The sequence below is a fragment of the Lentzea sp. NPDC004789 genome, assembly GCF_053601075.1.
On record NZ_JBSGBE010000012.1, the window covers coordinates 222,424 to 280,094 of the forward strand.

Annotated in this window: 50 protein-coding genes, 1 tRNA gene and 1 riboswitch (2 of these 52 only partly in view); of the genes, 31 read left to right on the forward strand and 20 right to left on the reverse strand. The window is 69.7% G+C overall.

What is annotated here, in order from left to right; genetic code table 11:
* The 7 genes from ACWEIJ_RS26790 to ACWEIJ_RS26820 all read left to right on the forward strand — a co-directional run.
* Positions 1–801, forward strand: the final stretch of a protein-coding gene (locus tag ACWEIJ_RS26790) for a copper resistance CopC/CopD family protein (protein ID WP_449839982.1). 963 nt of this gene lie to the left of the window's left edge; the window shows 801 of its 1,764 coding nt (coding positions 964–1,764); the start codon falls outside the window, past its left edge; its stop codon occupies positions 799–801.
* 43 nt (positions 802–844) lie between these two features.
* A complete protein-coding gene (locus tag ACWEIJ_RS26795) occupies positions 845–1,684 on the forward strand; it encodes a helix-turn-helix domain-containing protein (RefSeq protein WP_449839983.1) in 840 nt (279 codons plus the stop codon).
* Between the two features lie 110 nt (positions 1,685–1,794).
* A complete protein-coding gene (locus tag ACWEIJ_RS26800) occupies positions 1,795–2,781 on the forward strand; it encodes a glycoside hydrolase family 5 protein (RefSeq protein ID WP_449839984.1) in 987 nt (328 codons plus the stop codon).
* Positions 2,782–2,855: 74 nt separating this feature from the next.
* Positions 2,856–3,224: a cupin domain-containing protein gene (locus ACWEIJ_RS26805; protein WP_449839985.1), complete on the forward strand. Its 369-nt coding sequence runs from the start codon at positions 2,856–2,858 to the stop codon at positions 3,222–3,224.
* 90 nt (positions 3,225–3,314) lie between these two features.
* Entirely contained in the window at positions 3,315–5,099 is a 1,785-nt protein-coding gene (locus ACWEIJ_RS26810) for a peroxidase family protein (RefSeq protein WP_449839986.1), read from the forward strand.
* 42 nt (positions 5,100–5,141) lie between these two features.
* Entirely contained in the window at positions 5,142–5,696 is a 555-nt protein-coding gene (locus ACWEIJ_RS26815; protein WP_449839987.1) for a hypothetical protein, read from the forward strand.
* A gap of 262 nt (positions 5,697–5,958) precedes the next feature.
* Positions 5,959–7,899 carry a serine/threonine-protein kinase gene (locus tag ACWEIJ_RS26820; RefSeq protein WP_449839988.1) on the forward strand — a complete coding sequence of 647 codons (1,941 nt, stop codon included), beginning with the start codon at positions 5,959–5,961 and terminating at the stop codon, positions 7,897–7,899.
* A gap of 159 nt (positions 7,900–8,058) precedes the next feature.
* Here ACWEIJ_RS26820 and ACWEIJ_RS26825 read toward each other — a convergent pair whose 3' ends face one another.
* On the reverse strand, positions 8,059–10,149 hold the full coding sequence (locus ACWEIJ_RS26825; protein WP_449839989.1) for an acyltransferase family protein: 2,091 nt from the start codon (positions 10,147–10,149) through the stop codon (positions 8,059–8,061).
* A complete protein-coding gene (locus ACWEIJ_RS26830) occupies positions 10,113–11,651 on the reverse strand; it encodes a dolichyl-phosphate-mannose--protein mannosyltransferase (RefSeq protein ID WP_449839990.1) in 1,539 nt (512 codons plus the stop codon). The genes ACWEIJ_RS26825 and ACWEIJ_RS26830 overlap by 37 nt, the downstream gene beginning before the upstream one ends.
* A gap of 24 nt (positions 11,652–11,675) precedes the next feature.
* Here ACWEIJ_RS26830 and rsmI point away from each other — a divergent pair, with 24 nt between their 5' ends.
* The gene (gene rsmI / locus ACWEIJ_RS26835) at positions 11,676–12,521 is read left to right on the forward strand and encodes a 16S rRNA (cytidine(1402)-2'-O)-methyltransferase (RefSeq protein WP_449839991.1); all 846 of its coding nucleotides are present in this window, start codon (positions 11,676–11,678) and stop codon (positions 12,519–12,521) included.
* Here the strand turns inward: rsmI and ACWEIJ_RS26840 are convergent.
* From ACWEIJ_RS26840 to ACWEIJ_RS26850, 3 genes are read right to left on the reverse strand one after another with little or no spacing between them, the layout of a single operon-like run.
* Entirely contained in the window at positions 12,513–13,226 is a 714-nt protein-coding gene (locus ACWEIJ_RS26840; RefSeq protein ID WP_449839992.1) for an ABC transporter permease, read from the reverse strand. The genes rsmI and ACWEIJ_RS26840 overlap by 9 nt on opposite strands.
* Positions 13,216–14,148, reverse strand: a complete 933-nt coding sequence (locus ACWEIJ_RS26845; protein ID WP_449839993.1) for an ATP-binding cassette domain-containing protein — start codon at positions 14,146–14,148, stop codon at positions 13,216–13,218. Before ACWEIJ_RS26845 ends, ACWEIJ_RS26840 begins: the two co-directional genes overlap by 11 nt.
* Positions 14,149–14,205: 57 nt before the next feature.
* Positions 14,206–14,757: a PadR family transcriptional regulator gene (locus tag ACWEIJ_RS26850; RefSeq protein WP_449839994.1), complete on the reverse strand. Its 552-nt coding sequence runs from the start codon at positions 14,755–14,757 to the stop codon at positions 14,206–14,208.
* A gap of 54 nt (positions 14,758–14,811) precedes the next feature.
* Here ACWEIJ_RS26850 and metG point away from each other — a divergent pair, with 54 nt between their 5' ends.
* The 9 genes from metG (at position 14,812) to ACWEIJ_RS26895 (ending at position 25,945) form a co-directional block, all read left to right on the forward strand.
* Positions 14,812–16,605: a methionine--tRNA ligase gene (metG, locus tag ACWEIJ_RS26855; protein ID WP_449839995.1), complete on the forward strand. Its 1,794-nt coding sequence runs from the start codon at positions 14,812–14,814 to the stop codon at positions 16,603–16,605.
* A 26-nt stretch (positions 16,606–16,631) separates the two neighbouring features.
* Complete coding sequence (locus ACWEIJ_RS26860; protein ID WP_449839996.1) at positions 16,632–17,426, forward strand: TatD family hydrolase; 795 nt, start codon at positions 16,632–16,634, stop codon at positions 17,424–17,426.
* Between the two features lie 301 nt (positions 17,427–17,727).
* Positions 17,728–19,140: a transglycosylase family protein gene (locus ACWEIJ_RS26865; protein WP_449839997.1), complete on the forward strand. Its 1,413-nt coding sequence runs from the start codon at positions 17,728–17,730 to the stop codon at positions 19,138–19,140.
* A gap of 144 nt (positions 19,141–19,284) precedes the next feature.
* Positions 19,285–20,118 (forward strand): 16S rRNA (adenine(1518)-N(6)/adenine(1519)-N(6))-dimethyltransferase RsmA, encoded by an 834-nt coding sequence (rsmA, locus tag ACWEIJ_RS26870; RefSeq protein ID WP_449840044.1) that lies wholly within the window; start codon positions 19,285–19,287, stop codon positions 20,116–20,118.
* Positions 20,119–20,206: 88 nt separating this feature from the next.
* Positions 20,207–20,300: riboswitch (SAM riboswitch) on the forward strand.
* Between the two features lie 218 nt (positions 20,301–20,518).
* Positions 20,519–21,517: a methionine ABC transporter ATP-binding protein gene (locus tag ACWEIJ_RS26875; RefSeq protein ID WP_449839998.1), complete on the forward strand. Its 999-nt coding sequence runs from the start codon at positions 20,519–20,521 to the stop codon at positions 21,515–21,517.
* Positions 21,514–22,197: a methionine ABC transporter permease gene (locus ACWEIJ_RS26880; protein ID WP_449839999.1), complete on the forward strand. Its 684-nt coding sequence runs from the start codon at positions 21,514–21,516 to the stop codon at positions 22,195–22,197. Before ACWEIJ_RS26875 ends, ACWEIJ_RS26880 begins: the two co-directional genes overlap by 4 nt.
* Before the next feature lie 97 nt (positions 22,198–22,294).
* Positions 22,295–23,083: a MetQ/NlpA family ABC transporter substrate-binding protein gene (locus ACWEIJ_RS26885; protein ID WP_449840000.1), complete on the forward strand. Its 789-nt coding sequence runs from the start codon at positions 22,295–22,297 to the stop codon at positions 23,081–23,083.
* 54 nt (positions 23,084–23,137) lie between these two features.
* Positions 23,138–24,103 carry a 4-(cytidine 5'-diphospho)-2-C-methyl-D-erythritol kinase gene (locus tag ACWEIJ_RS26890; protein WP_449840001.1) on the forward strand — a complete coding sequence of 322 codons (966 nt, stop codon included), beginning with the start codon at positions 23,138–23,140 and terminating at the stop codon, positions 24,101–24,103.
* A gap of 75 nt (positions 24,104–24,178) precedes the next feature.
* Positions 24,179–25,945, forward strand: coding sequence for an ABC-F family ATP-binding cassette domain-containing protein (locus ACWEIJ_RS26895; protein ID WP_449840002.1), 1,767 nt, complete (start codon positions 24,179–24,181; stop codon positions 25,943–25,945).
* Here the strand turns inward: ACWEIJ_RS26895 and ACWEIJ_RS26900 are convergent.
* Positions 25,942–27,345 (reverse strand): DivIVA domain-containing protein, encoded by a 1,404-nt coding sequence (locus tag ACWEIJ_RS26900; protein ID WP_449840003.1) that lies wholly within the window; start codon positions 27,343–27,345, stop codon positions 25,942–25,944. The two genes, ACWEIJ_RS26895 and ACWEIJ_RS26900, sit on opposite strands and share 4 nt — an antisense overlap.
* Here ACWEIJ_RS26900 and ACWEIJ_RS26905 point away from each other — a divergent pair.
* Positions 27,344–28,957 carry a fatty acyl-AMP ligase gene (locus ACWEIJ_RS26905; protein ID WP_449840004.1) on the forward strand — a complete coding sequence of 538 codons (1,614 nt, stop codon included), beginning with the start codon at positions 27,344–27,346 and terminating at the stop codon, positions 28,955–28,957. The genes ACWEIJ_RS26900 and ACWEIJ_RS26905 overlap by 2 nt on opposite strands.
* Here ACWEIJ_RS26905 and pth read toward each other — a convergent pair whose 3' ends face one another.
* The 8 genes from pth to ACWEIJ_RS26945 form a co-directional block, all read right to left on the reverse strand.
* On the reverse strand, positions 28,958–29,521 hold the full coding sequence (gene pth / locus ACWEIJ_RS26910; RefSeq protein ID WP_449840005.1) for an aminoacyl-tRNA hydrolase: 564 nt from the start codon (positions 29,519–29,521) through the stop codon (positions 28,958–28,960). It abuts the gene before it with no gap.
* On the reverse strand, positions 29,511–30,074 hold the full coding sequence (locus tag ACWEIJ_RS26915) for a DivIVA domain-containing protein (protein WP_449840045.1): 564 nt from the start codon (positions 30,072–30,074) through the stop codon (positions 29,511–29,513). Before ACWEIJ_RS26915 ends, pth begins: the two co-directional genes overlap by 11 nt.
* A gap of 5 nt (positions 30,075–30,079) precedes the next feature.
* On the reverse strand, positions 30,080–30,679 hold the full coding sequence (locus tag ACWEIJ_RS26920; protein WP_449840006.1) for a 50S ribosomal protein L25/general stress protein Ctc: 600 nt from the start codon (positions 30,677–30,679) through the stop codon (positions 30,080–30,082).
* A 535-nt stretch (positions 30,680–31,214) separates the two neighbouring features.
* A complete protein-coding gene (locus ACWEIJ_RS26925) occupies positions 31,215–32,186 on the reverse strand; it encodes a ribose-phosphate diphosphokinase (RefSeq protein ID WP_449840046.1) in 972 nt (323 codons plus the stop codon).
* 14 nt (positions 32,187–32,200) lie between these two features.
* Entirely contained in the window at positions 32,201–33,667 is a 1,467-nt protein-coding gene (gene glmU / locus ACWEIJ_RS26930; protein WP_449840007.1) for a bifunctional UDP-N-acetylglucosamine diphosphorylase/glucosamine-1-phosphate N-acetyltransferase GlmU, read from the reverse strand.
* A gap of 46 nt (positions 33,668–33,713) precedes the next feature.
* Positions 33,714–35,402: a GGDEF domain-containing protein gene (locus ACWEIJ_RS26935; protein ID WP_449840008.1), complete on the reverse strand. Its 1,689-nt coding sequence runs from the start codon at positions 35,400–35,402 to the stop codon at positions 33,714–33,716.
* A 32-nt stretch (positions 35,403–35,434) separates the two neighbouring features.
* Positions 35,435–35,505, reverse strand: a tRNA-Gln gene (locus ACWEIJ_RS26940).
* Positions 35,506–35,593: 88 nt separating this feature from the next.
* Positions 35,594–36,736 carry an alpha/beta hydrolase family protein gene (locus ACWEIJ_RS26945; protein ID WP_449840009.1) on the reverse strand — a complete coding sequence of 381 codons (1,143 nt, stop codon included), beginning with the start codon at positions 36,734–36,736 and terminating at the stop codon, positions 35,594–35,596.
* Between the two features lie 182 nt (positions 36,737–36,918).
* Between ACWEIJ_RS26945 and ACWEIJ_RS26950 the strand changes: the two genes are divergently transcribed.
* Genes ACWEIJ_RS26950 through ACWEIJ_RS26965 form a run of 4 tightly spaced genes read left to right on the forward strand, consistent with a single transcriptional unit; the run spans position 36,919 to position 39,377 of the window.
* A complete protein-coding gene (locus tag ACWEIJ_RS26950) occupies positions 36,919–37,860 on the forward strand; it encodes an acyl-CoA desaturase (RefSeq protein WP_449840010.1) in 942 nt (313 codons plus the stop codon).
* A 34-nt stretch (positions 37,861–37,894) separates the two neighbouring features.
* Positions 37,895–38,494 carry a TetR/AcrR family transcriptional regulator gene (locus ACWEIJ_RS26955; protein WP_449840047.1) on the forward strand — a complete coding sequence of 200 codons (600 nt, stop codon included), beginning with the start codon at positions 37,895–37,897 and terminating at the stop codon, positions 38,492–38,494.
* A 43-nt stretch (positions 38,495–38,537) separates the two neighbouring features.
* Positions 38,538–38,939 carry an SRPBCC family protein gene (locus ACWEIJ_RS26960; protein ID WP_449840011.1) on the forward strand — a complete coding sequence of 134 codons (402 nt, stop codon included), beginning with the start codon at positions 38,538–38,540 and terminating at the stop codon, positions 38,937–38,939.
* A 9-nt stretch (positions 38,940–38,948) separates the two neighbouring features.
* On the forward strand, positions 38,949–39,377 hold the full coding sequence (locus ACWEIJ_RS26965; RefSeq protein ID WP_449840012.1) for a MarR family winged helix-turn-helix transcriptional regulator: 429 nt from the start codon (positions 38,949–38,951) through the stop codon (positions 39,375–39,377).
* On the opposite strand, the gene ACWEIJ_RS26970 is transcribed toward ACWEIJ_RS26965, so the two are convergent.
* Together ACWEIJ_RS26970 and ACWEIJ_RS26975 are read right to left on the reverse strand one after the other, a co-directional pair.
* Complete coding sequence (locus tag ACWEIJ_RS26970) at positions 39,361–40,470, reverse strand: PQQ-dependent sugar dehydrogenase (RefSeq protein ID WP_449840013.1); 1,110 nt, start codon at positions 40,468–40,470, stop codon at positions 39,361–39,363. The genes ACWEIJ_RS26965 and ACWEIJ_RS26970 overlap by 17 nt on opposite strands.
* 7 nt (positions 40,471–40,477) lie before the next feature.
* Entirely contained in the window at positions 40,478–41,011 is a 534-nt protein-coding gene (locus ACWEIJ_RS26975) for a DUF4291 domain-containing protein (RefSeq protein WP_449840014.1), read from the reverse strand.
* A 223-nt stretch (positions 41,012–41,234) separates the two neighbouring features.
* Here ACWEIJ_RS26975 and mfd point away from each other — a divergent pair, with 223 nt between their 5' ends.
* The 5 genes from mfd to ACWEIJ_RS27000 all read left to right on the forward strand — a co-directional run bounded on the left by mfd (position 41,235) and on the right by ACWEIJ_RS27000 (position 50,736).
* On the forward strand, positions 41,235–44,786 hold the full coding sequence (gene mfd / locus ACWEIJ_RS26980; protein ID WP_449840015.1) for a transcription-repair coupling factor: 3,552 nt from the start codon (positions 41,235–41,237) through the stop codon (positions 44,784–44,786).
* 14 nt (positions 44,787–44,800) lie between these two features.
* Complete coding sequence (locus ACWEIJ_RS26985; RefSeq protein ID WP_449840016.1) at positions 44,801–45,748, forward strand: SurA N-terminal domain-containing protein; 948 nt, start codon at positions 44,801–44,803, stop codon at positions 45,746–45,748.
* Entirely contained in the window at positions 45,745–46,665 is a 921-nt protein-coding gene (locus ACWEIJ_RS26990) for a MazG family protein (RefSeq protein ID WP_449840017.1), read from the forward strand. Before ACWEIJ_RS26985 ends, ACWEIJ_RS26990 begins: the two co-directional genes overlap by 4 nt.
* Before the next feature lie 29 nt (positions 46,666–46,694).
* Positions 46,695–49,865, forward strand: a complete 3,171-nt coding sequence (locus ACWEIJ_RS26995; protein WP_449840018.1) for a S41 family peptidase — start codon at positions 46,695–46,697, stop codon at positions 49,863–49,865.
* 94 nt (positions 49,866–49,959) lie between these two features.
* Positions 49,960–50,736 carry a hypothetical protein gene (locus ACWEIJ_RS27000; RefSeq protein ID WP_449840019.1) on the forward strand — a complete coding sequence of 259 codons (777 nt, stop codon included), beginning with the start codon at positions 49,960–49,962 and terminating at the stop codon, positions 50,734–50,736.
* Positions 50,737–51,002: 266 nt separating this feature from the next.
* On the opposite strand, the gene ACWEIJ_RS27005 is transcribed toward ACWEIJ_RS27000, so the two are convergent.
* The gene (locus ACWEIJ_RS27005; protein ID WP_449840020.1) at positions 51,003–51,809 is read right to left on the reverse strand and encodes a lytic transglycosylase domain-containing protein; all 807 of its coding nucleotides are present in this window, start codon (positions 51,807–51,809) and stop codon (positions 51,003–51,005) included.
* Positions 51,810–51,940: 131 nt separating this feature from the next.
* Here ACWEIJ_RS27005 and efeU point away from each other — a divergent pair, with 131 nt between their 5' ends.
* Genes efeU through efeB form a run of 3 tightly spaced genes read left to right on the forward strand, consistent with a single transcriptional unit; the run spans position 51,941 to position 55,136 of the window.
* Positions 51,941–52,765, forward strand: coding sequence for an iron uptake transporter permease EfeU (efeU, locus tag ACWEIJ_RS27010; RefSeq protein ID WP_449840021.1), 825 nt, complete (start codon positions 51,941–51,943; stop codon positions 52,763–52,765).
* Between the two features lie 11 nt (positions 52,766–52,776).
* Positions 52,777–53,898 (forward strand): iron uptake system protein EfeO, encoded by a 1,122-nt coding sequence (gene efeO / locus ACWEIJ_RS27015; RefSeq protein ID WP_449840022.1) that lies wholly within the window; start codon positions 52,777–52,779, stop codon positions 53,896–53,898.
* Complete coding sequence (gene efeB, locus ACWEIJ_RS27020) at positions 53,895–55,136, forward strand: iron uptake transporter deferrochelatase/peroxidase subunit (RefSeq protein ID WP_449840023.1); 1,242 nt, start codon at positions 53,895–53,897, stop codon at positions 55,134–55,136. Before efeO ends, efeB begins: the two co-directional genes overlap by 4 nt.
* On the opposite strand, the gene ACWEIJ_RS27025 is transcribed toward efeB, so the two are convergent.
* The 3 genes from ACWEIJ_RS27025 to ACWEIJ_RS27035 are packed head-to-tail and all read right to left on the reverse strand — an operon-like array spanning position 55,133 to position 57,576.
* Positions 55,133–55,504, reverse strand: coding sequence for a tetratricopeptide repeat protein (locus tag ACWEIJ_RS27025; RefSeq protein WP_449840024.1), 372 nt, complete (start codon positions 55,502–55,504; stop codon positions 55,133–55,135). The two genes, efeB and ACWEIJ_RS27025, sit on opposite strands and share 4 nt — an antisense overlap.
* A gap of 10 nt (positions 55,505–55,514) precedes the next feature.
* Positions 55,515–56,408: a DMT family transporter gene (locus tag ACWEIJ_RS27030; protein WP_449840025.1), complete on the reverse strand. Its 894-nt coding sequence runs from the start codon at positions 56,406–56,408 to the stop codon at positions 55,515–55,517.
* Positions 56,409–56,457: 49 nt separating this feature from the next.
* Entirely contained in the window at positions 56,458–57,576 is a 1,119-nt protein-coding gene (locus tag ACWEIJ_RS27035; RefSeq protein WP_449840026.1) for a MalY/PatB family protein, read from the reverse strand.
* Positions 57,577–57,626: 50 nt separating this feature from the next.
* Here ACWEIJ_RS27035 and ACWEIJ_RS27040 point away from each other — a divergent pair, with 50 nt between their 5' ends.
* Positions 57,627–57,671: the beginning of an Lrp/AsnC family transcriptional regulator gene (locus ACWEIJ_RS27040; RefSeq protein ID WP_449840027.1), read on the forward strand. Its footprint extends 405 nt past the window's final position; the window shows 45 of its 450 coding nt (coding positions 1–45); the start codon lies at positions 57,627–57,629; the stop codon falls past the right edge of the window.

Genomic DNA, 57,671 nt, shown 5'->3' on the forward strand with positions numbered 1-57,671 from the left:
ATCGGTGCCGTCGTGAGGTCCGCCGACGCGTTGGCGATGCGCGTGGCGGTGCCGCGCTTCTCGCAGGTGGCGCTGGTGTCGGTCCTCGTGCTGGTCGCCACCGGCGTGTTCCAGTCGTGGCGGCTCGTGGGCAGTCCGTCGGCCCTGGTCGGCACGTCCTACGGGCGGGTGCTGCTGGGCAAGGTCGCGGTGGCGGCCGTGCTGCTCGCGCTGGGAGCACTGGCCAGGCGCTGGGTCCAGCGCCACTACGGCTATCCCGTCGTTTCACCCGCCGACCGGCGCCGGGCGGCACGTGGTCCCGGCGATCGGCAGGTGCGGCGCTTCGGGGCCGTCGTCGCAGCCGAGGCGGCCATCGCGGCCCTCGTGCTGGGGCTCACGGCGGTCCTGGTCGGCACCAGCTCGGCCGCGGCGGAACTGGCCGAGCGGAAACCACCGGCCGAGGTGGGGCAGCCCGCGCCCGGTGAGCCCGTCATCGCGGACTTCGACACCGGTGGTGCGGGCGGACGCGGCAAGATCGCGGTCGTCGTCGCGCCCGGCGCGTCCGGGGGCAACGAGGTCCACCTGGCGGTGCTGGACGAGCGCGGAAGCCCGAAGGACGTCGCCGAGGTGGGGGTGACGCTGAGTCATCCCGAACGCTCACCGGCGCCGTTGACCGTGCCGCTGCGTTACAGCGGTTTACCGGGGCATTACATCTCAAATGCGCTCTCCTTGCCCGTATCCGGGCGTTGGGAGATGTCGTTGAAAATTCGCACATCTGATGTCGATGAAGCCATTGTGCATGTCTCCGTGGGCATTCCCTGACACCGCGCGAGTGGTGATGACCCGCAGAACGGATGGTGACGGCATGTACCCCCAGGACGCCCGCAAGGTATCCCCCGACGTGCTGGAAGCCCTGCGACGGCGCGCCGTCGCCGCGGTCGATTCGGGCCTTTCCCGCGCCGAGGTCGCCCGGATGCTCGGCGTTTCACGGCAGACGATCAGCGTCTGGCACCGCGAGTACCGCTCCAGAGGCGAGGAGGCGCTGCGGAGCAGACGGCGAGGGAGACAGCGCGGTGAGCAGCTCGCCCTGTCGTACGCGCAGCAGCTGTGGACGATCAGGACCGTGACGACCTGCGGGCCGGACGAGGTCGGCCTGAGCTACTGGCTGTGGACGAACCAGGCGCTCGCCGAACTGGTCAACAACAGGTTCCGGATCCCCCTCTCGGCCACGACGGTGCGCAACTACCTCATCCGGTGGGGCGTGCTCCCCGAGTCCGTCCTCGCCAACCGGCCTGGCGGCGGTCAGGTGGATCCGGGGTGCGCCGTGCCGGTGAGCGGGGAAACGCTGTGGATGCACAGCGCGCCGTTCCACTGGCTGACCGGCCCGCAACTGCACTCCGACGGCGCGTCGGCCTGCGCGGAGACCGACGGCCACGGGAACGCCATGTTGTACGCCGTGTCCGGTCGCGGCACAGTGCTGTTCCTCTGCTCGCACGACCCGTTCGACGGCGTCCGGCTGACGGAGTTCTTCTCCAGACTGCAGCGGCAGCGCGGTCGCCGGCTCAACATCGTGCAGGGCTGGCGGCCGACCCGCCGGGCCGACGCCCTCACCGCGTGGATCGAGCAGCGTGCGGGGGAGGTGTCCGTGCGGTTCGCGGTCGAGGACGTGTCGTTTCCGGCTCCCCGGAGCGGGGACACCCGTTGACCTTAGTGGACCGTTCGGTGGAAGGCCTTCTGCTGCAACGGTTTCAGGGTGGGTTGCAGTTGAGGATCGGCCCTTGTCAAGGTCACGTCCGTGCGGTTGCATCTGCCGCTGTGACCACAAGGCTGAGTGTCGCGAGCGTGCTCGCGTTGATGGCGTCGATCCTGGTCGGCACGCAACCCGCCGAGGCCGCGACAGGTCTGCGGGTCAGCGGCACGCGGGTCGTCGAGGCGAACGGGAGCGCCTTCGTCATGCGGGGCGTGAACCACCCGCACGTCTGGTTCCAGGGGCAGACCCGCGCGTTCGCGGACATCAAGTCCTTGGGCGCCAACACCGTTCGCGTGGTGCTGGGCACCGGCAAGCGGTGGGGGCCGAGCTCGGCCGCCGACGTCGCAGGCGTCATCGCGCTGTGCAAGCAGAACCGGTTGATCTGCGTGCTGGAGGCCCACGACACCACCGGATGGGGTGATCAGCTCGGGGCCGCCACCCTGGACGACGCGGCGAGCTACTGGATCGGCCTCGCCGACGTGCTCAAGGGCCAGGAGAACTACGTCGTGGTCAACCTGGGCAACGAGCCGTTCGGCAGCAATCTGCTGGTGAGCTGGGCGTGGACGAACGCTACGAAGGACGCCGTCAAGCGGTTGCGCGCAGCCGGGTTGCAGCACCTCCTGATGGTGGACGCGCCGATGTGGGGCCAGGACTGGCTGAACATCATGCGCGACAACGCCGCCTCGGTGCTCAACGCCGACCCGCAGCACAACACCTTGTTCTCCGTCCACATGTACGGCGTGTACAACACGGCCGCGAAGATCAACGCGTACTTCGACGCGTTCCGCTCGGCGGGGCTGCCCCTGGTGGTGGGCGAGTTCGGCGACAAGCACAGCGACGGCGACCCGGACGAGGACACGATCATGGCGCAGTCCCAGGCCCGTGGCATCGGTTACCTCGGCTGGTCGTGGAGCGGCAACGGCGGCGGGGTCGAGTACCTCGACCTGGTCCGCTCCTTCAACCCGGCGGACCTCACGCCGTGGGGTGAACGCTTCTTCAACGGCCCCAACGGAGTGCGGCAGACCTCGAAGCAGGCCACGATCTACGGCTGAACGCGTCGGTTGTGGTCAACGCGTCATCGTCCTGACATGATCGGCGCCCCCTCCACCTTCGAAAGGCCGCGCCCATGACCGGTACGCCGGACAGAGTCACCGTCATCCCGCCTGACGCTCTCGCGCAGATGAAGTCGTTCCCGCTGCACGGCGACGAACGGCTGCAGAACAAGCTGCTGTGGAAGTCGCCCAGCGGTGACACGATCGTCGGCCTGATCCAGATGGCGCCGGGGGCTCGCGACGTCGGGCACAACCACCCGTCCGCGACGCAGCACACGTGGGTCATCGACGGCACGGTGAGCATCGGCGGCGTCGAGGCGAGCGCGGGGTCCTACGCGTTCGTGCCGCCGGGTGTCGACCACGAGACCGTCGCGGGCGACGAGCCGGTCACGATGTTCTACATCTACCAGCCGTCGACGGACCACGACCACGACCACCACTGACAAGTGCCGGCCCGGGACCCTGGCCGGCTCATGTCATTCTGTGAACAAACGAGTACGTACGGTCACATTGGCCCCCGCCATCATCGGGCCATGCAGTTCTTGCGCAGAGCAGTGGCGTTGGTGGCCGTCGGGACGCTCCTGGGAAGTGGTGTCTCCCAAGCGGAATCGCCCGGTTTCGAGATCCAGGCCCTGGACGGGCACGGCAACAACCGTGCCCATCCGGACTGGGGCACCGCCGGCGAGGCGTACACCCGGCTCGCTCCCACGAGGTACGCCGACGGCGTCGGGCAGCCGGTGGCCGGGCCCAACGCGCGGTACGTCAGCAACCGGATCTTCGCGGACGGCAGGCAGAACCTCCCCTCCGACCGCGGCGTCAGCCAGTGGGCCCAGGTGTGGGCGCAGTTCATGGACCACACGTTCGGCCTGCGCGAGGACACCGCCACCGACGCGTCGATCCCGTGGGACAACGACGCGCCCATGGAGCACGTGCGCAACGACCTCGGCTCGATTCCCATGCGGCGCAGCGGTGTCGTCGACGGCGTCACGCCGCACCAGCAGAAGAACATCGTCAGCTCGTACCTCGACGGCTGGGCGGTGTACGGCGGCACGCAGGACCGGCTGACCTGGCTGCGTGACGGCGCGAAGTTGTTGCTGCCCAACAACACGCTGCCGAGGAGGCAGGCCCGCGGCGGCGACGGGACGGACGCGCCGGTCATGACCGGGCCGTTCGGTGCGATCACCACCGGCACCGGTGTGGTCGCGGGTGACATGCGGGCCAACGAGAACGCCACGATCACCGCGGTGCAGACGCTGTTCGCCCGCGAGCACAACAGGATCGTCGACCGGTTGCCCTCGCACCTGTCCGACGAGGAGAGGTTCCAGATCGCGCGCAAGGTAGTGATCGCCGAGCAGCAGTGGATCACCTACCAGGAGTTCCTGCCCGCCATGGGCGTGCGGCTCGCGCCGTACCGCGGCTACCGGCCGGACGTGCGGACGAGCCTCGCCAACGAGTTCGCGACCGTCGGCTACCGCTCGCACAGCATGGTGCGCGGCGACTTCGAGGTCGTCACGAACACGTCCCGGTACTCGCCGCAGCAGCTGGACGCGTTGCGCGCCAAGGGAATGAGCGTCACGGTCACCGGTGACCAGGTGGAGCTCGGGATTCCGCCGCGCCTGCTGCCGTTCAACCCCGACCTGGTCGACGACGTGCAGATCGGTCCGCTGCTGCAGAGCTTCGGCCGCCAGCCGGAGAACCGCAACGACGAGGTCGTCGACGAGGACGCGTTGCGCAGCATCGTCTTCCTCATCCCCGGCTGCGTGCCGCGCTGCCTCACCGCGGTGGTCGACGTGGCCGCGCTCGACGTGGAACGCGGCCGCGACCACGGCATCGCCGCCTACAACGACCTGCGCCGCGCCTACGGCCTCGCGCCGAAGCCGTCGTTCCGCGCGATCACCGGCGAGGCGACCGAGTCGTTCCCCGCCGACCCCGAGCTCACGCCGGGCGACGAGATCAACGACCCGAACAGCCTCGACCACGTGCGCCCCGGGGTCCGTCGCACGACCACGGCCGCCCGTCTCAAGGCCATCTACGGCGACGTCAGCGGCCTGGACGCGATCGTCGGCATGATGGCCGAGCCGCGCCTGCCCGGCGGCGAGTTCGGCGAACTGCAGCACGCCATCTGGAAGAAGCAGTTCGAGGCCCTGCGCGACGGCGACCGGTTCTTCCACGCCAACGACCCGGCCCTGCGGATCATCAGGGCGCGCTACGGCGTCGACTACCGCCGGTCGCTCGGTGACGTGATCGCGGCCAACACCGACATCGGCCGCGGTGACCTGGCGGAGAACGTGTTCCGCGCTCACCCACCTGTGGGGTGAAGTTAGGTGAGGAACGCGGCGGCCCGACATAGTTTTTCCAGCGTGAGATCAGTGGCCGCCGCGTTATTACTCGTGGCCGCCACCTCCGGCGGAGCAGCGGCGTCGACCGCTGCCCCGGTCGCGAGGTGCGCGGCCGCCCGACCCGAAATCACCTCGACGGGCACGGCCGTCGAAGCGCGCGTTCTCACCGGCTGCACGGCCGGTGAGCTCGTCGTGTTCCGCGCGGTCTTCGCGGCCCGCGCCCACGGCACCTCCTGCACCGCGGTCCCCTCCGAACTCGAAGCCGACCCCGCGGACGTCCCCCGGTGGATCCGCGCCCGCCTCGAACTGGTCTGCGCCCCCGGCGAGAAGGGCCTGCTCGGCTCCCAGGTCACCGTGGAGATGTACGGCGCCCAGGACTCGCTCGTCGCCACCTACAGCTTCGGCGACACGTTCGTCGAGCCGAACCCGTCCGCCCGGCACCTGTGGATCGTCGACCACGTCGCCGGCCTCGGTGAGCTGCCGATGGCCGCGGATCCGGCCGTGCGGTCGTCCAGCGGCTCGGCCGGGGAAGGCGCCTCGCGCACCTGGGTGAGCCACGAGGTCTACGACGGCTGAACCCGGCGGGTGTGTCCGATCGTGTAGTCCTCGCCGATACCGGTCACGCTTTGCCACCCCCGATCGACATGAACGGTTGCGGCGCCGTTCAACGGCAACGGGCGCCGAAGCGTTGTAGAGGCCGACCGGAGCCGATCGGGACGGAGGTACAACGCGGTGATCAAGGAAAGGGTTGCTGTGGCGTCAACCGCAGACCAATCACGCACCGTACGCTGTCAGGGCGCCTAGGCTGGGGGTGATCGCGGAAGGGGTGGTGTGGGTCGTGGGGCTCGCGGAGTCCTTGCTCACGTGGCTGCACGGCTTCGTGGGTGCCGGCGTCTGCCCCGGTGACTGGGTGTGGACCACCACAGCGCTCGGTGCGGTGCTCGGGTTGTTCCCCACGGTCGGGGCGCTGCTGTCCATCGCGGTGCGCCGGATCGTCGGCAACTCCTACGGCGCGGTGACGGGGGCCATCTTCGCCGTGCTCGGCGTCGCCAGCTGCCTGGTGCTGCCCTGGTTGATCATGCGCGGGACCGTGCAGGGGCTGCAGAACCGCTCGATCCCCGGCTCCGGCACGCTCGACGGCACCACCTGCTTCGGCCAGTTGCAGCAGGGCGACTACCTGGTCGACAGCACTCCTTCGATCATCGGCGTGGCCCAGCGGCCGGGCGCGCAGCCGGTGTTCCTGGTCGCCGCCTGCATCACCGTGGTGCTGGCGTTGCTCTGCCTGCTGTTCGTGATGCTGCAGGCCGGTTCGGCGTTCCGGCTCGGGCCCAGCTGGCCGCGCCGCGTGTTCTGGCCGCCGTTCGTCGTGCTGCTCGCGGCCACCTCGGCACTCCCCGTGACCCTCGTGGGCCACGTGTTGCTGGGCTTTCTGCCGATTGCGGTGATCGGCTCAATCGTCGTGCGAATTTTCGGGTTGACTACCGCCATGCTGAACCGCCCCGGCCGCGACCGTTCCCAGGACCGGAACGCGCAGAACCCGCCGCCACCGCAGCCGGTGGCGCGCACGCCGCAGCCACAGCTGCCCCAGAACAACCCCCAGCAGCAGAAGAAGGCACCCACCAAGCCGATCACGGCGGGCCAGCAGCAGCCGCCGCCGTACCAGCCGGCGCAGGTGCCGCCCTACCAGCCGGCCCCGATGAACCGGCCGATGCGCCCGATCCACCAGCCCCCGCCGCCGCATCCCGGCCAGTACCCGCCGACCCGCGTCGCCGAGGTGCTGCCGCAGCCCAAGCCCCAGCCGCAGCCGTCGCAACCGGCGGTGCTCGCCGACACGCCGGGCCCGCTGCCGTTCGGACCGGGTGCCGCGAACGCCGACGCGCCCGCGCCGGTGCAGAAGTCCGGCAAGGTCTGGAACCCCGGCAACGGCCGGTTCCGCCGCGTCCGCCAGCTCGGTTCCGGCGGGTTCGGCACGGTCTGGCTGGCCGTCGACGAGCAGCTCGACCGCACGGTCGCGGTGAAGCTCGCGCACGCCCCGGACAACGAGACCGAGGCGCGCATGCTCCGCGAGGCCCGCGCGCTGGCCGCGGTCCGGCACCCCAACTGCGTCCGGGTGTTCGACATCGTCCAGGACCCGGACGGCCTCGCCCTGGTCATGGAGTACATCGAGGGCGCGTCGCTGTCCGAGACGGTGCTGAAGAACGGCCTGATCGACGACAAGCTCGCCGCCCGCCTGTGGCTCAACATGGCCGACGCGCTGGCCGCCGCTCACGACCGCGGCGTCCTGCACCGCGACGTGAAGCCGTCCAACGTGATCGTCGACGGCCAGGGCACCGCCCACCTGATCGACTTCGGCATCGCCCGCTCCAAGGGCGACAGCACCCTCACCGCCACCGGCATGATGGTCGGCACCCCGGACTTCCTCGCCCCGGAAACGGCCCGCGGCGAGACCGCGTCCCCGGCGTCGGACTCCTGGCAGCTGGCCGCGACCGTCTCCTACGCGCTGACCGGCCACCCGCCGCGCGGCTCCCGCGAGAACCCGATCTCCTCGCTGATGGCCGCCGCCCAGGGCGAACCGATCACCAAGCTGCCGCAGAACAGCGCCCACGCCCGGTTGCTGCTCGCGGCGATGGACCCGGAGCCCGGCCGCCGCCCGACGCTCGCGCAGGTACGCGGGCAGCTGGCGCAGTTCCTCGACCAGCAGGGGATGAGCAAGGAAGGCCCGGTCACGAGGGTCATCAGCAAGCCGGCTCCGCCGCGCACGAGGCACATGCCGATGTAGGCGATCCGGGTGAACGTCGGCGACGACCGTAACGGTGCTTCACCGTTCAACGACCTAAGCCGTGGTTCACCCGCGAAAGCTTCGGCATCGGAGGCGATGCCGCGCGAAGGGTGGTGAGGCGGTTTCCGCCGATCGCCTCACCACTCACCCCCGCACGGCCTACCCGCCCAGACGCCGCAACGCGTCCCCGAGCATCGGGGTGAGCGTGCGGCTGTACTCGCTGTTGACGTGATCGCCGTCGAAGTACACGGTCACGTTCCCGATCACGGAGTAGCACTGCGCCGCGTCGCAGAAGTAGTCGGTCAGGTCGATCAGCGACACCCCGGGGTTCGGTGAGGTCCTGGCGACCTCGGCCAGCGGGTCGGTGGGTTGCGCGGTGGGCCTCGGGACCGCGCAGGCCACCGGGTTCGACGGGTGCAGCACCACGCAGTCGGGAGACCGGACGTCCCCGTTGAGCGGCGGGTCGGCCAGCACGATCACGCGCGCACCGGCGTCGGTCCACTTGGCCCACCTCGGTTCCAGGCCTTCGCGGTACTGGTCGGTCTGGGAGCGGCCGCTGCCGTCGTCCGCGCCCTCCCGGCGGGCGAAGAACGCCGTCAGCACCAGTGACGGGCGGTCGGAGACGATCATGTCGGTCATCTGCGCGGACCAGTCCATGCAGATCTGGTTGTTCTTGCCCGGCAGGCCGGTGAACCGGATGTCCGCGAACGGGCAGGCGCCGAGGATGCTGAGCTTCAGCAGCCAGCCGTTCTCGCGGGCCAGCCGGTACAGCGGGGTCTGCCACTGCTCGGCGTGCGAGTCGCCGACCAGCCACACCTTCCTCGCCGCGGGGTTGCCGCCGCTGAAGTCGCAGATCTTGGTCGGCAGGTCGCCGCCGACCCTGAGCTCCTCGACCGGCCGGCACTCCGGCGCGGCGCGCCCGTACTCGTTCGCGGGGCCCATCTCGGTCACGAACGCCGGTCCGAACGGGTCCTTGCAGTCGTTGGTGCCGACCATGGCACCGGCGCCGTAACAGGCGGTGCGGTGTGCGGCTGCCGCGGCCACGTCCCGTTCGGCCTGCGCGACGTGCCGCACGTACGTCCACTGCAGACCGCCCGCGAGCCCGGCGACGAGCGCCATGCCGGTGACCATGGCGGTGAGGGTCAGCCTCGGGGAGCTCACGAGCGGCGTCCACGTGCGGCCGCGGTCCTCGACCAGCACCTTCGTCAGCCACGCCAGCACCACCGACAGCGCGGTCAGCCCGAGCGACCACGGCAGGGTCAGCTCGCGCCGCAACGCGAACGGCGCGATCAGCAGGACCGGCCAGTGCCACAGGTAGAGCGAGTAGCTGATGTCGCCGAGGAACTGCACGGGGCGCGACGCGGTCAGGAACGTGTGCCACTGACGTCCTGGACGCAGGCCCGAGACGATCACCAGCGCCGTGCCCACCGCCGGGAGCAGCGCCAGGTAGCCGGGGAACGGCGTGTGGTGGTCGTACCGGAACGCGGCGACGAAGATCATCGCCAGGCCCGCGAACGAGGCCAGGAACGCGGGAACCTTCGGCAGCACGAGCCGGGACGCGGCCAGCGCCACGCCGGCGCCGATCGCGAACTCCCACACGCGCGCGGGAGTCACGAAGTACGCGGGCGAGGGCGACGTGATCGTCCACCACACGCTGAGCCCCAGCGAAAGCAGGCCGAGCACCACGAGGCCCGGCACCACGAACGCGCGCCGCGTGCCGATCTTGCCCAGCCCGAGCAGGAGCAGCGGCCAGAACAGGTAGAACTGCTCCTCCACCGACAACGACCAGTAGTGCTGGACGAGGCTCGCCGCCTCGTGGGACGCCGAGTAGTTCACCGACTTCGCCGCGAGCAGCCAGTTCTCCCAGTACAGGGCGGAGGCGACGACCTCACCGGCGTTGGCCTTCCACCGCGGGTACGGCAGCAGGAAGTACGCCAGCACCACGGAGACGCCGAGCACGAGGAACGCGGCGGGCAGCAGCCGCCGGACGCGCCGCGCGTAGAACTGCCCGATCCGCACCCGGCCGGTGCGGACGATCTCGCGGTCGAGGTGCGAGGTGATCAGGTAACCGGAGATGACGAAGAAGACGTCGACGCCGATGTACCCGCCGGTCATCGCGTTCGGCCAGAAGTGGTTGACCACCACGGCCGCGACCGCGATCGCCCGCAGCGCCTGGACGTCGGTGCGGAAACCGGGGTAGCCGGTCGCGCCGGTCATCTCCAGCTGGGCAGCCAGAGCTCCTGCTGCCACATCTCGGGGGTGATCGGGTTGCCGTTCAGGATCGGCCACAGCCACACGAAGTTCGCCACCACGATGCCGACGTACAGCGCGACCACGAGCAGGCCCGTGCCGCGGCGTTCGGAACCGGCACCGCGACGGCCGAGGATCTCCCCGAGCGCCAGCACGATCATCAGCACCAGGAACGGCGCCATCGGCGTGACGTAGAAGAAGTACATCTGCCGGTCGAGGTTGAGGAACCACGGCAGCAGACCGGCCATGTACCCGACGAGCACGGCGGCGTAGCGCCAGTCGATCCGGCCGATCGAACGCCAGACCGCCCAGCCGATCACCGGGAACGCGAGCCACCACATCGCGGGCGTGCCGATCAGCATGATCGCGCCGAGGCACGACGCCGCGCCGCAACCGGTGACGTTGTTCTCGTAGTAGTAGAGCATCGGACGCAGGCCCATCGGCCACGTCCACGGCTTCGACTCCCACGGGTGCCGGTTGGTCGCCGAGGTGACCAGCTCGACGTGGAACTTGTAGACGTTCTTGGCGTTGAACCACAACGACTGCAGGACGTCGGGGATGTACCAGACGTCCTGGACCTTGGTGCCGACCACGTGCCGGTCGATGCCGGTCTCGCTGGCCATCCACGGGAACCAGGTCGCGACGTACACCAGCACGGGGATCGCGACGAGACCGCCGAGCGAGGGCAGCAGGTCCTTCGCGATCGTGCCGAGCCAGGGCTCCTCGACACCGGCGTCCCGGCGGGCCAGCGCGCTCCAGACGACCGTCAGCAGCCCGAACGCGGCGATGTACCAGATGCCCGACCACTTGACGCCGCACGCCAGACCGAGCATCACGCCCGCACCGAAGCGCCACCAGCGGAAGCCCAGCCACGGGCCGAACGCCGAGTTCCCCACGAACCCCTCGCGCACGGCCACGGCGAGTCGTTCTCTCATCTGCTCGCGGTCCACGACCAGACAGCCGAACGCGGCGACGACGAACAGCGCCAGGAAGATGTCGAGCATGCCCATCCGCGACTGGACGTGCGAGACGCCGTCCGCGATGAGCAGCACGCCGGCCAGCGCGCCCAGCAGGTCCGAGCGGGTCAGGCGGCGGGCGATCCGGACGATCAGCAGGATCGTGATCGTGCCCGCGAGCGCGGAGGCGAACCGCCAGCCGACCCCGTCGTAGCCGAAGAGCTCCTGGCCGATCGCCATCAGCTGCTTGGCGAGCGGCGGGTGCACGATCAGCTCGTAGCCGGGGTTGTCCTCGTAGCCGCCGTTGCGCAGCACCTGTGCCGTCTGCGGCACGTAGTGCTTCTCGTCGAAGATCGGCGTGCCCTTGTCGGTCGGATACCCGAGGTTCCAGAACCGGACCAAGGCGCCGACCAGCGTCACGACGACGGTGACGAGCCACCCGCGCAGGCGGTCTCCGGACGGCGGCGGGTCGAGCGCCGCCACACGATCCGTGCTCGGCTCCTCGACGACGACGGGCGCCTCTCCTGGCTGCACGAGGACTGTCACGCCGCCGATCGTAGGGTGAACCTTGTGAGTCCTGTATCCGGTTCAGGCCGTCTGGTCCTGGCAGCCACCCCGCTCGGTGACATCCGCGACGCCTCCCCGCGCCTGGTGGAGGCGTTGGAGACGGCCGACGTGATCGCCGCCGAGGACACCCGGCGGTTGCACTCCCTCGCGGCCGCGCTGCAGGTCAAGCCATCCGGACGGGTGATCAGCTTCTACGACCAGGTGGAGACCGCACGCCTGCCGGGACTGCTGGAATCACTGCGCAACGGCGAGACGGTGCTGCTCGTGACGGACGCCGGAATGCCGTCCGTGTCCGATCCCGGTTACCGGCTCGTCGCCGCGTGTGTCGAGCAGGACCTCAGGGTCACGTGCCTGCCGGGGCCGTCCGCCGTGACGACCGCGCTCGCCGTGTCGGGCCTGCCGAGCGACAGGTTCGCGTTCGACGGCTTCCCGCCGCGCAAGTCCGGTGAGCGCAAGCGTTGGTTCGCACCGCTGGCCACCGAACAACGCACGGTCGTCTTCTTCGAGGCACCCCACCGGCTGGCCGCGACGCTCGCGGACGCCGTGGAGGTGCTCGGACCTGAGCGTCAAGCCGCCGTGTGCCGTGAGCTGACCAAGACCTACGAAGAGGTCGTGCGCGGATCGTTGGCCGAGCTCGCCGAGTGGGCCGTGGAAGGCGCACGCGGCGAGATCACCGTCGTCCTCGGTCCGGCTCCCGCCGAGGAGAAGCCGGACCTGGACACCCTGGTCGCCGAGGTCCGCCAGCGCGTCGCCGACGGGGAACGGCTGAAGTCGGCCGCCGCCGAGGTCGCGGAGGCGGCCGGCGTCAGCAAGAAGGCCCTGTACGACGCCGCGATCAAGTCAAGCTGACTCGCGGTTGAACGTGCGGACGCCGTAGAAGACACCGGCCAGCACCAGCACGACCACCGAGATCAGGCCGAACAGCAGCGAACCGGTGTTGAAGATCGACCGCTCGGCATCGACGACGTGCGCCAACGGGTTGACCCGAGACAGCCAGTAGAGCCACTTCGGACCGTTGGACATCGGCAGCAACACGCCCGAGAGCAGCATCAACGGCACGATCGTCGCTGACAGGACGGACGCGAAGACGTACTCCAGCTTCACCTTCAACGCGATCGCGTACGACGCCGACCCGATGGCGACGCCGAGCAGGGCCACGAGCGCGAGGCCGAGCAGGATCTCGCCGGGCGACGCGCGGAACCCGAACAGCATCGCGGCGAGCACGATCAGCAGGCCCTGCACGACCAGCAGCGCCACGTCCTTGCCGACCCTGCCGACGAGCAGCGCGACCCGGCTGACCGGGGTGACCCGCAGCCGTTCCATCACGCCCGTCCGCACCTCCGGCAGCAGCGAGAAGCCCGCGTAGGCCGTGCCGAACAACGCCAGCTGCACCAGCAGGCCGGGCACGAACCACTGCCAGCCGGTGTCGCCGAGCAGCGGCCCGAACAGGGCCAGGTAGAGCAACGGCTGGGACAACCCGAAGATCACCGCGACGGGGTTGCGCACCACCGGCAGCATCACGCGGGCGAAGACGAGCCAGGTGTCACGCAGCATTGGCTTCCTCCCTCAGGGAGCGGCCGGTCATGGTCAGGAACACGTCGTCCAAGGTCGGCCGGTGGACCTGGACGGAGTGCAGCTCGACGCCGATCTGGTCGAGGTCGCGCAGCAACGACGGCAGCGCGCGGTCGCCGTTCGGGATGCGGAAGCTGACCTTCTCGCCGTCGACCACGGCGTTGTCGAACTTCGTGGCGACGACCGCCGCCTGGGGCGTGCCGAGCACGACCAGATCGCCGGAGACGCGGTCCTTAAGCTCGTCGGGAGAGCCCTCGCCGACGATCAGGCCGTGGTCGATCACCAGCAGCCGGTCGCTGAGGAAGTCCGCCTCGTCGAGGTAGTGGGTGGTCAGGAAGACCGTGGTGCCGTCGGCCCTGAGCCGCTTGACGTGGTCCCACAGGTTGCGGCGGCTCTGCGGGTCGAGCCCGGTCGACGGTTCGTCGAGGAACAGCAGTCGCGGGTCGTGCAGCAGGCCCATCGCGATGTCGAGCCGGCGCTGCTGGCCGCCGGACAACGTGACCGCCAGCCGGTTCTCCGTGCCCTGCAGCTCGAACCGTTCGATCAGGTCGGCGGCCTTGCGCCGTGCCTGCGCCCCGGACATGCCGTAGAAGCGGCCCTGGAACTCGAGCTCGTCGCGAACCCGCTGGTCCGCGCCGCTGCCGTTCTTCTGGCCGACGTACCCGATGTTGCGGCGCACGCCCGCCGGGTCGGTCAGCAGGTCGTGCCCGGCGATGGTCGCCTCGCCCGCGGTCGGCTGCAGCAGTGTCGTGAGCATGCGCAACGTCGTGGACTTGCCTGCCCCGTTCGGCCCCAGGAACCCGACGAGCTCCCCCTCGGCGACGTCGATGTCCACCCCGCGCACTGCTTCCACCGGGCCGGACTTCGTCGTGAACCGGCGCGCGAGGCCGCGTGCCTTGATCATGACCGAACCCCCTCTAGTCAAGTTTGACTAGAGGGTAGGGGAACTAATCAAGTTTGACTAGTCCTTCAGCGCGTACTCGCCGGCCTCCAGACGTTCGATCAGCTCCCGAGTCCAGCGCACCTGACCTTCGAGGTGGACGAGCCAGAGCCGGAACAGCTCGCTGACGTGCGCGGGTTTGCCCATCTCCGGCATCGAGGTGACGCCGTGCCTGGTCGGCGCGAGCTGCCCTTCGAGGCCGGCCAGCCGGTTGCGCAGCATCACGATCGCCTGCCTGCGGGGCACGAGGTTGAGCATCGCGACGCTCGCGGAGACCATGTCGTTGCCGGCGGACGCGTCGGACAGCGCGTGGCCGAGGAGGTCCTGCAGCTCGTGCTCACCGGCTGCGGTGATCTTGTAGGTGGTCCTGGCCGGCCCCTCGCCCGACTCGACCCCCACCGGTTCCACCAGCCCGTCCTTGGCCAGCGACCTCAGCGCGTGGTAGATCGAGCCCGGCTGCACGTTCGCCCACTGGTCCGCCGCCCACGACTTGAGCTCGCGGCGCACCTGGTACCCGTGCGCCTCGCCGACGAGCTTGACCATGCCGAGCACGAGCATCCTGGTCGCGGACAAACCGACCTCCCATGCAGTGAAAAGCGGCTGGCACCGCCTCCGTAGGCTATGCGCATGAGTGCCTCCGTACTGACCGCGGTGGCCTGGCCTTACGCCAATGGCCCCCGTCACATCGGTCACGTCTCCGGTTTCGGTGTCCCGTCCGACGTCTTCTCCCGCTACATGCGAATGTCCGGACACCGGGTGCTCATGGTCAGCGGCACGGACGAGCACGGCACACCCATCCAGGTGCAGGCCGAGAAGGAAGGGCTCACGGCTCGTGAGCTCGCCGACAAGTACAACCGCGTGATCGCCTCCGACCTGCAGGGCCTCGGCCTCTCCTACGACCTCTTCACCCGCACGACGACCGGCAACCACTACCAGGTCGTGCAGGACCTGTTCTCTGCGTTGTGGAAGAACGGCTACGTCATCCCCAAGACGGAGATGGGCGCCATCAGCCCGTCGACCGGGCGGACGCTGCCCGACCGCTACATCGAGGGCACCTGCCCGATCTGCGGGTACGACGGCGCGCGCGGTGACCAGTGCGACAACTGCGGCAACCAGCTCGACCCCGCGGACCTGAAGAACCCTCGCTCGCGGATCAACGGCGAGGTGCCGAAGTTCGTCGAGACCGAGCACCTGTTCCTGGACCTGCCCGCGTTCATCGACTCGCTCGGCTCGTGGATGTCGACGCGCACCGAGTGGCGCCCGAACGTGCTCAAGTTCTCGCAGAACCTGATCAAGGACTTGAGGCCGCGCGCGATCACCCGCGACCTCGACTGGGGTGTGCCGATCCCGCTCGACGGGTGGAGCAACCAGCCGATGAAGCGGTTCTACGTGTGGTTCGACGCGGTGATCGGCTACCTGAGCGCGTCCGTGGAGTGGGCCCGTCGTTCCGGCGACGACGACGCCTGGAAGGAGTTCTGGACGGGTGACGCCCAGGGCTACTACTTCATGGGCAAGGACAACATCGTCTTCCACTCGCTGATCTGGCCGTCGCTGCTGCTCGGGCAGAACGGCGCGGGCGACAAGGGCGGCGAGCCCGGCCGGTTCGGCACGCTGAACCTGCCGACCGAGGTCGTGTCGTCGGAGTACCTGACGATGAGCGGCTCGAAGTTCTCCACCTCGCGCGGCACCGTGATCTACGTCGGCGACTTCCTCAAGGAGTTCGGGCCGGACGCGCTGCGGTACTTCATCTCCGTCGCCGGTCCCGAGAACCAGGACACCGACTTCACCTGGGAGGAGTTCGTCCGCCGGACGAACTTCGAGCTGGCGAACGAGTGGGGCAACCTGGTCAACCGCTCGGTCTCGATGGCGCACAAGAACGTCGGCGCGATCCCGAAGGCCACCGCGCTGACGGACGCCGACCACGAGCTGCTGCGGCAGTCGCGTGCGGCGTTCGACACCGTCGGCGCGCACCTGCGCCGGTCGCGGTTCAAGCAGGCGTCCGGTGAGGCCATGCGGGTCATCTCGGCGGCGAACAAGTACCTGTCGGACCAGGAGCCGTGGAAGCTCAAGGACGACCCGGACCGCCGTGACTCGGTGCTGCACACCGCGCTGCAGGTGGTTCAGGACGCGAACACGCTGATGACGCCGTTCCTGCCGCACTCGGCGCAGCAGGTGCACGAGGCGTTGGGCGGCACGGGCGTGTGGGCGGCTCAGCCCGCGCTGACCGAGGTCACCGACCTCGACGTGCCCGACCGCTCGTACCCGGTGCTGACCGGTGACTACGCCGGTGAGCAGGCTCGCTGGGAGTCCACGCCGATCGAGGTCGGCCGGCCTTTGCAGAAGCCGTCGCCGCTGTTCGCGAAACTCGACCCGAAGCTGGGCGAGACCGGGCCCGAGTGGGCTCCGATCGTCACCGACTAGTGGCGGACAAGCGGGAACGACCGCCGGTGCCGGAAGCTCTTCCGGCACCGGTGATCGACGCTCACACGCATCTGGACGCGTGCGGCGCCACCGACCGGGCCGGCGTGGCGGAGGTGCTGGACCGCGCGGAGGCCGCCGGGGTCTCGCACGTGATCACCGTGGCGGACGACCTGGCCGCCGCGCGGTGGGCCGCCGAAGCGTCCACTTGGGACCCGCGCGTCTACGCCGCGGTGGCCGTGCACCCGACGCGCACGTCTTCGTTCGGTGATCTCGAGAAGGCCGAGCTGGAGCGGCTGGCGGTGTTGCCCCGCGTCGTGGCGATCGGCGAGACCGGTCTCGACTACTACTGGGACTACTCGCCGCCGGCCGCGCAGCACGAGGCTTTCCGTTGGCACATCGAGCTTTCCAAGCGCGTTGGGAAGCCGTTGATGATCCACGACCGGGACGCGCACGAGGACATCCTCAAGGTCCTCGACGCCGAGGGCGCACCGTCCACTGTGGTCTTCCACTGCTTCTCCGGTGACGCGGACTTCGCCCGGCGGTGCGTCGACGCGGGGTACGTGCTGTCGTTCGCGGGCCCGGTGACGTTCAAGAACGCCCGCGCCCTGCAGGAGGCGGCCCGGCTGGTGCCGCGAGATCAGCTCCTGGTCGAGACGGACGCCCCGTTCCTGACGCCGCATCCGTTCAGGGGGCGCCCAAACGAACCCTATTGTGTGAATTACACAGTTCGGACTTTGGCCACGCTCCGTGGCGAAGATCTTTCTGAACTCTGCTCCGCTGTCACCCGTAATGCTCAACGAGTGTTCGGACTTGGTCACTGAGATGCGATGTAAGACGAACGGAGCAAAGGGTTCCTACCCCATGGGGTGACTGAGGTCACAACATTGGCGGGGGTGTTTGCGCAACGTCCGCGACCCCGTTACTGTCCCGTGACCGTGCCACCTGAGCCGACCTTGTCGGTTCGGTGCACGCCCGCAGTCGGGGCGGGACCCAAGCCAGAAGCGCGAAGAAGCGAGACCACGTAGGAGGAGTTGCCGGGAACCTTCGAGTTCCAACTCGAATGATCTTGTCAACGCCAACTGTGCGGTGGCCTCGAGCTTCCGCAATGGAGGTATCGACCCAGTGTCTGGTAGCGACAGAACTGCCGCTCCGTACGACTTCAACGAGGACACCGACTGGTTCACGCCGGTCGGGATGGCCACGGCCACCGCCGTCGCCGATCCTCACCCGAGCTTTCCCGCCGGTGCGCTGAGCATCTCGCCGGAGGACGTGCTCGAGGTGCTCGGACCGGACGCCGACGAGCTCCTCGCCACGGCGAACGTCGACGTCGACGAGCTGATCCGGCTCATCAACGCCGAGACGACGATCATGCCGCCCCTCGTCCTCCCGACGGAGGAAGAGGAGAAGGAGGACCCACAGGTCCTCGTCCAGACGGTCACCAACTGGAAGCGCCGCTTCCTCAAGGGTGCGGTCGCCGCGGTCCTCGTCTCCATCTCCGGCGGCGGCGTGACCGCCATGGCGATGGACAAGTCCCTCACGGTCGACGTGGACGGTGCGCTGCAGACCGTCCACTCCTACGAGGGCACGGTCGGCGAGGTTCTCGCCGAGGAGGGCATCGTCGTTGGTGAGCACGACGCCCTCTCGCCTTCGCTGAACACCCCGATCTCCGACGGCGGCAAGATCACCCTCGACCGCGGCCGCCTCGTCAAGGCGAGCATCGACGGCCAGGCCCGCGAGGACTGGGTCCGCTCGGTCACCGTCGAGGAGGCCGCCAAGCAGATGGGCGTGCCGGTCGAGGGAGCCTGGTTCTCCGCTCCCGGCAACCAGAACGTGCCCCTGGAGGGCATGAATCTGGAAGTCAAGACCCGCAAGAACATCAAGCTGTTCGACGGCGCCAACCCGGTCCGCGAGATCCAGACCACCGCGGTCACCGTCGACGAGCTGCTGAAGAACGAGAACCTCTCGCTCGGCCCCGAGGACGCGGTCGCCTCCGGCACCGACGTGAAGCTCGCCACCGGCGCCGAGGTCTACATCTCCCGCACGGGCGTCACGGTCATCAACGTGAACGAGCCGGTCGCCCCGCCGGTCGAGAAGACCAACGACCCGAACATGAACGCGGGCGAGCAGACGGTCACCGACCCCGGCACGCCCGGCGAGCAGATCAGCACGTACCGCGTGACCGTGAAGAACGGCAAGGAGATCAGCCGCGAGAAGATCGCCGGCAAGGTCACCAAGGAGCCGAAGCCGAAGAAGATCACGGTCGGCACCAAGCCGCTGCCCGACGGCGAGGTCTGGGACCGGCTCGCCAAGTGCGAGGCCGGTGGCAACTGGGCCGCCAACACGGGCAACGGCTACTACGGCGGCCTGCAGTTCAACGCCGGCACCTGGGCCTCCAACGGCGGCACCGCCTACGCCCAGCTCCCGCACCAGGCCACCCGCGAGCAGCAGATCGCCATCGCGACCAAGCTGCGCGACCGCGCCGGCGGCACCTACGGCGCCTGGCCGGGCTGCCGCGCCAAGCTGGGCCTGCCGTAACCGCAAGACTTCCTGGCACGCGGGGGCTCCGCGTTTCCTTCTGGGGAACGCGGGGCCCCCGTGTTTCTGCCGGTCGGCGGGTTTCGGTGTCCGGCAGCCCGCCCGCCGGTTCCTGATCCCACCTGCGAGAATGCTCAGGTGAGCCTGCTGGGACCTGCCGAAGTGCGACGTCTGGCCGAAGAACTGGGCATCCGCCCGACCAAAAAACTCGGGCAGAACTTCGTGCACGACCCGAACACGGTCCGCAAGATCGTCGCCGCGGCCGAGCTCACCCCGGACGACGTGGTGCTGGAGGTCGGTCCCGGCCTGGGCTCGCTGACCCTGGCGCTGCTCCCCGCCGCCGAGCAGGTCGTCGCGGTCGAGATCGACCCGCCGCTGGCCGGGCGCCTGCCGCAGACCGTGCGCGAGATGGATCCGGAGAACGCGGGCAAGCTGCACGTCGTCCTCAAGGACGCCATGAAGGTCACGAAGGACGACCTCGTGGTCCAGCCCACGGCGATCGTGGCGAACCTGCCCTACAACGTCGCCGTCCCCGTCGTCCTGCACCTGCTGAACGAGCTCCCGACGCTGCGGAAGGGCCTCGTGATGGTCCAGGCCGAGGTGGCCGACCGGATGGCGGCCGGGCCCGGCAGCAAGATCTACGGCGTGCCCAGCGTGAAGCTCGCCTGGTACGCGGAGGCGAAGAAGGCCGGTCCGGTCGGCAGGAACGTCTTCTGGCCCGCGCCCAACGTCGACTCGGGCCTGGTCTGGTTCCACCGCCACGAAAGCCCGCTGTCCACTGTGGACAAGACGAGACTCTTCTCGATCGTCGACGCGGCCTTCGCGCAACGCCGCAAGACCCTCAGGGCCGCCCTCAAGGGCTGGGCCGAGACCGCGCAGATCAACGTCGACGAACTGCTCGACAAGGCCGGCATCGACCCGCAGGCCAGGGGCGAGCAGCTGAGCGTGATCGACTTCATCCGGATCGCGGAGGTCTAGGCCGAGGATCCATCGGCCAACAGTGTGATCTGTCGAACGAATCGGATTCTGGCTTGCGCAACCGAACGTGCGTCCGGTTGACTGCTAGGTGCCATCCGGAGCGACCGAGAGACCTGGCTCTACGACGTCGCAGCAACCACCCGCTGGATGCGGGCAGGTGCTAACGCCAGGACCGATGGAGGATCACATGGGCACCACGCGAATGCTGACGCGTCGGCGAGTCGTCGACCAGTGCCGTCGCACCGCTTCTGCATGTCGTCGCCACCTCGTCTAAGGCGCCTTCTCAAAGTCCTTTGACGCGGCCCTCCTCAAGCACGAGGGGCGCACACACCTGAGCAGAACTCCGACCGCGCACCGCCCACGAGGCGGGTGTGCCGTCGCGCGCAGCCGTGGAGCAGAAGTGATCACTGTCGAAAACCTCACCAAGTCCTTCCAGGGTGTCAACGCCCTGAACGGCGTGACCCTCGACGTCGAGGCGGGCACCGTGCTCGGCGTGGTCGGCCCGAGCGGGGCCGGCAAGTCGACGCTCGCGCGCTGCGTGGCGCTGCTGGAGCGTCCCGACTCCGGTGCGATCCGGGTCGACGGCACGGACATCACCGCGCTGGACGGGTCCGCGCTGCGGGCCGCCCGTCGCCAGATCGGCGTTGTGCCGCAAGGGGATTCGCTGCTGCGCCAGCGCACCGCGGCCGGCAACATCGCGTTGCCGCTGGAGTCCGCGGGCGTGCCTGGACCGCAGCGCCGCAGCCGGGTGGGCGAGCTGCTGGACCTCGTCGGGCTGACCGACAAGGCCGCCGCCTACCCCGACCAGCTGTCCGGCGGGCAGCGTCAGCGCATCGCCGTGGCACGCGCACTCGCCGCGAACCCGAGCGTCCTGCTGGCCGACGAGCCCACGTCCGCGCTCGACCCCGAGACCACCGGTTCCGTGCTCACCGTCCTCGACCGTGCGCGCGCTGAGCTGGGTGTGACCGTTCTCGTCGTCACGCACGACATGGGCGTGGTCCGCAAGATCTGCGACGACGTCGCCGTGCTGGAGCAGGGTCGCGTCGTCGAGCACGGCAAGGTCCTCGACCTCGTCAGCGACGCCGGCAGCCGCACGAGCGGTGCGCTGCTGCCCGCCGTCGACCTGAACCCGATCAACGAGAGCAGCTACGACCGCGTCGCGGACGTCGTGCTCGTCGGGTTCGCCGCGGTCGGCGCGCTGCTGCCCGAGGCCTCCCACCGGTTCGGCGTCGAGCTGAACATCGTCGGTGGCGGCCTGACGCGCCTGGGCGAGACCCCCGTCGCGCGGTTCCGCCTCGGCCTGAACGGTGAGCGGTCCGACTCCGCGCTGGAGTGGATCAGCGAGGCCGGTGGCGCGGTGCAGAGGTCCCTGAAGGGGCCGCAGGGAGTAGCTGCGTGAGGTCTGCAACACCCTGGCCGGACGTGCTGAGCTTTCTCGTCGAGGCCACCGGGGAGACGCTGTACATGGTCGGTGTCTCCACCTTGATCGCCACCGCTTTCGGAGTTCCGCTCGGGGTTTGGCTGCAGCTCACCGCCAAGGGCGGGCTGCGGCCGAACGCCGCGCTGCACCGCGTTCTCGGCTTCATCACCGACCTGGGCCGCTCGATGCCGTTCATCGTGCTGCTCGTCGCGCTCACGTCGGTCACCCGCCTGATCGTCGGCGGTTCCATCGGCAGCACGGCGGTCATCGTGCCGTTGGCCGTGGGTGCGATTCCGTTCGTCGGGCGGCTGGTGCAGAACATCCTGTCCGAGGTGCACGTGACCGTGGTCGAGGCCGCGGTCACGACCGGCGCCTCGACGCTGCGGATCGTGCGTTCGGTGCTGATCCGCGAGTCGCTGCCCGCGCTGATCAACGCCATCGGCGTCACCGTGATCGCCCTGATCGGGTACTCCGCCATGGCGGGCGTGATCGGCGGCGGCGGCCTCGGTGACCTGGCGATCCGCGAGGGCTACCAGCGCTTCAACGACCGGATCCTGTGGAGCACCGTGGCGTGGCTCGCCGTGCTCACGACGTTGATCCAGCTCGGTTTCACCCGTGCCGCCCGTGCGTCCGACCGGCGCCGACACGCCACCGTCTGACTTTTCCGCACGCGGGGCCCTCCCGTACTCCAGGAGAGTACGAAAGCTCCCCGCGTACTCGAACCTGCCGCCGGCAGAAACTCTCAAAAGGAACGAAATGCGTATTAAGGCTGCCCTGATCGCGGTCGCTTTGACTGCTTTGTCCGCTTGCTCGTCCGGTGGCAGCGCCTCCGACACGCTCAAGGTGGGCGTGTCGCCCGTCCCGCACGCGCAGATCCTCAAGTACGTGGCCGACAACCTCGCCGCGCAGAAGGGGCTGAAGATCGAGGTCGTCGAGTTCACCGACTACGTGCAGCCCAACACGGCGCTGGTCGACGGCTCGCTCGACGCCAACTACTTCCAGACCGTCCCGTACCTCGCGACGTTCACGAAGGAGAGCGGCGCCAAGGTCGAATGGGTCGCGCCCGTGCACGTCGAGCCGCTGGGCGTGTACTCGAAGAAGGCGCACAAGCTCGACGAGCTGCCGCAGAACGCCAAGATCGCGCTGGCCAACGACGCCACCAACGAGACCCGCGGGCTGAAGCTGCTGGAGGCCAACGGTCTGATCAAGCTCAAGGCCGTGGACGCGCCGACCGTCCGCGACGTGGCGGAGAACCCCAAGAACCTCCAGTTCGTGCCGCTGGAGGCCGCTCAGCTGCCCCGTTCGCTGGAGGACACCGACGCGTCGGTGATCAACGGCAACTACGCGATCGACGCGGGCCTGAAGCCCGCCACCGACGCGCTCGCGCTGGAGAAGGCCGAGGGCAACCCGAACGCCAACGGTCTGGTCACCCGGACCGAGCTCAAGGACGACAAGCGCATCCGCGCCCTGGCGGAGCTGCTCGGATCGCAGCAGGTCAAGGACTACATCAAGCAGACCTACAACGGTTCGGTCATCCCGGTCTGACGCAGGTGGTGACCGGGGGAGAGGTCCAGGACTCCAGAACGCCCGTAGGCTGACATGGTGCTCGCAGTCGTTCCACCCCCGGTCACGGTCCGCGTCCCGGCCAAGGTCAACCTGCACCTGGCCGTCGGTGACGTGCGCCCGGACGGCTACCACGACCTGGTGACGATCTTCCAGGCCCTCTCGCTGGTCGACGAGGTCACGGTCGCGGTGGCGGACGAACCCGGTGTCGAGGTCCACGGCGAGGGCGCCGACCAGGTGCCCACGGGAGCCTCGAACCTCGCCTGGCGCGCGGTCCGCCTGCTGGCCGCGCACGTCGGCAAGGACCCCGACGACCCGAAGGTCCGGGTCGTCATCCGCAAGGCCATCCCGGTCGCCGGCGGCATGGCCGGTGGCAGCGCGGACGCGGCGGCGACGCTCGTGGGCCTGTCGTCGTTGTGGCGGCTGGAGATCAGCCGTGACGAGCTGGCCGAACTGGCCGGGAAGCTCGGCGCCGACGTGCCGTTCGCCCTCTACGGCGCCACCGCACTCGGCACCGGCCGCGGCGAGCGGATCGTGCCGGTGCTGAGCCGTCACCAGTTCCACTGGGTGCTCGCGTTCGACCGGCGCGGACTGTCCACTCCGGACGTGTTCGACGAGCTGGACCGCCTGCGCGCCGAGGGAGACCCGCCGCGCGTCGGCGCGGTCGAGGCCGTGCTGGAGGGCCTGTCCTCCGGCGACCCGCGCCAGCTGGCGTTGCTGCTGGGCAACGACCTGCAGGCGGCCGCCGTCTCGCTGCGCCCGAACCTGCGCCGCACGTTGCGCGCGGGTGTCGACGCGGGCGCGCTGGCCGGCATCGTGTCCGGTTCGGGCCCCACGACGGCGTTCCTGTGCGAGGACGGCGACACGGCCGTGCGCGTGGCCGCCGAGCTGGCCGGCGCGGGCGTGTGCCGGACGGTCCGGGTCGCGCACGGGCCGGTGCCCGGTGCGCGGGTGATCACGACCGAGGAACCGAAGCCGACGCCGCCGGAAGTGCACGCCTAATACGTGGTGAGCAGGGCCTTTGGCGCTTCCAGGTAGCCTCTGCGGGGGTATTTCTTCTCGGGTCGTGAGGTTTTGATGGCCAACCTGGTCAACCTGGAGTCCGTGTCGAAGTCGTTCGGCGTCCGGCCGCTGCTCGACGGCGTGTCGCTCGGCGTCAACGAAGGCGACCGGATCGGTGTCGTCGGCCTGAACGGCGGTGGCAAGACGACGCTGCTCGAGGTGCTGGCCGGGGTGGAACCGGCGGACGACGGCAGGGTGTCGCGGTCGCGCGACCTGCGGATGGCGGTCGTGACGCAGCGCACCGAGCTGCCGGAGGGCTCGACCGTGCGCAACGCGGTGATCGACCCGCTCGGCTTCGACGCGGAGCACGAGTGGGCGTCCGACGCCCGCGTCCGGTCCATTCTGGACGGACTTGGGATCACGGCCCTGGGCCTGGACTCCGTGGTCTCCACGATGTCCGGTGGTGAACGCCGCCGGGTCGCGCTCGCGGCCGCGCTCATCCAGGACCTCGAACTGATCGTGCTGGACGAGCCGACGAACCACCTCGACGTCGAGGGCGTGCGGTGGCTCGCGGAACACCTGCTGGCCCGCAAGTGCGCGCTCGTGGTCGTGACGCACGACCGGTGGTTCCTCGACACGGTCTGCAACCGCACGTGGGAAGTCGTGCTGGGCAAGGTCGAGCAGTACGAGGGCGGCTACGCCGACTGGATCTTCGCGCGCGCCGAGCGGCAGCGGCTCGCGGACGCGGCGGAGGAGAAGCGGCAGAACCTGGCGCGCAAGGAGCTCGCGTGGCTGCGCCGCGGCGCGCCCGCGCGGACGTCCAAGCCCCGCTACCGGATCGAGGCCGCCGAGGCGTTGATCGCGGACGTGCCGGCACCGCGCGACAACGTCGAGCTGCTCGCGTTCGCCAAGAAGCGCCTGGGCCGCACGGTGATCGAGCTGGAGGACGCGACACTGTCCATTCCGGACCGCGTGCTGGTGCGCGACCTGACGTGGCGCATCGGTCCCGGCGACCGCATCGGTCTGGTCGGGGTCAACGGATCCGGCAAGACGACGTTGCTGAAGCTGCTGGCGGGCGAGCGCGAACCCGAGACGGGCAAGCGGATCCAGGGCCAGACGGTGAAGATCGCGCACCTGTCGCAGGAGCTGCACGACCTCGACGGGTCGATGCGCGTGCTGGAGGCGATCGAGGAGGTCGCACGGCGCGTCGTGCTCGGCAAGTACGAGATGTCGGCGTCGCAGCTGGGCGAGCGGTTCGGGTTCTCGTCGCAGAAGCAGTGGACGCCGGTCTCGGACCTGTCCGGTGGCGAGCGGCGCCGGTTGCAGCTGTGCCGGTTGCTGATGGCCGAGCCGAACGTGCTGCTGCTCGACGAGCCGACGAACGACCTGGACATCGACACCTTGCAGCAGCTGGAAGACCTGCTCGACTCGTGGCCCGGCACGCTCGTCGTGATCTCGCACGACCGCTACCTCGTCGAGCGCGTGTGCGACAAGGTCGTGGCGTTGTTCGGTGACGGCAAGCTGACCGACCTGCCCGGCGGGATCGACGAGTACCTCAAGCGCCGCGACTCGTTGCGCGACAGGGAAACCGCTGCCCCCGCCGCGGAGAAGGCGCCGTCCAACGCCGCCGACCAGCGTGCCGCCCGCAAGGAGCTGGCCCGGTTGGAGCGGCGCCTCGAAGTGCTGCACAAGAAGGAAGCCGAGCTGCACGCGGCGCTCGCCGAGGCCGCCACCGATCCCGACCGGCTGTTGAAGCTCGACGCCGAGCTCCGCGCCGTGCTGGCGGAGGAGGCCGACGTCGAGGCCGCCTGGATGGCCGCGGCCGAGGTGGTCGAAGGCTAGCGGCCCCGGCGGCGCAGCTCGTTGGCGAGCATCGGGAGCAGTTCGTCGATGAACGACGTGTCGTAGCCCTGGCCGGAGAGCAGGGCGTAGCTGAAGCGCGCCTTCATGACCTCTTCCGAGGTCGCCCCGAGCATGCCGTCGAGCGCGACGCCGATCTCCTCCAGCATCCGGTCGACCTGGGCGGTGCGGTAGCCGCGCTGGCCGGCCGCCGCCTGCGGGATCCGGAGCTGACGCAGGTCCTTCCACGACCGCACGGCGGGCATGCTGCGGACCGGTCCGGAGAGCTGCTGCTCGACCCGGCTCAGGAACGCGTCGACCTCGGTCTCGTCGTAGCCGCGCCGTCCGATGAGCGGACGGGAGAACCTGACGTCGCGGATGTCCTTGGAGGTCAGGTTGTCCTGGCCTCGCAGCGTCGCCTCGATGCGGTCGAGGAACGCGTCCACCTGGGACTCCTGGTAGCCGCGGCGGCCGCGGGGAGGGCGGTGGAACGCGACGTTGCGGACGTCGGCGGCGGTGAGCTTCGGCGACTCCACGGCCCTGGGCTGTGCGGGCTGTTGCACCGGCGGCTGCGGCTGGGGGCGCCGCGGTGGCTGGGGGCCGCGCTGCTGGGGCCGTTGCTGTTGCTGCGGCAGCTGCGTGGTGGGCGGCGCGGGCGGCTGCGGTGTCCTGGGCGGCGGTGCGGTTTCGAACATGAGCACCACGAGGTCGAGGAACGTGTCGACGTCCTCCTCGTCGTACCCGAAGGTGCCCGGCGCGGTCTCGCCGAACACCGCGTCCTGGATCTGTTGGGCGGTCAGGTTGTCCTGGCCGCGCAGGGTGGCCTCGATGCGATCGAGGAACGCGTCGATCTGGCCTTCGTGGTAACCGCGCGTCCCCGGTCTGGGCTTGTGGAAGCGCACGGCGGCAACGTCGTCAGGGGACAGTCGGACCGCGGGTCTGAGCGCCTGCGACGTGGCGTGCGCACCCTGGGCGGGCGCGGCGGCCTGTTGCCGTTGCGGAGTGGACCGCAGCGTGTCGGCCACCAGTTCCATGAAGACGTTGACCTCGTTCACGTCGTAGCCCGGATCCCGGGTCGCCGTCCGGAACTTCACGTTGAGCACGTCCTCGCGCGTGAGGATGTCCCTGCTGCGCATGGTGTCCTCGACCCGGTCGAGAAATGCGTCCACCTCAGCCGCGTCGTACCCGCGTGCGCCCCTGGGGGGCCGATGGAACGCGACCGAGGCCACGTCCTGCGCGGAGAGCAGAGGTGCCGGATGCGCGGGCAGACGATGCTGCGCTCCGGGGCCGCCCCGATCCACCAATGACCTCCTCCTGCGTACCTGTACTGGGGAGTATCGCGTTTCGCGTGGCATAACGTTTCGTCCTGTTGGACCAAAGGGCGCCACTACGATCGCGAACATGAGTCAGTTCGTGGATGTGATGCTGGCGACGGCCGCCAACGGCCAGGACAGAGGCATGACGACGGGAGAACCCGCCGCGCCCGTCCGCCGGACATGGGCCGAGGTGCACGAACGCGCCCGGCGGATGGCCGGTGCGCTCGACGTGGCGCCGGGCACCGCGATCGCCGTGCTCGCCGCCGAACCTGCCGTGATCGCCCCAGCCGTGCAGGCAGCCTGGCTGTGCGGCGGCAGCGTCACGATGTTGCATCAACCCACACCACGCACCGACCTGGCCGAGTGGGCCGAGGACACGCTGCGGGTGCTCGCCATGATCGACTCGCGACTGGTCCTGCTCGGAAGCCCTTTCGACGCCTTGGCCCCCGTGCTCGACCAGCACGCAATCCCGTACCGCAAGCTCTCAGAGCTCGACGGCGAGCCGATCGCTCACCCTGTTCCCACCCCCGAGGATGCCACGGCACTGCTGCAGTTGACGAGTGGATCGACCGCCGATCCGAAGGCGGTGCGCATCACGCACCGCAACCTGATGGCGAACGCGACCGGAATGCGGATCGCCGCGGCCCTCGATCCCGCCTCCGACGTCATGGTTTCGTGGCTGCCGTTGTTCCACGACATGGGCATGGTCGGGTTCCTGACCGTGCCGATGCTGTTCGGCCTGGAACTGGTGAAGGTCACCCCGGTCGACTTCCTGTCGCGCCCGACCCTGTGGGCCGACCTGATCACCCGCTATCGCGGCACGATCACCGCCGCGCCGAACTTCGCCTACGCGATCGTGGCCCGCCGCCTGGCCTCCTCCACCGACTCCTTCGACCTGTCCTCGATGCGCCTGGCCCTGAACGGCGCCGAGCCGATCGATCCCGCCGCGGTCGAGGCGTTCGTGTCGGCCGGCGCGCGGTTCGGCCTGCGTCCGGAGTCGATTCTGGCCGCCTACGGCATGGCCGAGACCACCCTGGGCGTGGCGTTCGCGCCGCTGTTCACGGGCCTGTCCGTGGACGTGGTGGACGCGGACGCCGTCGAGGCGGACCGGCGTGCGGTGCCTGCTGCCGAGGGCCGGGCGTTCCCGTTGCTCGGGCCGCCGCTGCCGGGCCTGGAGCTGCGGGTGGTGTCGGACTCGGGTGCCGTGCTGGGCGTCCGGGACGTCGGTGAGCTGCAGATCCGCGGCGAGGCCGTGACGCCGGGCTACCTGACCGTGAACGGGCCGCTGGCCACTCAGGACGCCGAGGGATGGCTGTCCACTGGGGACATCGGGTACCTGGTTGAGGACGGCCAGGTCGTCGTCTGCGGGCGGCGCAAGGACGTCATCATCATGGGCGGCCGGAACATCTATCCGACCGATGTGGAGCGTGCCGCCTGCTCGGTGGACGGGGTGCGCGCGGGTAATGCCGTCGCGGTCCGGTTGGACGCCGGGACGCAGCGGGAGCGGTTCGCGGTGGTGCTGGAGTCGAAGCTGGCCGGGGACGCCGAGGCGGAGAAGTCGCTGGTGAAGGAAGTGACGGCGCGGGTGGTGGACGCGGTCGGGTTGCGGCCGTTCGCCGTGGTGGTGCAGCCGCCGGGGACCCTGCCGAAGACGCCTTCCGGCAAGTTGCGGCGGTCCGCGGCGGCCGCGTTGGTCTAGCTAGTGGAAGGCGTTCTGCGCGGCTTCGAGGCCCTTGGTGACGAGGGCCTCGGTCGCGTCCGCCGCCCGGTCGATCTCCAGCGCGAGCTGCTTGCGCTCGACCGTCGAGAAGTCCTTGAGGACGTAGTCGGCCGGGTCCTGGCGGCCCGGCGGGCGGTCCACGCCGAAGCGGACGCGGTGGTAGTCCTTGGTGCCCAAGGACTTCGTGATGGAGCGGAGTCCGTTGTGGCCGTTGTCGCCGCCGCCGAGCTTCATGCGGATGGCGGCGAACGGGAGGTCCAGCTCGTCGTGGATCACGACGATGGTGGTGGGCTTGAAGAACTTCGCGGCGCTCGCGACGGGGCCGCCGGAGAGGTTCATGAAGCTGCGCGGCTTGGCGAGGACGACTCGGTGGCCGGACAGGCGGCCCTCGACGATCTCGGCGCCGGACTTGTGGGCCTTGAACCTGCCGCCGACCCGCGCGGCCAGTTCGTCGAGGACCAGGAAGCCGATGTTGTGGCGGTTGCCCTCGTACTTCGGGCCCGGGTTGCCCAGGCCGACAATGAGGGCGAGGTCATCGTCCACGGAACCGCAACTCCTGCTCGAGGTCGTCCAGCAACGCGTCCACGGCCTGCACCTGGTATCCCTTGCCCAGCAGGCCGGACGTGGTGCTGAACCGGGTGTTGCGGACCTCGGTGGAGGTCATGGCACCCCGGCCGTCCAGGTTGGCCGCGGCGCGGGCGATGAAGGCGTCGACTTCGGCGCGATCGTAGCCGGTGCCGGTCTTCGGCAGCTTGCGCGCGTGCAGGTCCTCGCCGGTGTTCAGGCCCGTCGGCGGCACGATGCCGTTGCGGACCTGGTGCTCCAGCAGGTGCAGGACGCCGTCGACGCTCAGCGGGTCGTAGCCGTTGGGGACCGTGGCGAACCGGACGGTGCGCACGTGCTCCGGGTTCAGGCGGATCCGGCCGGCCAGCGCGTCGGCGATGATCAGCAGGAACTCGTTCACCTGGTCGGGGTCGTAGCCCTGCCGTTTGCGGCGGAAGGTCTTGCTTCTGATGTCGGACGGCCGCAGGTATGCGGACGGCGCGCCTCCCCCCTCGTGAGGGGGTGGCGCGCCGTCAGTCCGGCCCGACGTGATGGGGCTCAGCTTTCCTCGGTGGCCTCGGCCGGAGCGGCCTCGTCACCCTCGAGCTGCGCCGCGGACGGCGCCTCGTTCACGGCGACGATCAGAGCGTCGGCGTCGACGGCCAGCGTGACACCGGACGGCAGGGTCAGGTCGCCGGCGTGGATCTGGACGCCGGCCTCCTTGCCCTCGATCGAGACCTCGATCTGCTCGGGGATGTGCAGCGCCTCGGCCTCCACGCTGATCGTGGTGGCGTCCTGCGTGACGAGCGTGCCCGACTGGGCCTCACCGGTCAGCACGACCGGGATGTCGACGGTGACCTTCTCGCCGCGCTGGACGAGCAGCAGGTCGACGTGCTCGATGTAGTTCTTGATGGGGTGCGTGGTGACGGTCTTGGTCAGCGCCAGCTCGCTCCCGCCGTCGAGGGCGAGGGTGAGGACGGCGTTCTGACCGTGCTCACGGACAACACGGGCGAACTCGAGCGCCGGCAGGGCCAGGTGCTTCGGGTCGGAACCGTGGCCGTAGAGCACCGCGGGGATCTTGCCGGCGCGACGGGTACGGCGGGCTGCGCCCTTGCCGAATTCAGTGCGCTGCTCAGCGGCGAGACGGACCTCGGACACGGTGGGGCTCTCCTTACAAGTCTGGCCTTGTACGTCGGGGCGGTGCACAAGTTTCAGCGGTTCAGCTCTGGGGTGGTGGCCTGCGGCGGCGAGCAGCACGCGGAAACGTCAACACGCGCGGCATCAAGCCACCGCGTCGATCACGCCGGACCGATGAAGGTCCGCCCTCGCCGAGGCAACCCGACCAGTGTAGGTGAGCGCCCGATGCCAGGGCCAATCGGGGGTCCGCTCAACGCACGCGGGGAGCTTTCGTACTCCTCTGGAGCGCACGCGGGGAGCTTTCGTACTACAGGAGAGGACGCGGCGTCCCCGCGTGCGCCAGGCGCACGGCGGCGGGCACGTGGGTTGTGGAGTGGTACGCGGGGAGCTTTCGTACTCGTGTGGAGCGCACGCGGGGAGCTTTCGTACTACAGGAGAGGACGCGGCGTCCCCGCGTGCGTTGAGCGGGAGCGGCGTGCGCGGGGGAGGCGAAACGCGGGGGCCCCGCGTTTCCTCCGGGGAAACGCGGGGCCCCGCGTTGCTGGCGAAGCAGAGGTCAGGCGTTGCCGTCGAACAGCGAGGTGACGGAGCCGTCCTCGAACACCTCCTGGATCACGCGGGCCAGCAGCGGTGCGATCGAGAGCACCGTCATCTGCGGGAACCGCTTCTCCACCGGGATGGGCAGGGTGTCGGTGAACACGACCTCGCGGGCACCGGAGTTCTGCAGGCGCTCGGTGGCCGGGCCCGAGAGGATGCCGTGCGTGGCGGCGATCACCACGTCGGCCGCGCCCTCGTTCAGCAGCTGCTTGACGGCGCCGGCGATGGTGCCGCCGGTGTCGACCATGTCGTCGATCACGATGCAGAGGCGGCCCTCGACCTTGCCGACCACGCGGTTCGACACGACCTCGTTGGGACGCAGCGGGTCACGCGTCTTGTGGATGAACGCGATCGGGGCGCCGCCGAGCGTGTCCGCCCACTTCTCGGCCAGCTTGGTGCGGCCGGAGTCGGGGGAGACGACGGTGATCTCGCGGCCCGCGTACTTGCCGCGGATGTGGTCCGCGAGCAGGGGCATGGCCCACAGGTGGTCGACCGGGCCGTCGAAGAAGCCCTGGATCTGGGCGGTGTGCAGGTCGACGGACACCAGCCGGTCCGCACCCGCGGTCTTGAACAGGTCGGCCACCAGGCGGGCCGAGATCGGCTCGCGGCCGCGGTGCTTCTTGTCCTGACGGCTGTACGGGTAGAACGGCATGATCACCGTGATGCGCTTGGCCGAGGCGCGCTTCAGCGCGTCGACCATGATCAGCTGTTCCATCAGCCACTGGTTGATGGGCGAGGTGTGGGACTGGATGACGAAGGCGTCGCAGCCGCGCACGGACTCCTCGAAGCGGACGAAGATCTCGCCGTTCGCGAAGTCGTAGGCCTGCTGCGGGGTCACCGTGACGTTGAGGTGCTTCGCGACCTCTTCGGTCAGTTCGGGGTAGGCGCGTCCGCCGAAGAGCATCAGGTTCTTCTTCGGCGTTCCGGGCATCTGCGGGTTCACGGTCAGCCCTCCTCTGTCTTCTCGTCATTCTGGCCAGCGAGGGCGGCTGCCGCTGCCTGAGCCGCGGCGGTTCCTTCACGTCGGCTGAGGACCCAGCCTTCGAGGTTGCGCTGTGGGCCACCGGACACGGCGAGCGCGCCCGGCGGGACGTTGCGGCGCAGGACGGTGCCCGCGCCGGTGTAGGCGCCGTCGCCCACGGTCACGGGCGCCACGAACATGTTGTCCGAGCCGGTGCGGCAGTGGGAACCGACGACCGTGCGGTGCTTGTTCACCCCGTCGTAGTTGACGGTCACCGATGCCGCACCGATGTTGCTGTGATCGCCGATCGTGGCGTCACCGATGTACGAGAGGTGGGGGACCTTCGAACCCTCGCCGATCTGCGCGTTCTTGGTCTCGACGAACGTGCCGATCTTGCCCTTCACGCCCAGGGACGTACCGGGGCGCAGGTAGGCGAACGGGCCGACGGTGGCGCCGTCACCGATCACCGAGTCGCTGCCGTGGGTCCGCACGACGGACGCGCCGGCACCCACCGTGACGCCGGACAGCGTCGTGTCGGGGCCGACCACGGCGCGCGAACCGATCACCGTGCCCGCGCGGAGCTGCACGTTCGGCTCGATCAGCGCGTCCTGGCCGACCTGCACGTCGGCGTCCACCCAGACCGACGACGGGTCGACGACCGTGACGCCGGAGCGCATCAGGCCCTCGACGATCCGGCGGTTCATCTCGGCACCGACGGCCGCGAGCTGCACGCGGTCGTTGATGCCCTCGACGAGCCACGGGTCGGACGCGATCAGCGCGCCGACGCGGCGGCCGTCACCGCGGGCGATGCCCAGCACGTCGGTCAGGTAGAGCTCGCCCTGCGCGTTGTCGGTGGACAGCCGCGACAGGCCGTCGCGCAGCACCGCCGCGTCGAACGCGTACACGCCGGAGTTGATCTCGGTGATCAGCTGCTCGGTCGGGGAGGCGTCCTTCTGCTCGACGATCCGCTGCACGGTCCCGTCGGAGTCGCGCACGATCCGGCCGTATCCGGTGGGGTTCTCCACCACGGCGGTCAGCACCGTCACGGCGTTGCCCGCGGCGGCGTGCTCGGCGAGCAGGGCCTTGAAGGTCTGGGTGTCGAGCAGCGGCACGTCGCCGTAGCTCACGATCACGGTGCCGCCCAGGTCGTGCGGCAGCTCGGCGAGGCCGCACGAGACCGCGTGCCCGGTGCCCTTCTGCTCGGCCTGCACCGCGACGGTGACCTTGCGCCCCAGCACACCCGCGAGGTTCTCGAGGTGCTCGGTGACGGCTTCACGACCGTGGCCGACGACCACGGCCAGGTGGTCGGGATCGGTGCCGGCCGCCGCGCGCACCGCGTGTTCGACGAGTGAACGTCCGGCGATCCGGTGCAGCACCTTCGGCGTGGACGACCGCATGCGGGTGCCTTCCCCGGCGGCGAGCACGACCGTGCTGACAGGGCCCTCGAGCATCAATGCTCTCCCTAACAGGCTGGGTGGTTCGAGTCCGCGGACCAGCCTAAGCCTCCGCCGACGGCTCTCCCGCCACGGCCGCGACCTGGCAGCCTCCCTGGCGCTTCGCCACGTACATCGCCGAGTCGGCCCGCGACAGGGCCTGGTTGGCGGATTCACGCGGGCGCAGCGAGATGACGCCGACCGACAGCGTGACGCCCCGGGAGAGGTCGATTGGCAAGCCTGCCACGGCATCCACGGCCCGGCCGAGGGCTGCTTCCGCGGCGTGCAGAGGGGCTCCGGGCAGCAGCACCACGAACTCGTCACCGCCGTAGCGGGCGACCATGTCGTCGCCGCGCAGCGCCTGCCGGAGTGTGCTGGCAATCACCCGAAGAACATCATCACCCTCGGCATGCGAATGCCGGTCGTTCACGCCCTTGAACCCGTCGAGGTCCACCAGCGCGATGGAGAACGGGTCGACCTGACCGGCGATGAGCTCGCTCATCTTGTCGTCGAGCGCCCGCCGGTTGGGCAGTCCGGTGAGAGGGTCCTGCAACGCCTGCTGCGCTATCGCACCGTGCGCGCGCGTCAGCCGTTCGTGCTCGCGGCGCGTCATCAACGTGGCCACGCGGGACTCCCGCATCTGCCACAGCTCGGCCTCCAGCGCCGCGTTGTAGGCCTCCAGCGCGGACGTCGTGTGCGGGCCGGAGAAGTGCGCGTACTCGCGTTCCAGCGACAGCAGCAGCGACGGTTCCGACGTGTCGTGCTCCATCTGCGTGCGCGTGTCGCCGAGCACCTTCAGCGCGTCGTCCAGCCGGTTCGCCTCCACGAGGCACCTGGCCAGCGCGATCGCGACGATGATCAGCTCCCGCGCGTACATCGACAGGCCACGCAGCGACCACAGCCGGTCGAGATGGCCCTCGCTCGGGTTCGTCAACGCGTGGGCGGCCCCCAGGATCGGCACCTGCTCGGCGGCGTCGAGGTCGCGCCGGCCGGGGTGCAGCGACTGCCGGAACGGCACCTCGGCGGCCTCGGCGAGCCCGGAGGCCACCCGGAACTGCTCGTGCGCGGCGTCGTGCAGGTTCACCCGTTCGAGCCGCAGGCCCCAGCCGATCCGCAGTCTCGCCCTGTTCACCAGGTGCACGTAGATCTGGTGCGGCTGGCCGCTCTCGCGCAACGCGTTGTTCGCGCCCGCCAGCACGTCGTCCGCCATCTCGTAGACGCCGAGCTGGGTGAGCACCAGCGCGATGTCCTGCAACGTCGTGGCGAGCAGCTGGTCCCAGATCCGCTTGTCGAAGACGGGGTCGGTCTCGGGTTCCTCGTCGAGCATCATCGCGAGCGCCGCCGCGATCTCGGTCAGCGCCTTGTCCTCGGCGTTGCCCAGCAGGAACCGGCGTCCGCGCAACGCCCGCGCGTCCGCCTCCAGCACGATCAGGCCGTGGCGGCGGCAGTGGGCGAGCATCTCGTCGAGCTGCGGGTCGGACATGTCGACCAGACCCGGCGTCACCAGCCGGACCACGGCCGCGGCTCGCAGCAGCTGCGCGACGATGCGGGGCTCACCGCGGCCCTGCGCCTCGGCGAGGATGTGGTCGATCTCCGACGCCGCGTCGAGCTGCGCGGCGAGGTGGCTGCTCTGGGCCACGGCGACAAGCTCGCTCGCGCGGCCCACCAGCCACGCGTCGGACATCTCGTGGTGGCGGTGGCCCACGTTGCCCTGCTCGTCGACCGTTTCCTCGGGCAGCTCCGCACCTCCCAAAGACCGCACAAGACCCCGTGCCCTGGGGCTCGCTCCGCCACCAGGATTCGAACCTGGACCATCGGAACCAAAATCCGAGGTGCTGCCTTTACACCATGGCGGAACGGACGCGCTCGCGCGCGTCCTGCGCACATGTTGTCATGAGACGTCCTCTTCTTGTCCAACCACCACTCATCCGGCTCAGTTCAAGATCACGGCTTGGCGCCGATTGACCTGGTCAGGAAGTCCGCGAGCGCGTTGCGGTACGTGTCGGTCGCCACATTCCACCCCGACGTGTGGTCGGCGCCGGGGATCTCGACGTACTGCAGCGGCCACCCGAGGCCGTGCGCCGCGGTCGCCAGGTCGCGCGACGACTGGGCCGGCACGGTCTGGTCCGCCGAGCCGTGGAAGAGCAGCGTCGGCGGCTTCAGCGCTGGCGGGTTGCGGACCAGGTCGAACCGGTCGAAGTCCATGCCGATGCGCCAGCCGGACACGAGCTCGGCGACCGGCGTGAGCCACGTCGGCACGCCCCGGTTCTGCGCCTGCAGGTCGAGCGTCTGCGACCAGTTGGTGACGGGGGAGTCGAGCACGACGCCGCTGACCGCCGCCGCGACGCCGGAGCGGGCCAGCGTCTGGCCGACGATCGCGCCGCCCATCGACCAGCCGTACAGCACGATCTTGCGCGCGCCCTGGTTCTGCGCGTACTTGATGGCCGCCTCGACGTCGCGCCACTCGGTGTCGCCGAGGTGGTACAGGCCGTCCGGGGAGGCGGGCGCGCCGACGTCGTTGCGGTAGGTGATCAGCAGAACGGGCAACCCGGCACTGTGCAGCTGAGGAACCACGCGCAACGCCTCTTCGCGCTTCGCGCCCCGTCCATGGACGGTGATGACCCACGTGTCGTTCTGGTTCGCGGCCGGCACGAACCAGGCCGGCATGTCGCCCAGCTCGGTCGACACGGCGACGTCGTTGTAGGCCAGTCCCAGCGTGGTCTTCGGGTCGCCCTCGTACACGGCGGTCTCGACGCGGACCTTGGTGCCGTCCGGCGGTGCGCTGCCCTCCAGCAGCGGCCGTTCGACGCGGCCTTCCTCGTTCGAGGCGATGTCGCCGACCTTCGCCGCGCCGCCCGGCCAGATGAGGCCGAGGGTGCCGTGCTGCGTGGTGGCCACCGACTCGGACAGCACGACGGCCTGACCGTCGCGGCCCAGCGTCGTGTCGGGGTATTCGCTCGCCCAGCGTTCGACGTTGAGCAGTTCACCGCTGTAGTACCAGCCGATGCCACCCAGAGCGGCCGTGACCAGCACGAGCAGGGCGAGGAGCGAGGTCGCGGTGATCCGGATGATCTTGCGTCTGGCCATCCCCCGATGATGCCTCGTCCCGGTCTCGTTTCCATGCGACACAGCGCGGCGAACCTGAGAACAGACCGTGATTTTCCACGCGGGTCTGGCGAAGCAGGTCGGCCTAACCTACGCTTCCGTAAGTTACGGTTGCGTAGGTACTTCACCGCTGAATACGCCCTCACCCCCCCAGAGGTAGCCGTATGACCACGACGATGGACCAGTCCACCGACCAGGGTCCGAAGCCGTTGACCGACGGGCAGCGCGGCCACGCCGAGCAGCTCGGCGTGTACGTGTTCGTCATCGTTCCCTTCCTCGCCTTGCTGGCCGCCGTCCCCTTCGCCTGGGGCTGGGGCCTCGGCTGGGTCGACGTGGCGCTCTTCGTCGCGTTCTACTACCTCTCCGGCCTCGGCGTGACGATCGGCTACCACCGGTACTTCACGCACGGCTCGTTCAAGGCCAAGCGGGGCTTGAAGATCGCGCTGGCGATCGCGGGCTCGATGGCGTTGCAGGGTCCCGTGATCGACTGGGTGGCCGACCACCGCCGGCACCACGCGTTCTCCGACCGCGAGGGCGACCCGCACTCGCCGTGGCTCTTCGGCACCGGCCCGGCGGCGCTGGCCAAGGGCTTCTGGCACGCCCACATGGGCTGGCTGTTCGAGCGCGACAAGACCAACCACAAGCGCTTCGCCCCCGACCTGATGGCCGACGAGGACCTCGTCCGGATCGACAAGCTCTTCTGGCTGTGGACGACGATCTCTCTCGTTGCGCCCGGCGTGCTGGGCGGTCTGATCACGTGGTCCGTCTGGGGCGGCGTCACGGCGTTCTTCTGGGCCGGTCTGGTCCGCGTCGCGTTCCTGCACCACGTCACGTGGTCGGTCAACTCGATCTGCCACATGGTCGGCGACCGCCCGTTCGCCGCGCGCGACCGTTCCGCCAACGTCTGGGCGCTCGCGATCCTGTCGTTCGGCGAGTCGTGGCACAACCTGCACCACGCCGACCCGACCTCGGCGCGGCACGGCGTGAAGCGCGGCCAGATCGACATCTCGGCCCGCCTGATCTGGATGTTCGAGAAGTTCGGCTGGGCGTGGAACGTCCGCTGGCCGAGCGAGCAGCGCCTGGCCAGGATCAGCGTCAAGAAGTGAGCACCGTAGGCTGGCTCGGGTGACCAGGGTCAGGATGACGGGCAAGGAACGCCGAGAGCAGCTCCTGGACGTCTCCCGCGCCCTGTTCGCCGAGAAGGGCTTCGAGGCCACCTCCATCGAGGAGATCGCGCACCGCGCCGGCGTCTCGAAGCCCGTCGTCTACGAGCACTTCGGCGGCAAGGAAGGCATCTACGCCGTCGTCGTCGACCGCGAGATGCAGCGCCTGATGGACCAGATCGTCGACGCGCTCGACGGCGGCAGCCATCCGCGCGAGCTGCTCGAACGGGCCGCCAGCGCGCTGCTCGACTACATCGAGGGCTCGACGGACGGGTTCCGCATCCTGGTGCGCGACTCGCCCGTCGCCTCGTCCTCCGGCACGTTCTCGTCGCTGCTCAACGACATCGCCTCGCAGGTCGAGCACATCCTCGCCCTGCACTTCGCGAAGCAGGGCTACGACCGCAAGCTCGCGCCGCTGTACGCGCAGGCGCTGGTCGGGATGGTCGCGCTGACCGGCCAGTGGTGGCTGGAGGTGCGCAAGCCGAAGAAGGACGAGGTCGCCGCGCACCTGGTGAACCTGGCCTGGAAGGGCCTCTCCGCGATGGACCACAAGCCGCGGCTGCGCAGCCGGGCGTGAGTTGCCCGTTGTGCGTTAGTAAGCGCGCATATAGTATGCGTGCATGACGAATTACTCGTACGAGCACAGCGTGGAAGGCCCTGCGACCGTGGCGGCGGTGTGGGCGTTGTGGAGCGACGTCTCGCGGTGGACGGAGTGGGACGAGGGGCTGGAGTCCGTGACGCTGTCCGGCCCGTTCGCCGAGGGTTCGCGCGGCACGATGGTGGTCAAGGGGCAGGGGGCGATCGAGTTCACCCTCACCTCGGTGACGGACTCCGGCTTCGTGGACGAGACGTCCGTGCCCGGCGCGTTGCTGCGGTTCAGCCACCACGTGGAGCCGGTGGGCGAGGGCGTGCGCGTCACGCACTCCGTGGTGATCGAAGGGCCTGCGGCGCAGGAGTTCGGTCCGGTCGTGACGGCCGACTTGCCGGACGCCGTGCAGGCACTGGTGAAACTGGCCTGCTGAAATTGTGCTGTGACGCGCTTTTCCGGCCCGGACGAGTCTCCCGGCTTCCTGTTGTGGCGGGTGACGCTCGCGTGGCAACGGGCCATGCGGGCGGCACTGGCCCCGTACGACCTGACGCACGTGCAGTTCGTGCTGCTCGCGTCGTTGTGGTGGCTGGAGGGGCACAGCGGCGCGCCCTCCCAGCAACGCCTGGCCGAGCACGCCGGCACCGACCCGATGATGACCTCGCAGGTCCTGCGCAAGCTCGCGGACCGCGGCCTGGTCTCGCGGGAGGTCGACCCGTCCGACACGCGGGCCCGGCTGCTCTCGCTGACCGAGCCGGCAAAAGCGCTGGTCTCGCAGGCCATGAAGGACGTGGAGGACGCGGACGCCGCCTACTTCGCGGGCCTGGGCGAGGAACACCAGGCCTTCGTCCGCGGTCTCACACGTCTCCTGTGAGCCGCAGCAGCTTGTCGTCCGAGCCGTTCGACGTCGTGATGTACAGCGACCCGTCCGGCGCGGTGCGGGCGGCGCGCAGCCGTCCGTACTTGTTGTTCAGCTGCTCGGGGATGCTGACGTTCTGCACCTTGCCCTGCGCGTCCAGCGTGAACAGCAGCAGCTTCGACCCCTTGAGCGCGGTGACCGCGAGCTTGCCGTGCCAGAACGCCGGCTGGCAGATCGCTTCAGTCGGCGCCCCCGACGACCACACGGCCGGCACCGCGTCCGGGAACCGCTTCAGGTCGGTCATCGGCACGCTCTCGTCGTACCCGCCCTGCGTGCCGCCCTTGGACGGGTCCCACCCGTAGTTGGCGCCCGCCTTGAGGAGGTTGACCTCGTCGTCCACGTCCGGCCCGTGCTCGCTGGAGAACACCTGGTCCGAGTCCGGCCGCACGACCACGCCCTGCACGTTCCGATGCCCGTACGTGTAGACGCGCCGCTCGTTGGCGTTGGCGGACTTGGCGAACGGGTTGTCCTTCGCACCCTCACCGGTCTCGGCGTCGATCCGCAGCACCTTGCCGCCGAGACTCGTCCTGTCCTGCGGGTTGCGCCCCTGCGCGATGTCACCGGTCGCCACGAACATGGTCCCGTCCGGCGCGAGCGTGGGCCGGCATCCGGAGTGCCTGCCGCTCGGGTTCGAGGGCATGCCGGTGACGAGGTCTTTGACCTTCGTGGCCTTGGTGCCGTCGAGGCGGAACGTCACCAGCCGCACGTCGCTGACGGTGTTGTAGCAGACGGTGAAGCGCTGGTCGTCCGGGTGGATCACCAGCCCCATCAGGCCGCCCTCGCCCTGCACCTTGACGTCGGTGAGATCGATGTCGACGGGTGTGACCTGGCCGTTGCGGACGAGCTTGAGTCGGCCAGGGCGCTCGGTGACGAGGATCGAGCCGTCCTTGCGGAACCCGACGTCCCAGCCGTGTTCGAGGCCCTTGGCGACCTCCTCGACCTTCAGGCCCTGGGGAGGGGGAGCCTTGGACGGCGCGTTCCCGCCTGGCGGAGGGGTGGAGCAGGCCGCTGACGCGAGTAGTAACCCAGCTGCCACTAATGCGTGCATGTCCCAACTATGCGTTTTGTGCCGTGGTGGTCGCGTAAGGCCGTTCAACGGGCAGGAGTGCGCGCGCCTTGTCGTCATCGCCCGCACGCACGGCGGCATGCACCTCGCGCGCAAGGTCCGTCACGTCGGTGATGCTGATCGTCCACTCGTGCACGTACTTCTGCACGGCCTCGCGTGTCAGCCCGATCTGGATGGCCCGGTACGGCAACGGCTCGTGCCTGAGGCCCCGCTCGGGATCCCACTGCACCCGCACGTCGGGCTTGCCGGAGATGTCGCTCTCGACGGCACGGGAGACCGCCCAGTCGAACCCCTCCCGGGCGATCCGCACGGCCAGCACCCGCTCCTGGCCTTCCTTCCGCGCGTAGCCGCAGCGGTACATCATCCAGAGGAACGACGGCTTGATCCACGTCATCCGTTCCATCTTGAACGGCGGTACGAACCGTTGCGCCGCCACCGCGGGCTCGGCGATCGCGGGCGAATAGGCCTGGTAAACCACGATGGACTGATCGTCGTAGTCAGCCCTGATCTCTCTCGTCGACACGCACGAAGCGTGACGGCTCGATATCCGCCGGGGCGAGCGGATTTCGCCGTGCCACGGTCGGCGCATGGCATCGGAGATCACCCTCATCCGTCGAGGCCGACCTCACCGCGGCGCTGCCAGAGCCACCCGATAAGGGGTCGCGGAACGAGCTAAGGTGGGTGGTGAGACCCCTCGTCCCAGGCAGGGGTCTGTCTGGCGTTCCGCACTCGACGGGGTTTCTCACATGCCGCTGCTCGGCCTGCTCGATGGTGTCCTGCCCGACAAAGCCCTCCGCACGTTGATCGACTCCGCCGGCGTCCCCGAGCTGGAGCTGGACGGTCCGCTCGCCGCCCGCCCGCTCGTCGTCGCCGCGCTGTCCACCGCGAAGCCGGTCCTCGCCGTCACGGCCACGGGACGCGAGGCCGAAGAGCTGACCAACGTCCTCAAAGACCTCATCGGACCGGACAAGGTCGCGTTCTTCCCCAGCTGGGAGACGCTGCCGCACGAGCGCCTGTCTCCTCGCGCGGACACCGTGGGTGCGCGGCTGCAAACCCTGCGAAGGCTCAAGCACCCAGAGGGCAACCCGATCAGGGTGCTCGTGACGACGGTCCGCAGCCTCATCCAGCCGATGGCGCCCGGCCTGGGCGACCTGCGGCCGGTGCACCTGAAGACCGGTGAGGAGCAGGACTTCGCCGAGCTGATCACGCGGCTGGCCGAGAACGCCTACACGCGGGTCGACATGGTCGAGAAGCGCGGCGAGTACGCGACGCGCGGTGGCATCCTCGACATCTTCCCGCCGACCGCGGAGCACCCGTTCCGCGTCGAGTTCTGGGGCGACGAGGTCAGCGAGATCCGGCCGTTCTCCGTGCAGGACCAGCGGTCGTTGCCCACGCAGATCGACGAGTTCGTCGCGCCGCCGTGCCGTGAGCTGCTGCTCACCGAGGACGTCAAGGAGCGGGCCCGCGACCTCGCCGAGGAGCACCGGTCCGACGCCCACCTCGCCGAGATGCTGGAGAAGATCTCGGGCGGCATCGCGGTCGAGGGCATGGAGGCGCTCATCCCGGCGCTGTGCCCCGGCGAGCTGCAGCTGCTCACCGAGGTCGTGGAACCGGGCACGCACGTGCTGCTCAACGACCCGGAGAAGATCCGGGCCAGGGCCGCCGACCTCGTGCGCACCGGCCAGGAGTTCCTGGAAGCGTCCTGGATGGCCGCGGCGGCCGGTGGCAAGGCGCCGATCGACCTCGGGCGCAGCGCCTACCAGAGCATCGGCGAGATCGCCGAGAACGCGAAGTCGAACGGTCGTCCGTGGTGGACGCTCAGCCAGCTCACCACCGACGCGCCGGACGTCGTGCACCTCGACGTGAAGCCCGTCGAGGCCTACCAGGGCGACGTCGACCGCGCCTTCGCGGACCTCAAGGCGCACACCGCGACCGGTGGTGCGGCGGTGCTCGTGGTGCCCGGCGCCGGTACCGCGCAGCGCGCCGTGGAACGCATGAAGGAAGCCGAGATCGCGGCCGTCCACGTCGAATCCCTCGACGAGGCACCGAAACCCCGCACGGTCACGGTCGTCCGCGGCTCGCTCGAGGACGGGTTCGTCCTGCCGGACCTCGCGCTGGTGGTGCTCACCGAGACCGACCTGACCGGTGGTCGCGGTGGGACGTCCACGAAGGACATGCGCAAGATGCCCTCCAGGAGGCGCAACGCGGTCGACCCGCTCGCGCTCAAGGCGGGCGACTTCGTGGTGCACGAGCAGCACGGCATCGGCAAGTACGTGGAGATGGTCCAGCGCACGGTCGCCGGCGCGACCCGCGAGTACCTGGTGCTGGAGTACGCGAGCAGCAAGCGCGGTCAGCCCGGTGACCGGCTGTTCGTGCCGACCGACCAGCTCGACGAGGTCAGCCGGTACGTCGGTGGCGAGCTGCCCACGCTCAACAAGCTCGGCGGCAGCGACTGGAAGAACACGAAGTCCAAGGCGCGCAAGGCGGTCAAGCAGATCGCGGCCGAGCTCGTCCAGCTCTACGCGGCCCGGCAGAGCGCGCCCGGTCACGCGTTCGCCGCCGACACGCCGTGGCAGCGCGAGCTGGAGGACGCGTTCGCGTTCACCGAGACGCAGGACCAGATGGCCGCGATCGACGAGGTCAAGGCCGACATGGAACGCGGCGTGCCGATGGACCGCGTCATCTGCGGTGACGTCGGCTACGGCAAGACGGAGATCGCGGTCCGCGCGGCGTTCAAGGCGGTGCAGGACGGCAAGCAGGTCGCGGTGCTGGTGCCGACGACGCTGCTGGCCCAGCAGCACCTCAACACGTTCTCCGAGCGCATGCGCCAGTTCCCGGTGAACATCAAGGGGCTCAGCCGGTTCACCGACGCGCAGGAGTCCGAGCAGACCATCGCCGGTCTCGCCGACGGCGAGGTCGACATCGTGATCGGCACGCACCGGCTGCTGCAGAAAACGGTGCGGTACAAGGACCTCGGCCTCGTGATCGTCGACGAGGAGCAGCGGTTCGGCGTGGAGCACAAGGAGCACATCAAGGCGCTCCGCACACACGTCGACGTGCTGACCATGTCCGCGACGCCGATCCCGCGCACGCTGGAGATGTCGCTCGCCGGCATCCGCGAGATGTCGACGATCCTGACCCCGCCGGAGGAACGGCACCCGATCCTCACCTACGTCGGCGCGTACGACGACAAGCAGGTCGGTGCCGCGATCCGGCGCGAGCTGCTGCGCGACGGCCAGGTCTTCTTCGTGCACAACCGGGTGTCGAGCATCGAGAAGGCCGCACGCCGCATCCGCGACCTCGTCCCGGAGGCACGGGTCGTCACCGCGCACGGCCAGATGAACGAGGACCGCCTCGAGAAGATCATCCAGGGCTTCTGGGAGCGCGAGTTCGACGTCCTCGTCTGCACCACGATCGTCGAGACCGGCCTGGACATCTCCAACGCCAACACGCTGATCGTCGAGCGCGGCGACCTGCTCGGCCTCGCCCAGCTGCACCAGCTGCGCGGACGCGTCGGCCGCGGCCGGGAACGCGGTTACGCGTACTTCCTGTACCCGGCCGAGACGCCGCTGACCGAGACCGCGCACGACCGGCTCGCCACGATCGCGCAGAACACCGAGCTGGGCGCCGGCATGGCGGTCGCGATGAAGGACCTCGAGATCCGCGGCGCCGGCAACATCCTCGGCGCCGAGCAGTCCGGGCACATCGCGGGTGTCGGCTTCGACCTGTACGTCCGGCTCGTCGGCGAGGCCGTCGAGGCGTTCCGCAAGCACGCGGGGGCGGAGAGCGTCGAGGAGGAGGAGCTCGCCGAGGTCCGCGTCGACCTCCCGGTCGACGCGCACATCCCGCACGAGTACGTGCCCGGCGAGCGCCTGCGCCTGGAGGCCTACCGCAAGATCGCGGCCGCCTCCGACGAAGCCGCGCTGCAGGCCGTCTGGGAAGAGCTCAAGGACCGCTACGGCACACCGCCGGAACCGGTCGAGCGCCTGCTCGGCGTCGCCCGGCTGCGGCACACCTGCCGCCGCCACGGCGTCACCGAGGTGATCGCGATGGGTCAGAACGTGCGGTTCGCGAAGCTGGAGCTGCTCGACTCGCAGCTGGTCAGGATGCGCCGGCTGTTCCCGAAGGCCGTCTACAAGCAGGCCATGGGCACGGTCACGGTGCCCAGGCCGACGGAGGGAGCGGCGGGCGGCCGGATGGGTGCACCGCAGCTGCGCGACCAGGAGTTGCTGGACTGGTGCGGTGCGTTCCTCGACTCACTCGCGGGGACTCCCGTGACCCCGGTCACCACGGCGTGAGAAGGTAGATCCTCGTGAGCACTGTTCTGAAGCGTTTCTCGCTGGTCGGTGTGGCTGTGGCGTTGCTCGCCACCGGATGCGGCACCGGACCCGCCAAGGCCGGTTCGGCCGCGATCGTCGGTGACCAGGCGATCACGTTGGAGACCGTCCAGGACCGCACCGTGAGGGTGCTCAACAAGGAACCCGGCGCCAAGCAGGCGCGCGACCGGGGGCAGTTCAAGCTCGAACAGATCTCGCGGGCGGTGCTCGCCAACGAGATCCTGCACAGGTTCGCCGAGAACGCGGCTCAGCGCGAGAACATCACGGTGGACGAGACGAAGGTCTACGACGTCGTGCAGCAGGCCGGTGGACCGGAGGCCGCGTCGGCGGACAGCCTCAACGACGCGACGAACATCCACCGCCAGGTCCGCGACGGGCTGATCTTCGCCGAGCTCGCCCGGCGCAACCTCGCGACCCTGCAGGTCACCATGGACTTCGTCTCCGTGAAGGACCCGAAGGAAGCGCGGAAGATGGCCGAGCAGGTCGCGGCCGACCCGGCGAAGATGGAGGAGTTCATCCAGGCGGCGCCGCGCAGCACCCAGGGCTCGCAGCTCTCGGGCAGGGACCAGCAGCTGCGGATCAGCGAGAACGCGTCGCTCGCGGGCACCCCGCTGTGGGCCGTGAAGCCGGGCACCGTGGTCGTGTTCAAGACCAACGACCAGTCGGCCACCTCGGAGGTCGCGCTCGTCAAGGACCGCAAGACGCTGCCGGCGGTGCCGGGCGAGGACGACATCGCCGACCGCGCCGACCCGAAGCTGCTCTTCGACTTCGGCAAGCGCATCGCCCAGTACCTCGCGGCCGACCTGTCGATGGAGGTCAACCCCCGCTACGGCGTGTGGGACCCGATCGACACCATGGTCAAGCCGAGCGAGGGTGAGCTGTCGGGGTTCATCGGCCCGGTCGCCACGAAGAACAAGTCTTGATCACCGTCGTCGTCCTGAGCGAGCGGCTCGACGCCGTGCTGCCCGCCGCCGCCCTGCCCGCGTTGCGCACGGCCAAGGCCGTCTACGCGGGCGAGGGCGTGCCGCTGGAGTTCTGGTCCTCCCTCGGTGTCGACGGACCAGCGCCGGCCGTGGTCGAGGACGGCGCGGTGGTGATCACGACGTCACCGGAGGCGTACCCCGGAGCCGCCGTGATCACGACGCCGGAGCCGATGGGCGCCGCGCTGCTCGACGCGGCCGCCGTGATGCATCGGCTGCGTTCGCCCGGCGGCTGTCCGTGGGACGCCGAGCAGGACCACCTGTCGTTGCGCCAGTACCTGCTCGAAGAGACCTTCGAGCTGCTGGAGGCGATCGAGGACGGCGACCGCGCCGCGATGCGCGAGGAGCTGGGCGACGTGCTGCTCCAGGTCCTGTTCCACGCGCGGGTCGCGGCCGAGCACACCGAAGACCCGTTCGACGTCGACGCCGTCGCGGCCGAACTGGTGGCGAAGCTCGTCGGACGTCACCCGCACGTCTTCGAGGGCCACGACCCGGCCGTGCACGACGCGACCTCGCAGCAGCACCGCTGGGAGGAGCTCAAGCAGGTCGAGAAGCGGCGTGAGTCCAGTGTGGACGGTGTCGCGCTCGGCCAGCCGGCGGTCGCGCTGGCCGCGAAGCTGGTGCAGCGCACCAAACGCGCGGGTCTCCCCGTCGACCTGCTGCCGGAGGGCGACGACACCGGCACGACGTTGTTCGCCGTGACGGCGCTGGCGAAGCTCGCGGGTGAGGACCCGGAGACGGAGCTCCGCCAGGTGTGCCGGCGTTTCGCCGCGAACGTTCGCGAGGCGGAGGCCAAGGCGCGGGCCGAAGGTGTGGAATCTCTGGCCGCAGAGGACTGGCGTCGCTTTTGGCCCTCCTGAAACGGTGAGCGTGGGCTAACGTCGATCTCGTGACTTACCTGCGGTATCCGCACCTGCGCGGTGACTTGGTGACGTTCGTGGCCGAGGACGACGTGTGGCTCGCGCCCGTCGACGGAGGAAGGGCCTGGCGCGCGTCCGCCGATCAGGTACCGGCTCGTGCACCTCGGTTCTCCCCTGACGGCACGCACTTGGCCTGGGCCAGCTGGATCGACGGCGCACCGGAGGTCCGGGTGGCGCCTGTGGACGGTGGCCCGGCACGCCGGTTGACGCACTGGGGTGTGAGCCGCACGGCGGTGTCCGGGTGGACGCCGGACGGGCGAGTGCTCGCGGTGTCGACCACCGGGCAGATGTCCCGGCAACGCAAGCACGCGCACGCCGTGCCGCTGGACGGCGGACCGTCCGAAGTGCTGCCGTACGGGTGGGTCAACGACGTCTCGTTCGGGCCGGACGGGCAGGTCGTCACGTCGTCGAGCTACATGCAGGAACCGGCCAACTGGAAGCGTTATCGCGGTGGCACCGCGGGCAAGCTGTGGGTGGATCTCACGGGTGACGGCGAGTTCTCCCGCATCCTCGGTGATCTGAAGTCGTCGCTGGTGAACCCGATGTGGGTGGACGGGCGGATCGCGTTCCTGTCCGACCACGAGGGCGTCGGCAGCGTGTACTCGGTGCTGCCGGACGGTTCCGACCTGCGCCGCCACACCGCGGGCGAGTTCTACGCGCGCAACGCCTCCAGCGACGGCTCGCGGGTGATCTTCCACCAGGCCGGCGAGCTGTGGCTGCTGGAAGGCCTGTCGGACCTGCGCAAGCTCGACATCAAGCTCGGCGGGCCGCGCACCGGCCTGCAGCCGCACCACGTCAAGGCTTCCGGCAACGTCGAGTCGTTCAGCGTCGACCACACGGGCCGCGCTTCCGCCGTCGAGGTCCGCGGCACCGTGCACTGGGTGACGCACCGCGATGGTCCCGTGCGCGCGTTGGCCGACCGCTCGGACGTCCGCGCGCGGCTGCCGAAGGTGCTCGGCGAGACCAATCACGTGGTGTGGGTGACCGATGTCGAGGGCGAGGAGGCCCTGGAGATCGCGCCCATCGGTGGTGTCGAACCGGGCAACACCGCACGTCGCGTCGCCTCCGGTCAGCTCGGCCGGGTCATGTCGCTGGCCGCCGCGCCCGATGGTTCGCGCGTCGCCGTGGCCACGCACGACGGCCGGTTGTTGTTGGTGGACATCGCTTCCGGTGAGGTGCGCGAGGTCGTCAACGGGGCCAACGCGCACATCACGAGCCTCGCGTTCTCGCCCGACTCGTCGTGGCTGGCGTGGTCGCACCCCGGCCCGTCCCCGTTGCGGCACATCAAGATGGTGAACACCTCGGATCTGTCCGTTGTGGACGTGACGCCCCTGCGGTTCGCCGACTTCTCGCCCTCCTTCACCGAGGACGGCAAGTACTTGGCGTTCCTGTCGATCCGCACGTTCGACCCGGTGTACGACGCGCACGTGTTCGACCTGTCGTTCCCCACGGGCTGTCGGCCGCACCTCGTGCCGTTGGCGGCCACCACGCCGTCGCCGTTCGACCCGATGTACGGCGGACGTCCCGTCGGTGACGAGGACAAGGACTCCGACGACGATGACGAGAAGACCTCGGTCACTCGGGTCGACGTCGAGGGCCTGGCCGATCGCGTCGTGCCGGTGCCCGTCGCGGCGGCGGAGTACGTCTCGCTGAAGGCCGCGCGCGGTGGGTTGCTGTGGTTGCGCCGGCCGTTGCTCGGGGTGCTGGGTGACAACCTGGCCACGCCGAACTCGCGGCCGCCGCGCACGGTCCTGGAGCGCTACGACTTCGGCAAGCTGAAGACCGAGGTGCTGGCGGACAGCGCGGAAGCGTTCGCGGTGTCCGGTGACGGCAAGCGGATGGTCATCGAGGACCGCGGTGACCTGCGGGTCGTGCCGTCCGACAGCAAGGCGGACGAGGACTCCGCCGACTGCGTCGAGATCGACCTCTCGCGCGTGCGGGTCGTGGTCGACCCGGCGGCGGAGTGGGCGCAGATGTACGCCGAGAACGGCCGGCTCATGCGCGATCACTTCTGGCGCACCGACATGGGCGGCGTCGACTGGCAGGGCGAGCTGGACCGCTACCGGCCGCTGGTGGCCGAGGTGGGCAGCCACGACGACCTGGTCGACCTGCTGTGGGAGGTGCAGGGCGAGCTCGGTACGTCCCACGCCTACGTCTGGGGCGAGGCGCCGGGCGTGCCCGCGTCCCGTCGTCAGGGCCTGCTGGGCGCGGACCTCGTGCGTTCGGGCTCCGACTGGATCGTCGAGCGCGTGATCCCCGGCGAGACGTCCGACCCGAACGCGCGTTCGCCGCTGGCCGCGCCCGGCGTGGCCGTGCGCGCGGGCGACGCCATCGTGGCCGTTGACGGGCGTCCGGTCGGTCTGGCCGGTCCTGGCGCGTTGTTGGTGGGGACCGCCGGTAAGCCGGTGGAACTGACCGTGCGGCCCGGTGGTGGTGGCGAGCTGCGTCGGGTCGTGGTGGTGCCTCTGGCCGATGAGGAGCCGCTGCGCTACCACGCGTGGGTGGCTGACCGGCGTGCGTTCACGCACCGGTTGTCGGGTGGCCGGGTGGGTTACCTGCACGTGCCGGACATGATGGGCGCCGGCTGGGCGCAGCTGCACCGCGACCTGCGGGTGGAGCTGGCCCGCGAGGCGCTGGTGCTGGACGTGCGCGAGAACGGCGGCGGCCACACCTCCCAGCTGGTGATCGAGAAGCTGGGCCGCAAGATCATCGGCTGGTCGGTGGCCCGCGGGTACACGCAGTCCGAGTCGTACCCGCAGGACGCGCCCCGCGGCCCGGTGGTGGCGGTGGCCGACGAGTTCGCCGGCTCGGACGGCGACATCGTCAACGTGGCCATCAAGGAGCTCGGGATCGGACCCGTCGTCGGCGTCCGGACGTGGGGCGGTGTCATCGGTATCGACATGCTCTACTCGCTCGTCGACGGCACCATGGTCACCCAACCGAGGTACGCGTCGTGGTTCAAGGGCCATGGATGGGCCGTGGAGAACTACGGTGTCGACCCGGACATCGAGGTGGTCATGACACCGTCCGACCGCGTTTCCGGGCGCGACCCGCAGCTGGAGAAGGCCGTTTCGTTGGCCCTGGAAAGCCTTTCATCTTCGCCTGCCGCTCACGCTCCGGAGTTGCCGCCGCTGGCCTGACAACCCCATCGTGTGACTAAAGAACTGTGACGGACTGTTCCGTGTGGACGATCAACCAGACGGAACAGTTGTCACCGTTCGGGGGTGCGTCCAGATGAGTCATCGTGAAGAGCCGCGCAGCGGTCGCGGATGCTTCGGAGCCGTGGTCGTCGTGCCGTTCCTGGCACTCGGCGGCATGTTCGCGTTGATCGCCCTGACGGGCTCTCCCGACGAGGCGCCGCTGGCGGCACCACCGCCCGCCCGCCCCACCTCCCAGTGGTGGACCGAGCCGTTCGAGACCGGGACGTCGCTGGCCACTGTCACCGAGACCGTGGTGGTGGAGGGGGCGGCTCGGGAGGTCCGGGCGGCGCGGCTGGCCACGCAGACTCGGGTCGCCGTGTCCACCGTGACCGAGACCGTTCAGGCCACCGGCACCAAACCCGCCGTCAACGCTCGGAACGAGCCTCCCGGTGACCCCGGCGATCCTGAGCCGACGCAGACCTTGCCGTCCACTTCGGTGGTTTCGACCTCGGTCGTCCCGTCGACGTCCAGCCTGCCGCCCGCGCCGCCTGCCACCTCCGCGCCCGCGCCGGTCACGCAGACTCCGATTCCGTCCACGCCTCGGTCGGAGGAGCCGGTTCCGACGACTCCGGGTGCGCCTGGCAAGCCCGGTGGTCCCGGTAAGCCCGGCGGGCCTGGCAAGCCCGGCAAGCCTGGCGGGCCCGGTAGGTCCGATGAGCCGGGCAAGCCTCCTTGTGATCGGTCCGAGCCCGCGCCCTCGCCGGAAGGGCCTGCTTCGGGTGAGGTTTCCGTCGGGGTGACTCTGGAGTTGCCACTGCCTTCCCCTGCCGGGGTTTCGTCCACGTCCTCCGCGCCCTCGGCAGGGGCCTGAGAGAGGGGGGTTGGGGTCTTCTACCGCCAGGCCCCAACTTCCTTCAGGGCTTTGAGATCGCACAGATTGTTGTGCAGTGCGGGGTTGGGTGTTGCTCCTGTGTCGGTCGCCCCGACTGGCCGGCACTCGTTCTCGGGGTCACCTGGCCCGCGGGGCAGCGGGATCCGCTGCCCCGCTTCTGCGTGTTCTGGGTCTGCGGGTGGTCACCTTGCACCCACCGGGTTCGTGCGGGAAGACGGCTCGGACCTTCGGCCCTCGATCGGGTGCTACTGGGCCGCGCTTGCCCTGGCATAGGCGTCTGCGCCGCTGAAGACGTTCTGGCCGTACTCCACGGAGTTGTTGTAGGCCATCACCGCGGCCCACCAGCCCTGGCCCGTGCCCAGGTCGCGGGACCCGCCCGCGCACAGGTAGCGGGCGGCGGTGAGGGCGGCGTCGTCGATGTTCTGCGGGTCCGCGGGGAGGCCGTCCTCCGCCGCGCGCTTGGCCCAGCGGTTCCAGGTGCCCGGGATGAACTGCATCGGGCCGACCGCGCGGTCCCAGGTCGGGTCGCCGTCCAGGCGGCCGCCGTCGGTGTCCCTGACGGCCCGGACGCCGGGGGAGCCGTCGAGGGGGATGCCGATGATCGGGCGGCTGGGCAGGCCGTTGTCCTGCAGGCGGGTGCCGTTGATGGTGCCGTGGCGGGATTCCACCCGGCCGATGCCGGCCAGGGTGGCCCAGGAGATTCGGCAGGCGGGGGCCTCGCGCTGCATCGCCAGGTCGGCGGCGGCGTAGGCCTGCAGGGCGCGTACCGGGATGTCGGTCTTCGAGGCGACCCTGGTCGCCCACTCGTTCAGCGGGTTCGCGCCTGCCACGGCGGCCGGGCCGGGGGCGGCGGCGCCGGGTTCCACCTCCTGGACGGGGACCAGGAACGGCGGTGGGCCGAGTGGGGCGATGTCTCTGCGGTTCAGCGCGCCCAGGGCCCAGGCGCCCGCGGCCACCACGACGATCAGCAGCAGCACCAGGACGATGCGGCCGATGACGTTGCCGTAGGCGGGGCGGCGGACCTGGGGTTTCACGGGCGGCGGCGGGACCACGCAACCCAGGCTACGGGTTCCTGAGGGGCCCTGACGGGGTCAAGCGTGATGAAACCGGCACTGATGGCGGCTGGACATACAGGTGAGGCTTACCTTAAATAAGGCCGACCTAATTTGTGGAGGGCGTCGAGATGTTGTTCAGCAATGGGCTGATCGGGCTGCGGGAAGGCCTTGAGGCCGCGCTCGTGGTGAGCATCTTGATCGCTTTCCTCGTGAAAACGGACAGAAGGTACGCGCTCAAGTGGGTCTGGGTCGGTGTGGTGACCGCGGTGGCACTGTCCGTGGCCGCCGGGGCGATCATCACCTTCAGCGCTGCCGGAATGAGCTTTGAGCAGCAGGAGGCGTTCGGCGGGACGATGTCGATCATCGCGGTCGCGTTCGTCACCGGAATGATCTTCTGGATGCGCAAGGCGGCCAAGACGATCGCGGCCGAGTTGCGCGGCAAAATGGACGAGGCGCTCAAGGTCGGGCCGTTGGCCATCGTCGTTGTGTCCCTTTTGTCCGTTGGGCGGGAAGGGCTGGAGACGGCCGTCTTCTTCTATTCCAGCGTGCAGGCCGCCGGTGGGGGCACCACCGAGCCGTTGTTCGGGTTCCTGGCGGGGATCGGGCTCGCGGTGGTGATCGCGGCCCTGCTGTACCAGGGCGCGATCCGGTTCGACCTCGGCAAGTTCTTCAGCGTCACCGGTGTGCTGCTCGTGTTCGTGGCGGCCGGGGTGCTCAGCTACGGCATCCACGACCTGCAGGAGGCCGCGATCCTGCCCGGGCTGAACACGCTGGCGTTCGACATCAGCGGCACCGTGCCCGAGGACTCCTGGTACGGGGCGCTGCTCAAGGGGTTTTTCAACTACTCGCAGCGCACGTCCGTGCTGCAGGCCATCGCGTGGGTCTCCTACGTGGGGGTTGTTCTGTCCGTGTTCCTCATCCGGCCGCGCCGTCGCGCCGCCGTGGCCAACTGATCAATGGAGTAGTGACCGTGCGCAAGGCAGTAGTGATTCTCGGTTCGCTCGCGGTGCTGGCGGCGTGCAGCGGCAAACCCGCGAGCAACGCGAGCGGGTCGATCGCTGTCGAGGCGACCGACGACGCGTGCAAGGTGTCCAAGACCGAGGCGAGCACCGGCCCTGTCACGTTCGAGGTGACCAACAAGGGCACCAAGGTGACCGAGTTCTACCTCTACGCGGAGGGCGACCGGATCCTCGGTGAGGTCGAGAACATCGGGCCCGGGCTCAACCGGAAGCTGATCGTCGAGGTCACGGAACCGGGCAAGTTCCAGACCGCGTGCAAGCCCGGCATGAAGGGCGACGGCATCCGCGGCGACTTCACGGTCACCGGCGACAGCAAGAAGTCGAGCGACGGCAACGCGTTGCTCGGTGAGGCGACCAAGAGCTACCAGCGCTACGTCACCTCGCAGGCCGACCAGCTGGGCGCCAAGACGGAGGAGTTCGTCAACGCGGTCAAGGCCAAGAAGGTCGACGACGCCAAGGCGCTCTTCCCGGTCGCGCGCACCTACTGGGAGCGCATCGAGCCCGTCGCGGAGAGCTTCGGCGACCTCGACCCCAAGATCGACGGCCGCGAGGACAAGATCGAGGACGGCCAGGCGTTCACCGGTTTCCACCGCCTGGAGAAGGACCTGTGGGAGTCCGGTCTGCAGGCCGACTCGGACAAGATCGCGGACCAGCTGCTGGCCGACGTCAAGGAGATCGTGGCCAAGGCGAAGACGGTCGAGCTGACGCCGGTGGAGCTGGCCAACGGTGCCAAGGAGCTGCTGGACGAGGTCGCCACCGGCAAGATCACCGGTGAGGAGGACCGCTACTCGCACACCGACCTGTGGGACTTCCGCGCCAACGTCGACGGCTCGCAGGCCGCGATCGCCGCGCTGCGTCCGGCCGTGGAGCAGAAGGACAAGGCGCTCGCGTCCACTCTGGACACCAAGTTCAAGGCGCTCGACGAGGCGCTGGAGAAGCACCGCAAGGGTGACGGCTTCAAGTCCTACAAGGAGCTGTCGCAGGACGAGGTCAAGGCGCTGGCCGAAGCCGTCGACGCACTCGGCGAGCCGGTCAGCAAGGTCGCAGAGGTGGTGTCGGCCAAGTGACGACAGGGGTTCCGCGGCGCAGGCTGCTCGGGTTCGCGGGCGCCGGTGTGGCGCTCGCGGGCGCGGGTGCCGCTGCCGGAGCGTTCGCGACGAGGCAGTCGCCGGAGGTGGAGAACGTCGCCGCGGCGAAGGTGCCGTTCCGCGGTGACGTCCAGGCGGGCATCACCACGCCCGCGCAGGACCACATGCACTTCGTCGCGCTGGACGTGAAGACGACCAGCCGCGACGAGCTGATCGACCTGCTCAAGCAGTGGACTCTGGCCGCGGAGCGGATGACCGCCGGCCAGGAGGCCGCGGAGAACGGCGCGGTCGGCGGCAGCGCCGAGGCACCGCCCAAGGACACCGGCGAGGCGCTCGACCTGCCCGCGTCCGCGCTGACGCTGACGATCGGCTTCGGACCGTCGTTGTTCGACGACCGGTTCGGGCTGAAGGACAAGCGGCCGGAGGCGTTGATCGACCTGCCGCGCTTCCCGCAGGACGACCTGGACCCGTTGCGCTCCAACGGTGACATCTGCATCCAGGCGTGCGCGAACGACCCGCAGGTCGCCGTGCACGCGATCCGCAACCTGGTCAGGATCGGGTTCGGCCGGGTCGCGGTGCGCTGGTCGCAGCTCGGGTTCGGCCGCACGTCGTCGACCTCGCGCTCGCAGGTCACCCCGCGCAACATGTTCGGGTTCAAGGACGGCACCCGCAACATCAAGTCCGAGGACACCGACCTGCTGCGCGACCACGTGTGGGTCACCGAGGGCCCGGAGTGGATCCGCGGCGGCACGTACCTGGTGGCGCGCCGGATCCGGATGCACATCGAGATCTGGGACCGCACCTCGCTCACCGAGCAGGAGCAGATCATCGGCCGCACCAAGGGCGAGGGTGCGCCGCTCGGGCAGCAGAAGGAGTTCGATGAGCCCGACCTGCACGTCCGGGGTGCCGGTGGCGTGCCGCTGATCGGCGAGACCTCGCACATCCGGCTCGCGTCGGCGGAGTCGTTGAACGGCGTCCGGATCCTGCGCCGCGGCTACAACTTCACCGACGGCTCCGACGGGCTCGGGCACCTCGACGCCGGCCTGTTCTTCCTCGGGTTCAGCCGCGACTCGCGCACGCACTACGTGCCGATGCAGCAGGCGCTGTCCACAAAGGACAAGATGATGGAGTACGTGGAGCACACCGGTTCCGCGCACTTCGCCGTGCCGCCGGGGGTGAAGGAGGGCGAGTTCTGGGGGCAGGGCCTGTTCCGCTAGCCGCCCAGGGCCCTTCGGGCTTTGACCTCACCGAGCGCTTCCTGGTACTCGGGTGACGGGTTCATCGCGACCGCCATCCGCAACTGGGCGAGCGCCTCGGTGAGGCGTCCCAGCCGCTGCAGCGTCTTGCCGAGCGCGAACCGCGCGTAGTGGTCGCTCGGGTCGAGGTCGAGGACCTTGCGGAACGCCTCCTCGGCCCGGTTGAGCTGCGCGGACCCGAGATAGGCCCGGCCGGCGAGCAGCTGCACCGACGGCGCCTCCCCGGCCTCGGCCAGCACCTGCTTCAGCTCGCGCAGCGCGTCGAGAGGCCGGCGCTGTGCGAGCAACGCCTCCGCCTTCCGGAACGCCTCGAAGGTGCTGTCCGTCATTCGATCAACGTTACCCACCGCTCGCCGGTTCTTCGACTGCCGTCCGGGCGACAGCACCCTTCGGGGTGGTCGTGCCGAGCCAGCAGGCGCCGAACCCGAGCACCAGCCCGGCCACGACCCCGGCCGTCGGCACCTGTCCGAGCAGCGGCCACGCGATCAACGCCGTCACCGACGGCACCACAGAGGACAGCGTGGTCATCGCGGCCGCACCGCCGTCGCGCACCCCGATGAGGAACAGCGACGCCCCGCCCATCGAGTTCACCAGCACCAGGAACGCGACGGTCAGCCAGAACCGCCGCCAGTCCGTCACCCCGGCGTGCTCGGTCAGTGCGAGCAACCCGACCACCGGCACCGACACGGCGTGCTGCACGGCGTTGCCGCTGCGGAAGTCCGTGTCGCGGCAGAACTTCTGCTGGTGGACCCCGCCCGCGACGAAGCAGAGCATGCCCAGCACGGTGAACACCGCGCCGGACCCGAACGACGCCAGCCGGTCCCACAGCGCCGCGAGCACGGCGGCGACGCCCAGTGCGAGCCCGAGCACCTGCGCGAGTCCAATTCGGACGCGGAACACGCCCGCCGCCACCACGGCCGTGAGCACCGGCGTGCACGAGATGATCAACGCGGTGACCGACGCCGGCACGCCCAGCCGCAGCCCGAGGTACACGCCGGAGAACTGGCCCGCCTGCACCAGCAGGCCCGCCACGCACGTGTGGGCGAGCGGCCGGCCGCGTGGCCAGCTCGCGCTGGTCGTGAGGGCCACCAGCGCCATGAGCGTGGCCGCGAGCGCGAAGCGGATGGTGGTCATCAGGAACGGGGGAGCGACGGCGACGGCGAGCGCGCCCACCGGGTAACCGGAGGCCCAGACCAGCACCGTGCCCACCGCGAAACCGGGTTTGATCCGCACGGCTCAGGACTACCAGCCGGTGCCGTCGCGCACGAGGTCCTGTTCCGCTCTACCGCACGGACGCCATCCGCCGGACCGCCTCCGTGATGATCTCCGGCGAGGTCGCGAGGTTCATCCGCACGAACCCCTTGCCGCCGGTTCCGAACGGGATCCCGGAGTTCAGCGCGACCCGGCCCTGCTGCAGGAAGACCTTGCCGGGGTCGTCGCCGAGGCCGAGCCCGCGGCAGTCCAGCCAGGCGAGGTACGTGCCCTGGCCGGGCGTCCAGCGCACCTCGGGGAGGTGCGCGGCCAGCAGGTCGGCGAGCAGCCGCCGGTTCTCGTCCAGCCCGGCGAGCAGCGCGTCCAGCCAGTCGCCGCCGTGCCGCAGCGCCGCCGTGTGGGCGAGGATCCCGACGTGGCTCGGCCCGTGGCTCACCTCCTCCGGCAGCCGCTTCAGGTCCTCCGCGGCCGCCGGTCCGGCGATCGCCAGCGCGGCCTTGAGCCCGGCCAGGTTCCAGGCCTTGGAGGCCGACATCAACGACAGCCCGTCGGGCGCGACGCTGAGGTACGGCACGAACTTCGCGGTCGTGATCGGTGCGTGGATCTCGTCGGCGACCACGCGCACGCCGTGCTCACGCGCCAGCCGTGCGACCTCCGCGAGCTCGGCCTCGGTGTGCACGGTGCCGGTCGGGTTGTGCGGGCTGCACAGCAGGTACACCGCACCCCTTCCGGCCCTGGTGAACGCGTCCCGCAGCGCGGTGAAGTCGATCCGGTGGGCCTCGCCCAGCGGCGCCTCCACCACGGTGCGGCCCAGCGACTCGACGAACTGGAAGAACGGCGGGTAGACCGGGCAGTTGACCACCACGGGCGCGTCCCGGTGCGAGACGAGCCGGAGCATCTCGACGACGCCCAGCATCACGTCCGGCACGATCGCGGTGTGCTCGACGGCCGGTGCCCAGCCCCAGCGGCCTTTCGCGAACTCGGCCAGCGCTTCGGCGTAAGCGGTCCCGCAGGGGTAACCCGTGTCGCCCAGTGCCACGGCGTCGGTGATCGCGCGGGCGACGGGTTCGGCCAGCAGGACGTCCATCTCGGCCACCCACACGGGCAGCACGTCCGCGGGGTAGTGCCGCCACTTCACGCTGGTGCGTTGCCTCAGCTGGTCCAGGGAGAGCTGACGTAACGGGTTCATGCAGCAAAAGCTAGGGGAACCCGGCGGCAAGGTGTTTGCGTTGTTTGCGCATGGACGCCGTGGACCGCAAAATTCTTGCCGAACTGCAGCGCGAC

Coding starts and splice junctions, on each gene's coding strand:
- ACWEIJ_RS26970 (WP_449840013.1), bottom strand. CDS start 40,470: ATGCACGCATTAGTGGCAGCTGGGTTACTACTCGCGTCAGCGGCCTGC.
- ACWEIJ_RS26885 (WP_449840000.1), top strand. CDS start 22,295: ATGCGTATTAAGGCTGCCCTGATCGCGGTCGCTTTGACTGCTTTGTCC.
- ACWEIJ_RS26810 (WP_449839986.1), top strand. CDS start 3,315: ATGCAGTTCTTGCGCAGAGCAGTGGCGTTGGTGGCCGTCGGGACGCTC.
- ACWEIJ_RS27035 (WP_449840026.1), bottom strand. CDS start 57,576: ATGAACCCGTTACGTCAGCTCTCCCTGGACCAGCTGAGGCAACGCACC.
- ACWEIJ_RS26905 (WP_449840004.1), top strand. CDS start 27,344: ATGAGTCAGTTCGTGGATGTGATGCTGGCGACGGCCGCCAACGGCCAG.
- ACWEIJ_RS26925 (WP_449840046.1), bottom strand. CDS start 32,186: ATGCCCGGAACGCCGAAGAAGAACCTGATGCTCTTCGGCGGACGCGCC.
- ACWEIJ_RS26845 (WP_449839993.1), bottom strand. CDS start 14,148: ATGATCAAGGCACGCGGCCTCGCGCGCCGGTTCACGACGAAGTCCGGC.
- ACWEIJ_RS26900 (WP_449840003.1), bottom strand. CDS start 27,345: ATGTTCGCGATCGTAGTGGCGCCCTTTGGTCCAACAGGACGAAACGTT.
- metG (WP_449839995.1), top strand. CDS start 14,812: ATGAGTGCCTCCGTACTGACCGCGGTGGCCTGGCCTTACGCCAATGGC.
- ACWEIJ_RS26840 (WP_449839992.1), bottom strand. CDS start 13,226: ATGCTGCGTGACACCTGGCTCGTCTTCGCCCGCGTGATGCTGCCGGTG.
- ACWEIJ_RS26955 (WP_449840047.1), top strand. CDS start 37,895: ATGACGGGCAAGGAACGCCGAGAGCAGCTCCTGGACGTCTCCCGCGCC.
- ACWEIJ_RS26960 (WP_449840011.1), top strand. CDS start 38,538: ATGACGAATTACTCGTACGAGCACAGCGTGGAAGGCCCTGCGACCGTG.
- efeU (WP_449840021.1), top strand. CDS start 51,941: ATGTTGTTCAGCAATGGGCTGATCGGGCTGCGGGAAGGCCTTGAGGCC.
- ACWEIJ_RS26895 (WP_449840002.1), top strand. CDS start 24,179: ATGGCCAACCTGGTCAACCTGGAGTCCGTGTCGAAGTCGTTCGGCGTC.
- ACWEIJ_RS27000 (WP_449840019.1), top strand. CDS start 49,960: ATGAGTCATCGTGAAGAGCCGCGCAGCGGTCGCGGATGCTTCGGAGCC.
- glmU (WP_449840007.1), bottom strand. CDS start 33,667: ATGCTCGAGGGCCCTGTCAGCACGGTCGTGCTCGCCGCCGGGGAAGGC.
- ACWEIJ_RS26795 (WP_449839983.1), top strand. CDS start 845: ATGTACCCCCAGGACGCCCGCAAGGTATCCCCCGACGTGCTGGAAGCC.
- ACWEIJ_RS27025 (WP_449840024.1), bottom strand. CDS start 55,504: ATGACGGACAGCACCTTCGAGGCGTTCCGGAAGGCGGAGGCGTTGCTC.
- ACWEIJ_RS26890 (WP_449840001.1), top strand. CDS start 23,138: ATGGTGCTCGCAGTCGTTCCACCCCCGGTCACGGTCCGCGTCCCGGCC.
- ACWEIJ_RS26950 (WP_449840010.1), top strand. CDS start 36,919: ATGACCACGACGATGGACCAGTCCACCGACCAGGGTCCGAAGCCGTTG.
- mfd (WP_449840015.1), top strand. CDS start 41,235: ATGCCGCTGCTCGGCCTGCTCGATGGTGTCCTGCCCGACAAAGCCCTC.
- ACWEIJ_RS26945 (WP_449840009.1), bottom strand. CDS start 36,736: ATGGCCAGACGCAAGATCATCCGGATCACCGCGACCTCGCTCCTCGCC.
- ACWEIJ_RS26805 (WP_449839985.1), top strand. CDS start 2,856: ATGACCGGTACGCCGGACAGAGTCACCGTCATCCCGCCTGACGCTCTC.